This is a genomic window from Deltaproteobacteria bacterium (genome assembly GCA_026712905.1).
In the GTDB taxonomy this organism is placed as follows: domain Bacteria; phylum Desulfobacterota; class Binatia; order UBA9968; family JAJDTQ01; genus JAJDTQ01.
In genome coordinates this window covers 1-43,823 of sequence record JAPOPM010000028.1, presented here as the reverse complement: position 1 = coordinate 43,823, position 43,823 = coordinate 1, and the positions used below count along the sequence as shown (strand labels likewise).

Genomic DNA, 43,823 nt, shown 5'->3' with positions numbered 1-43,823 from the left:
CGCATCGGGCCGCCGATCCCGCAACCGACGTCGACCACGGTCATGCTCTCTCGCAACTCCAGCTTGGCGATCATCAACCGCTGATGCCGGACAATGGAGTCCTCCAGGCTCTCCTGCGGTGTCAGCGGCGCAAAGTGCAGGGATTCGCTCCAACCCCACACCATGAACTCGCTGCAGAGGTCGTAGTAGTCCTTCACCGTTTCGGTATGGTCGTACCCCCTCGCGGCCTCCGGCGTCGCCCGGTCGATCCAGCCGTCGAAGTGTTGCACGCGACGGCTCACGTTCGATCCGTGGTACGCCCCCTTGAGCGCGTTGGACAGTTTGCCGAATTGCATGACGGTCTGCCCTCCCCTACCTCAAATTCCTGGTTTCTCGGACAGGCTTCCACGCGCGGGCCTTAGCCCAACTTCGTCGGTCTCGGGGTTGAGTTCACCGGCGAGTCGCGCGTCGCGCGGGTCGGGATAGAACTGGGCGCAGTAGCGCCTGAAGGGCATGATCTTGCCGTCGGAGCGGGAGAGGCGCGGGCGCGATCGATATTGCTTGCGGCTCCAGATCACCACGTCCTGCAGGACGTCATGCCGTTGCTGGGACACAATGAACCGGTTCATGATGGGAGCGCGCCATCCCACCGGGAGGAACCCCAGGCCTGCGATCTTCCGCGCCGGTTTGCGTATCTCCCGCACCTGCGAGACCAACGACATGTCGATGAGGGTGCCGTCCACCGGCGTTGCGAGCACCCACAGGCGCGCATCGAGGCCGATGGAGTGCTCGCGGATTTCCGCGAATGAGTAGCCAAGCCCGAAGACATGGGTGGTGACCGAGGTGTCGAAGGTGAGGGTCGCGACCCTGGCGACGGTGCGCTTCGTCTTGAAGTCGAAACGACTCTCGAGATGGGGACCCTCCACGGACAGCTCCTGGGCGGGATTCACGTCTTCGTAGCCGTGGACGCAGCGCAGGTGCTCGAAATCCACCGAGTTCTCCGACGTCTCCTGGGGATGGCCGGGAAAGCGGAGGGTCTTGATCTGGAAGCCGGTCCAGCCGGTCTGGTCCGGCGGCTCCGCGGGCAGGCTCCATTGCGGCTCGCGCCCCCCGACCCCCCACCAGGCAAAAATAAGGCCGAGAATGTCCCGGGTCTCGAAGACCCGCAACTTCGCGGTCCTGGGTGGAGGGGCAGAGGGAGTGGCGACGCACTGACCAGTTGCATCGTATTCGTAGCCGTGGAAGGGACAGACGAGCCGGCCGTCGCGTACGCACCCTCCCGCGCCAGGCCCGAGGTCCGAGCCCAGGTGCGGGCAAACCGATTCGGCAACGCAAATGCGCCCGTCCTCGTCACCCCAGACGACGACGTTCTCGCCCATCCACGTCTTTTGCACAAGCGCGGCCTTCAGCACGGCCTGGCGCGTTGCTACGAAGTACCAACCCTCGGGAAACGGGGAAGGCAAACGGGCATTCGTGGCCTCCGTTCTCATCTGAGTGAATTTGTACCACTGTCGCGACCGCTGTGCTAGATTGATAACAAGTTTGATAAGCAACATTCGCGTCAGGAGGGGTGACGATGGCCCACTCGGCAGCCGGCATGGCGACCCGGCAACTCAGTCTGCCCGAAGAACTGCTGCTGATGCTCCTCAACAGCGAGTCCGGCTACTTTCACCAAGTACCCGGCTGGAACCTGAACTGCGCCGTCATCGGCGCGGTGCTCGCTGAGCTGTCGCTCGTATCCCGCATCGATACCGACATGGAGTCCTTGATCCTCCTGGACCGGACCGAAGTGGGCGACCCCGCCCTCGACCCGATCCTCAAGGAGATCGCCGAAGAACCGGTTCGACGGAACGCGCGGTACTGGATCGAAAGGTTCGCACCTCACGCGGACTCGATCGTTGACCAGACGCTGGACCGTCTTGTCGCCATGAAAATCCTGGAGCACCACGAGGGCGACTTCTGGACGTTGTCTCGAACCTTCGGTCAGACCGACCCGACCGCTGGAAACGGAGAAGGCACGGCGGTTGAGTTCGTCACATCGCGCATCACGAAGGTGATCTTCCACAACGAGATTCCCACCCCGAGAGACATCATCATCGTCGCCCTCCTCAACACGTGCGACGTCATGCGTTTCATATTCCAGCTCGATGACGAGTCGGAAAAGCGTATCAACGTCGTCTGCCAGCTGGAATTGATCGGCCGTTCCATCGCCGAGGCGGTGGCCCACAACCTTGCCGGCCCGTTGCTTCGCCGTTCCGCCCTGACCAAGAAGATCCCGGCCGTCCCTTTGCGTAAAGTGCTGCTCAATCCGCATGTTCGCAAGGGCAACATTCCCGCGCTCTTTGCGGACCTTGCAAACGAGTACGGCCCGGTCTTCAAGCTCCACCCGCCGTTCAAGAAACCCATGATCTTCCTCGCAGGGCCCGAGACGAATCACTGGACTCAGAAGCGCGGGCGCATGTACCTGAGAGCCAAGGACTACTTTTCCGACTTCGAGAAGATCTATGGCGCAAACGGAGTGTTACCTTCCCTGGACGGCGCCGACCACTTCCGGCTTCGCAAGTCCCTGTCGCCAGCCTATTCCCGCGGACGACTGGAAGGACAACTGGACCAGCTCTACCATCAGGCGCGAAATTTCATGGCGAACTGGGCAGTTGGGGACGCCTTCCCCGCGACGAGCCTGTGCCGGCGAATGATCAACGCGCAACTCTCACCACTCTTCGTGGGCGTCGATTCGCAGGACATCCTCGACGATGTAATGGCGTACAAGGAACGCGCGCTCAACACGCACATGTTGAAGGCCCTGCCCAAGTTCATGCTGTATACGCCAGGAATGAGACGCCGGGGGAAAGCCATCGACGAGTTACTGAAGCGGGTCCAGAGCGTCCATACATCCGCCCAGCGGGTTGATGCCGCCCGGGATCTTGCCGACGACCTGCTCAGCCTGCACGCGAGCGATCCTCAGTTCTGCCCGGAGTCGAACCTGCGTTTCGCGCTTTCAGCGGCGTTGATCGCCAGCGTGTATCTTGGCGATGCGTTCAGCTTCACGATCTACGCCATGGCTTCACGGCCCGAGCTCTATGCCAGGATCCGGAGTGAAGCCGATGCCTTGTTCGATAACGGGGATCCGGCCGGCGAGGACTTCAACCCATCCACTATCGACGTGACTCACCGCTTCCTCATGGAATGCCTGCGCATGTACCCGATCGTGCCGATGTCCATTCGAAACGTCATGAACACATGCGTGGTGGAGGACTACGAACTGCCGGTGGGGACACAGATCTTCATTGCCCAGACCGCGACGCACTACATGAAGGACGTCTTCCCCGACCCCTTCACGTTCGACATCGATCGCTATCTGCCTCCACGCAACGAGCATCACGGTCCTGGGTACGCCCCGTTCGGGCTGGGCACGCACACGTGCCTCGGGTCCCGGTGGCTGGAGCTGCAACTGGCGGCCAACGTGCTGATGGTCGCTCACCACTTCACCATCGAAGTATCCCCGGCGAGCTTCAAGTTCCGATTCAACGCCCTGCCGTCGATGAAGCCCAGCAAGAAGCTGTGCTTCCGCATCGCCGAGCAGCGGCGCGAAATACGCGCCTGACGCGTTCATCGCCACTTCCCCCGTCGAGATCGTTGGAGCTGCGCTCCGCCGCGGAGCGCGGCGCCTGATTTGCCCCCTGCGATCCATCGCATGTATAAGTAGGTGATTCTGCAACGCTCGGTGAATTGAAAGGGACGCAAATGTCGGACGGAGTCGAGCAGCTCAACAGAGACGTCATCGCGGCCGCCAGGATCCTGAGCCGGGAGGGACTGGTGCAGGGTTTCGGGCACGTGAGCGCGCGCATTCCGGACTCGGACCTGTTCGTGATCACGCCGCGGGTGAGCCTGGAGTTGGTGGAAACGAACCAGTTGGTCGTGCTGAACCTCCAGGGGCAGGTGTTGGAGGCGCCGGTTTCGCCGCCCTTCGAGGCCGCGCTCCACACCGCCATCTTCAACGCGCGGCCGGACGTGAACGCCATCACACGGATCCACGCGCGCACCGCCAACATCTTCTCGGTGACGGACACACCCCTGGAGGCGGTGCACAACCACGGCAGCTTCTTCAGCGGCGGCGTGCCGGTCTTCGAGCCCATCGACCTGATCTCGACGCAAGGCCTCGGCGAGGGAGCGGCGGCGGCTCTGGGCGATGCCGCCGCCGTGCTCCTGCGGGGCAACGGGCAGGTGACCGTGGGCCGCACCATTCCCGAGGCGGTGATGATGGCCATCTACCTGGAGGAAGCGGCGCAGGTGCTCTACGGCGCCATGCAGATAGGCACGCCGCATTATCTGCCCGGGGAAGCGGCCGGCTCGCGCCAGCGGGAGGCCTTGCCGCCGCCGGACATGGAGCGTGCCTGGAACTTCTTCAAGGGCCGGGTGGGGATGTAGTCACACTTTCATGGCCGGCAGCGGACCGGCCCGTGACGGGAGGATCCATTGATCACCATCGCCGAAGAGATGGTACTCCTCATGCTGGACTACGATTCCGGGTGGAACAACGTGCGGCTGCGCAGTCGCTACCGCCGCAAGGCCATCAGTGGCGCGGTGTTGATGGATCTGGCGCTCGAGAATCGTATTGACACGGACAAGCACCACCTCTTCGTCCTAGACCCGACGCCGAGCCCGGAGCCTGCCTCCGCCCACGTGCTGGCGCGTATCGTGGCGGACAAGGAGGCCCGTTCCATCCACGACTGGGTCGAGCTGGTTGCCCAGGACTACTCCACGTTGCACCCGCTGCTGACGGATCGGTTGGTACAACGCCGGATCTTGCTGCGCCAACGCGGCGGCCGGCTCTGGTTCCTGGGCCTCCGTGACGTGACCGACGACGGGAAACCCGTCCGGGACGTAAGGCAGAGGATTGCCGCGGTACTACTCAGCGACGAGTTGCCGGACCCGCGGGACGTCATGCTCATCAGCCTCGCCGAGGCATGCTCGCTGTGGCCCGCGTTGCTCGATGAAGCGGCCGTAACCAGGATCGAGCACAGGATCGCACAGATCGCCCGGATGGACTTCATCGGCCAGTGGGTCGCCCACTCCATCCAGGAACACCTGGACTGGTAGCAGCGGTCCTGGCCCTCCCACCCTACCACCCGTGGATTCCCGCCCCCGATCGGGGTCGAGGGCAAGCTTTCGCGGGAATGACGATCCCTAGGGTCCCTGCCTCGCGGGTTTTGACACAGCCTGTCCGCGGGAATGGCGTGATGGGGCGTCGCACAAAAAACGCCATGCCGGCGGCGGGCCGGCATGGCGTTTCCAATTCTATCGGCCGCGCGTTACGTCTGGCGCGACCTGTCGGCTTCCGGTCAGCCGGAGAACTCGACGCTGAGATTGACGGTGCCGCCGTCCTTGACCTCCACTTCCTTGGTCTGGGTGCCGAGCTTTTCGTGCCAGATCTGGACCTGGTACTTGCCGGCCGGGACGTCGGTGAGGCTGAAGGCGCCGTCGTCACTCGTCACACTGTAGTAGGGGTTGCCGGCGACGAAGATCCAGCCGGCCATCCAGCCGTGGACGTCACACTTGACTTCCATGATCTCCGGCTTGTCGAACTTTACCTTGAGCTTCTTCTTGAACTTGGGCTGCGCCCGGTTCATGGACTTGTTGACCTTGCTGTAGGTATGGATGTTGTGGAGCACCTTGTCCGGGTTGAGGATGGTGACGTCGGCGCCCGCCGCAACCGCCAGGACATGGGGTTGATACTCGCAACCGTTCTGGTCCAGGGTCACCGCCTTCTTCTCCAGCGCCTTGCCGCCCTTGACCTCGGCGATGTAGACGACCACGTTAGCGATCTTGCCGTCCTTCACTACCAAGGACGATTCGAACTTGGGCCTCTTGTCGCAGGCCTTCTTGTCCTTGGTGATCTTCAGCTTCTTGGGTTTGGGAACGTCGCCCTTGAACGCGACGGCGCCGGAAATGGTTCCGCCGGCGGCCACGGCCGACTGAACGGCACCGAATGCCAGCGCCGCGGTCATGGCAAACACCAGCGCGACGAGCAATGAGAACCTGCGATCCATTTTGTTGTCTCCTTCCACGGTCATAACCCTTCTCTTACTCTATCAACTTAACCCTGATTGCTCTGGCCCTCAACAGCCGGCTGCTCCGACGACTCCGCCGACGGCGCCGCGTCGGCCTTGGCCGCGGTGGCCGGCTGAAGGCCCAGCGTCATGATGTAGTCGGTCAGTGCCTCGATCTGCTTGTTCTCGTCCCCGCCCAGGATGTCCTCGGGCCCTCCGGGGTAGAAGGACGGCATCTTGGTTCCGGGCTGGAGCGTCTGCGGGTCGAGGATCCACTTCTCGATCCAGTCCGGATTCAGCCGCTGGCGGGCGAGGTTCAGGTCCGGCGCCCAGTCTTCCACCGGACCTTCGGGCGTCTTGTCGCCCTGCACGTGGCAGCTTCCGCATTCGAAGTAGTCGTCGGAGAACAACGTTTGGCCGGCCTCCAGATAGCCCGCGGGCACCTGTGCCTCGTCAACGTGAACATAGGGAATCTCGACCTCGGAAAGGCCGGCGAAGTAGTTCACGAAGGTATCCGCATGGGGACCGTCGAAGCCGAAGGTGGGCATGCGGACCTTGAGCCAGGGCCGGATCGGATCTTCCGGGTTCTGCAGGAAGCCGAACAGCCAGTTGGCCTGGACCTTCTCGCCCTCGCCGTTGAGCGGCGGCGGCGCCAAGGTGGGGTTCTGCTCGTAGTACTTGCGGACGTAGCCGCCCATTCCGTCAATCTCGTGACAACCGATACAGTTGTACTCCTGCACCTTGCGGCGGCCGGCGAGAATCTGTTGTGCCCGTTCGGCGTGATCGGCCTTGAAGGACTCGGGTACCTTGCGCTCGATGAAGCCGCGCAGCAGCACCCTCACCGCCTCGATGTCCTCCTCGGGCAGGTCGAAGTGGGGCATCAACTGCTCGACCCGCTCGGTGGCGTATACGCGCGGGCTGAGTATCTTGTTGTAGGTCCAGTCCTTCCAGGAGTGCTTGATGCTCGTGTCGTTGCCGAAGAAGAGCTCCTCCAACGGCTTGGAACCGAAGGTCGTCAGCTCGACGCCGATGCGGGACTCATTCTCCATCCCCGGAATGTCGTGGCAGCCGGCGCAGCCGTATTTCCGCACCAGCTTCTCGCCCTTGGCGACGTTGGCGGGATCCTCGAGGCGGGCCACCACCGCGGCGTCCGGCTCGGGCTTCTCGCCCAGCGTCATGAGGTACGTGGTCAACGCCAGCGCCTCGTCCGCGGAGAGCCGCAGGCTCGGCATGCGCGTTTCGGGGTTGTAGCTCTTGGGGTCCAGCAGCCAGTTGTAGGTCCACCGGGGGTTGGCCTTGGCGGCGATGTCCTTCAGGTTCGGCACCAAGTCCTTGCCCCCGACCCGGGTGGTGAACTCATCCTCGGCGAAACCGTGGCAGCCCAGGCACCCCACCGAGCGGGCCAGCTCCCGACCCTTCTCCACCATGGCCGCGTCACCCGGTTGGTAACCCTCCGGCGCGGCATTGTCCTTGAGCCAGGCGTCGGATTCCTTCCCGGAAACCGACCACAGGTACGCCGCCGCCGCCAGCGCCTCGTCTTCCTTGAAATAGAAGTGCGGCATCCGGGTATAAGGCCTGAACTCGCGCGGATTCTCGATCCAATCCACCATCCACCCGGGATCCAGCTTGGCCTGGACCTTGCGCAGGCTCGGCCCGACCTTGGGGATGTCGGCGTACCCTTCCACCAGATGACAGCCGGTGCAGCCCACCTGCTCGAAGATCTGCTGCCCCCGCGCCACCACCTCGGCGCCCTCGAGACCCGCGACGTTGATATGGCAGGTGACGCAACTGGCCTCCACGTCGTGGTCCTCGTGCAGCGGGTGCTCCCAGAACTTCACGTTGCCGTGGGCCTGGGCCGTGCTGTTGACCGCCTCGCCCTGTCCGTCATGACACGCGGTGCAACCGAACACACGCGGCGGATGCGCGGTATCGCCCAAGAACACCGTGCGTTTCGGATGGGTCGTAAGGGGTTGCGGCAGGTCGTCGAAGCCGGCGCGGTTGATACCGATATGGCACGATTGGCACCGGTCCACCCGGTCCACGTGTTGGTCGAAGTTGTTTCGGTCGAAGTCCTTGAGCACCACCTGCTGGATGCTGGGGACCTTGTAGAGAGTGAACTGCGGGAAGCCCTCCGGGCCTACTGTGACGATGGCGTTGTCCATCTGCCGCTGCCACTTCCGCTTGTCGCCCTCCAGCTCGTAGAGCTGCTCGTCGATCTTCTTGACGCCGCCCTGGACCTCCCGGATCTCCGCCCTCACATCGGTGCGCTTCTTGCGCGCGGCTTCCAGCGCCGGTTCCAGCGCGCGTTGCTGGGCTTGCAGGTCCTGGATGTGCCTGCGGTACGGGCCCGCGTCCTGCCCCAACTGGACCGCATGGTCGAACTCGTACCAAGCCTCGTCCAGCTCGCTCTTGACGAACTTGACCTCCTGGTCCGCGTCAAAGTACTCGACTTCGACCCGCTGCCGAAGCTCCAGGAGCTCCGCGAGGCGCGCGCCCTTCTCGCCGCTCTCGAGGCTCTCCACCTCGGCGGCGCGTTGCTTCACCAACTCGGCGTACTTCGGTTCCGCGTTCAGGCGCTCCTGCTCCTTGACCAGCGCGGCCGCGGCGCGCTCGTAGTCCGTGCTGATGAACTCCGCCTGGTGTATCTTCCACACCCGTCTGGTGATGTTGTCGTCGAAAATCGCCCACAGGGACACCACCACCAACAGGATGGAGCCTACGAAAAAGACCGTCCCGTAGGACTTCTTTTCCTCATTCGGATCTACGCCGCGAACCGCCATTCATGCTCCCTTACAGCACTTATCCGCATCTCGACTTCAAGCCGCCTTGCTCTCCAACACGCGCCCCAGCCAGAACACCGTCACGCCGATGAGGGTCATGATGATCTCTTCGGCCATGGCTATGCCCTGGAAGATGCCCACGAACAACGTGAAACCCACGGCGGCAAGGCCGAGGGCCTGAACAAGCTTTGCTACATAGAACATCAGATATTAAGCCAGGGGGTAACCATGATGTACTTGATGTTGAACACCAGCCGCAGGAACATCTTCACTGGAAGCCCGATCATGGTGATGAACAGAAAGGACGTGATCGCGAAGCGGACCACGCCCCAGCGGATCATGAACTCCTTGCCCTTGATCCAGACCACCCACTTGTAGAACAGCCACGTCGAGAACACGAAGTAGAACAGCACCAGGAACAGGCCGAAACCCGCCTGCACCCAGTAGTCCCGCAGGCCCACCAGGTAGGGCAGATCCACGTTGGTGAGGGCCACCACCTTGTGGGGGTCCCACCGCTGCCACGGCCAGAACAGGTTCCACCCCGGCCCGCGGAAGAACGTCCCGATGATGATCGTGACCACCCAGAGGATGTGGAAGCCGATGACGAAGGTCAGGATCTCCCACTTCCGTTCCTTGAAGGTGTAGTAGCCGTTGCCCTTGGCGTTGATGTCGATGAACGGGATCACCATGAGGCCGATGATGATGAAGGTCGGCAGCACCACCCCGGCGTACCAGGGATCGAAGTACACCAGCATCTCCTGCAAACCGAGGAAATACCACGGTGCCTTGGAGGGGTTGGGCGTCCGCGCCGGGTTGGCGGGCTCTTCCAGCGGTGCGTCCACCAGCAGAGACCACAGCGTCATGGCCACCAACACGAAGATGGTCACCAGAAACTCGCCCCGCACCAGATGCGGCCACGTGTGAATCTTGTCGTCGATGACGATCGTCCGGCTTCTTTCCTCGGCCTCAGCCATACGATGGCACCCTTTCCCTTAGCGATGAAACCCGTGCGCCGACGAACCTAGAGCGGAGGGCCGGAGAAGCCGTCCCGGCGGATGCGCCAGAAGTGCACGGCCATGAGCAGGCTGGCCACCAGCGGGATGAAGATGCAATGAAGGATATAGAACCGCAAAAGCGTGTGCGGGCCGATATCGCCGCCGCCGAACAAGAACGCCCGCGCGTCGTAGATCGGGTTGGCGCCGACGAACTCGGCGAAGGGTCCCTCATGCCCCAGCAGGGGCGTGGCCCGGGCCATGTTGGAGCCCACGGTGACGGCCCAGATGGCGAGCTGGTCCCACGGCAGCAGGTAGCCGGTGAAACTCAGCAGCAGGGTCAGCACCAGCAGCAGCACGCCGACGATCCAGTTGAATTCCCGCGGCGGCTTGTACGAACCGGTGAGAAAGACCCGGAACATGTGCAGCCACACGAAGATGACCATGGCGTGGGCCGCCCAGCGGTGCATGTTGCGCATGAGCATGCCGAAGGGCATGTCGAACTCCAGGTACTTCATGTCCGCGTAGGCGTACTGCGGCACCGGCCGGTAGTAGAACATCAGGTAGATGCCGGTCACCACCGTGAGCAGAAACATGAGGAAGGTCAGCCCCCCCATGCACCAGGTGAAGCGCATGCGCACGGCGTGCTTGCGCACCTTGGCGGGATGCAGGTGCATCCACACGTTGCCCGTCACCATGAGCACGCGGTTCCGCGGCGTGTCCTCGTAACCGTGCCGGAAGATCGACTTCCAGACGTGACTCTCGACGATGTCCTTCTTGAGCTGTTCCAGATTGATCATGATCCGTCTCAGACCTTGAGAATGCTGTTGGGATGCTGCTCATCCGGTTCCCCACTCGGCCCCATGCGAAACGTCCTGGACTTGTCCACCACGAGCTGTCCGTCCTCCGCCACGGCGATCTCGAAGCGGTCCAGCGGCCGCGGCGCCGGGCCCTCGAAGTTCAGGCCCGACTTGAAAAAGCCGCTGCCGTGACAGGGGCACTTGAACTTGCTCTCGGCGGAGAGCCAGCGCGGCGTGCACCCAAGATGGGTGCAAATGGAGGAGATCGCGTAGAAGCCCACCTCCTCGCGCACGATCCACACACGGAAGTCCTTCTTGAACTTCTCGCTCACCTCACCGATGGCATAGTCGGTCGGAAAGCCGGCCTTGAACGTCGACGGCGGCTTGAAGAGCACCCGCGGAAACGCCGACCGCATGAAACCGAAGAGGGAGACCAGGGAGAACGCCCCGAACCCCAGCCAGCCAAGGCGGCCGAAGAAGTCCCGGCGGCTCCAGATGCCTCGCTTTATTTCCCGTTTCTCGCTCGTAGCCATCGCGTCCCTACTTCTTCTTGAACCAGCTTATAGCGGCCCCCCAGGCGATGAAGAAAAGGCCGCCGACCATCAACGCCAAGCCCACCGGACCGAACACGAAGGAAAGGCCGGCGCCCAACATAAAAAACAACACGCCGGCGCCCAGGGGATTCATCGGCGCCGGTGTGGCCCCGCTCGCTTCCTTCCGTGGTTCCTCGCCTCGGATCAACTCCTCGCGCACCAGCGAAAAGGCGAGTTCCTTCAGATCCTCCCGCTTATCCGGCTCGACGGACCGAATCAACCGGCCAATGCGCTCCGCAAGCCGTTCAACTTCCGCTTCCGCCGACTCAGAGTCGGATTTTGAAGATTCTGAAGCCACTGAGAATAGGAAACCTGATTAATATATGGGATTCCGGATGTCAACCGAGGGAGGGAAGAAGGATGCGAGTTCCGCCTCGGTTCCCGGTCCTTGACGTCAAGCGGTACCATCCGGTAATGGAAATCGCCATGAGACTAACGACACTACTGATGGCTCTGTTCCTGGCTTCTCTGACAGCGGGCTGTTCCGTCGGCGGCGGTTCCGGCCCGGCTCCGGACCCGCCTCCGCCGCCAATCCCGCCGCTCGAGCCCGCCGCGCAACCGTTTGGCGCGCGGACGACCTTCGTCGACAACGTCCTCAGCGTCGACGTACGCTACCACGACGGCCGTACCCGGACGCTCGATACCGTCCGAAACTATGAGGCCGAGTGGGGGCTTCTACTCCCACAACCTTCGCAACCCGGACATACCAGCCGTGAATGGTTGCTCTCGGAAAACCACTACGACGGCAAGATCATGCTCTACGCCGTCGTCTCGTGGAACGACGCCGACCCCACCGACTACCTCGCGGCCGGATGGTGGCTCGTTTATCCGCCCGGCGTATCCTATCAGCGTGTCGGAACCGCCGCAATGGGGGTCTTTATCGATGGCCCGGAACTAGACCCCGCTGCACCGCCCGACGTTCCCTTGACCGGCACGGCCACCTTTGTCGGCGGTGCCGGCGGCCTGTACCAGTACTACTATGGCCGCGCATGGGGCGAGTTGGCCGATGAGTCCGAGTACACTGAATTCCAGGGCCCTATCTCGCTGACCGCCAACTTCGACGAAAAGGAAATCACGGGGTGCCTTGGGTGTCTCGATGAGATCGAGACCACACCCGGCCGCCACCTCTTTCCGATCGTGTCCTCGCGGAGTCCCGATGTCACCGCGCTGCCGGCCGACTACGACCTGCACTTCGCGGCGTCCTTTGACGCCAAGGGCGCGTTCGAGGATACCGACATCACCGTCACCCACCCTGAACGTACGATCGCGGCATTCGCCGGGACGTGGCGCGGCCAGTTCTCGAACGTGTCGGATGTCGACGGCAACCCGCGCCGCGTAGTCGGCTCGACCGAGGTTCAATTCGCCGAAACCGATGGCTCGTTCGGGCGCTTTGTTGGCATCTTCGATGCGCTTACGCCCGCGACGATCGAGCCTGATGAAGGGAGCCCGGTCACCGAGATGACGCCATAGGGCCTGAAGAACCGTCCGCCAGCCCGAGGACGTCCTGCATGGTGTAAAGGCCGGCGTCCTTGTCCGCGAGCCACTGGGCCGCGCGAATAGCACCGCGGGCGAAGGCCTCCCGGCTATGGGCGCGGTGGACCAGCTCGATGCGTTCTCCGATCCCGCCGAACAGCACCGTGTGCTCGCCGGCGATGTCCCCGGCGCGGACGGAGATGAGGCCGATGTCGCTCGTCTTGCGCTCGGACACCCCGTTGCGGCCCGGCACCCCTACCCGTTCCAGCTTGCGCCCCAGTGCTTCGGCCGCTGACCGGGCGAGGGCGAGCGCGGTGCCGCTCGGGGCGTCCTTCTTGAACCGGTGGTGCGCCTCTACGATCTCTACGTCGTAGGTGTCGCCCAGGCTCCGAGCCACCTGGCCCACCAGGCCCAGCAGCAGGTTCACCCCAAGGCTCATGTTGGGGGCCAGGACGGTCGGGGTCTTGGCCCCCAGCGTGCGGATCTGGCGCAGATGCCGTGCCTGGAATCCGGTGGTGCCGATGACGATGGGAATGCCGGCTTTGGCGGCGGCCTTCATGTGGGTCAGGGACGCCTCCGGCGTCGTGAAGTCCACGATGACCCGCCGTCCCTCGGCCGCGGCGTCGATGCGGTCGGTGACCGCAACGCCCAGTTGCCCCGCGCCCGCCACCTCCCCCGAGTCCTGACCGATACGCGGGCTGCCGGCCCGGTCGGTGGCTTCGGCCAGGACGACGCCCGGAGTCTCCTGGATCAGGCGCGCGATGGTGCCGCCCATCCGCCCGCCCACGCCGCACACGATAAGGCCCAAGGAATCTTTCATGATGTCACCCGGACCGAGGGGCTACTCATTGACGGCCTGTGCGCGCGGCAACAAGCGGGTCATGCCTGAATCAGCCCGTAGTCCGTCATGGCGCCCTTCAGCCGCTTCAGGTTCGGCTCGGTCATGGGCGTCAGCGGCAGGCGCATCCCCGGTCCGCACTTGCCCATGGCGGCCAACGCGGCCTTCACCGGGATGGGATTGGTCTCGCTGAAGAGGCACCGGATCAAGGGCATCAACTCGAACTGGATCCGGCGGCCGGCGGCCCAGTCCTCCCGCAGGCAGGCTTCCGTGAGGTCGGCCATGGCTCGGGGGGCCACGTTGCCGGTGGTGGTGATGACGCCCTTGCCGCCCAGGGTCATGAGCGAGTAGACGAGCGAATCCTCGCCCGAATAGACCGCCAGGGAGTCGCCACACAGCCGGATGACGTCGATGGCCTGGTCCACCGAGCCGGTGGCTTCCTTCACGCCCACGACGTTGCCGATCTCCGCCAGCCGCGCCAGGGTCTCGGGCTCCATCCTGGAGGCCGTGCGGCCGGGGATGTTGTAGACGATGAGCGGGATGCCGACGTGCTCGGCCACGGCGCGGTAGTGATGGTAGATCCCTTCCTGGGTGGGCTTGTTGTAGTAGGGCGAGATCAGCAGCGCGCCGTCGGCCCCTGATTTCTCTGCGGCCCGGGTGAGTTCCATGGCCTCGCGGGTGGAGTTGGAGCCGGTGCCGGCGATGACCGGGACGCGCTGCCGCGCCGCGCGCACCACCGCGTCGATCACCGCGTGGTGCTCGTCGTGGTCGAGCGTGGCGGACTCTCCGGTGGAGCCGCACGGCACCAGCGCATGGGTGCCCTGCTCGATCTGGAACTCCACCAGCGCCTCCAGCGCGGCGTAGTCCACACCGCCGTCCTTGAACGGCGTGACCATGGCCGTCATTGATCCGGTGAACATGTGGTTACTCCCTCTGTTGCTTTGCTCAAAGCCTCCAAGCGTCATTCCCGCTTTCCAGGCTGTGTCAAAACCCGTGATGCACGGACCCTACGGAACGTCATTCCCGCGGAAGCGGGAATCCAGGGGCGGTGGCGGGGCACTACCGAGGCGTTTCCCCGCCTCGCCACCCCTGGATTCCCGCTTCCGCGGGAATGACGACTCGGGGGGTTGGCGCCAATTCTTGTCCGGACGACGTTTTGACACCACCTGGGAAGCGGGAATCCAGGGGCGGTGGTGGGCTTTCGCGAGAATGACCATTCGGGGCGTTGGCGCCACTTCTTTAGCGCGCGGTCACACGCGGATGCTCCCTTGGAACACTTCCCGCGCCGGCCCCGTCATGTACACCCGGTCGTCGTCGGCCCAGTGGATCTCCAGGTCGCCGCCGATCAGGTGCACCGTGATCTTCTTCCCGGTCTTGCCGGTCAAGGCGCCGGCTACGCCCACGGCGCTGGCGCCGGTGCCGCAGGCCCAGGTCTCGCCGGCGCCGCGCTCCCACACGCGCATGCGCACCTCGTCGTGCGCCAGCACCTGGACGAACTCCGTGTTGACGCGGTTGGGAAAGAAGGCGTGGTGCTCGAAGAGCGGTCCCAGGCGGGGCAGGTCCAGCGGCTCCACGTCGTCGACGTAGAGCACGCAGTGGGGATTGCCCATGGACACGCAGGTGACCCTGTACTCCTTGCCGTCCACCACCAGCGGACGGTTGACGATACCGCCGTCGGCGTCCACCGGGATGTCCCGCCCCTCGAGCACGGGGCGGCCCATGTCCACCTCCACGCGGTCTCCCTTGAGGCGCGGCCGGATGACGCCCGCGAGGGTGTCCACCTCGATCTCGCGCTTCTCCGTCAGACCGTGCTCGTAAACGTACTTGGCGAAGCAGCGGATGCCGTTGCCGCACATCTCCACCTCGCCGCCGTCGGCGTTGTAGATCTCCATGCGGAAATCCGCCGAGTCGGACGGCCTGATGGTGAGCAACTGGTCCGCGCCCACGCCGAAGCGGCGGTGGCACAGGTTCTTCGCGATCTCCGCCAGGTCCGCGGGCGGCCGCTCCATGCAGTCCAGCACCACGAAATCGTTGCCGCAGCCGTGCATCTTGGTGAACGTGATTTCGGTCATGGCTCCTCCGGGGGCCTACAGCATCACCGGGATCTTCTCGCCGGCCACGAGGCCCTCCAGGGTCTCGCGTTCCCGGACCACGGCGAAGTCCTTGCCGTCCACCAGCACCTCGGCGGCGCGTGGGCGCGTGTTGTAGTTGGAGGCCATGGTGAAGCCGTAGGCGCCGGCGCTCATCACCGCCAGCAGGTCCCCGGGCGTCGGGGTCTGGATCTGGCGGTCCTGGGCGAAGAAGTCGCCGCTCTCGCAGATGGGGCCGACCACGTCGGCGGTCATGAGCTCGGCCTCGCGCCGCACCACCGGCAACAGCCCCTGGAACGCACCGTAGAGGGACGGACGGATGAGGTCGTTCATGGCGCCGTCCACCACCACGAAGTTCTTGGCCTCAGCGCGCTTGAGGTAGAGCACCCGGGTCACCAGGATGCCGGCGTTGCCCACCATCGACCGGCCGGGCTCCAGCACCAGGGTCACGTCCTGGTCCCCGATTCCCTCCGTCAGCGCCTTGGCGTAGTCACGCGGGTCGGGCGGCTGCTCGTCGTCGTAGCGGATGCCGAGGCCGCCGCCCAGGTCCACGTAGCGGATATCGGCCCCCTCGCGCCGCAGCGCCTCGACGAACGCGCGCACGCGCGCGGCGGCGTCCGAGAAAGGCGACGTGGAGGTGAGCTGCGAGCCGATGTGGCAGTCGACGCCCACGACTTCGATGTGGGGCAACGCGATGGCGCGGCGATAGGCCGCGGCCGCGGGGTCGATGGCGATGCCGAACTTGCTCTTCTTCATGCCGGTGGAGATATAGGGGTGGGTCTGCGGATCCACGTCGGGATTGATGCGGAAGCTCACCGGCGCCACCACGCCCATGCTCCCGGCGACCTCGTTCAGCGCCTCCAGTTCCTGCTCCGACTCGACGTTGAACATCAGGATGCCGGAACGCAGCGCGTACTCCATCTCGTCCCGGGTCTTGCCCACGCCCGAGAAAACCACCTTGCGCGGGTCGGCGCCGGCCTTGAGCGCCCGGAACAGTTCGCCGCCGGACACGATGTCGAACCCCGAGCCCTCGTTGACGAAGGCGCGCAGCACCGCGAGGTTGGAGTTGGCCTTGACCGAGAAGCACACCAAGTGGCGGGTGCCGGCGAAGGCCTGGTCGAAGGCGCGGAAGGCGTCGCGCAACCGTGCCAGGCTGTACACGTACACCGGCGTGCCCACCGCTTCGACGACGTCCCGGACCGGGACGTCCTCGCAATACATCTCGTCGTTCCTGTGCGTGAAGCGTTCTACCGTCGTTGCCATTCGATGCTGACCTCGTTGGACGGCTTGCTGAGCGAGCCGTCCGACAACACGACGCGGACCCGATACCGGTACACCCGGCCGGTTTCAAGTTCCGTGTCCGTGAACTTGTATTGAGACTCCTTGGAGAAACGTCCCTCGTCTTCCGCGTTGACCACGGCCCGCTCGCCGTAGGCGGCGTTGCAGTCCGGGCAATCCGCCGGCGTGCTCTTGCGGTACACCACGAACCCCACGAGGTCCGTGAGCGGCCGGCCGTCGCGAGCGGTCCGCGGATGCGACCAGCCCAGGCCGATGCTGCGGTCCCCGAGCATGAGGGTCAGGTCACTGATGGCCAGCGGCTCCACGAGGTCCGCCGCCCGCGGCGGCCCCTTGCGGCCGCAGCCGGTGACGAGGACGAGCAGGAGCAGCAGGCACACAAGACCGGCGACCCCGCCCCGCGACCCCTGGATTCCCGCGGTGACTCCCATCATACCCCCAGTTTCTTCAGTTGGCGGCGCACGTTCACGGACGCGGTGCCGCCGGGCGCCCGTCGGCGCTCGACGCCGGCGCGGAGCGTCAGGACCTTGTAGACGTCCGCGCCGATGTCGGGGCAATAACCCTGGAGCTCATCGAGCGGCAGTTCCTCCAGCTTGCACCCGGCCTCGATGCAGTGGCGCACCACCCGGCCGACCACGTCGTGGGCGGCACGGAAGCTGAGGCCCCGGCCCACGAGGTAGTCCGCCAGGTCGGTGGCGTTCATGAAGCCCTGCTCCGCGGCCGCGGCCATGCGCTCGCCGCGGACCTTCAGCCCATTGAACAGCTCCCGCGCCATGGCCAGGCACGCGGTGACCGTGTCGACGGTGTCGAACAGCGGCTCCTTGTCCTCCTGGAGGTCGCGATTGTACGCCAGCGGCAGCCCCTTCATGATGGTCAGGAGCGCGTTCAGGTGGCCGTACACCCGCCCGGTCTTGCCGCGGATCAGCTCGGCCACGTCGGGGTTCTTCTTCTGCGGCATCATGGAGCTGCCCGTGCAGTAGGCGTCCGGCAACTCGATGAAGCCGAACTCCTCGCTGGACCACAGGATCAGCTCGTCGGCCATGCGGCTCAGGTGCACGAAGAGGATGGCGGAGGCGGACAGGAACTCCAGCACGAAGTCCCGGTCGCTCACCGCGTCGATGCTGTTTTGCGTCACGCGCGGGAAGCCCAGGAGCTTGGCCACGTAGGCCCGGTCGATGGGAAAGGTCGTGCCGGCCAGAGCGCCGGAGCCCAGGGGCATGACGTCGGTCTGTTCCCGGCAGTGGCGGTAGCGGCTCATGTCGCGCTCGAACATCTCCACGTAGGCCAGCAGGTGGTGCGCGAACAGCACCGGCTGGGCGCGCTGCAGATGCGTGTAGCCGGGCATCAGCACGTCCTCGTTGCGCCGCGCGGCGCCCGCCAGCGCCTGCCGCAGCCCCTCCAGATTCGCCAGGATGCCGTCGAGCGCCTCCCGCAGGTAGAGCCGCATGTCCAGATTGACCTGGTCGTTGCGGCTCCGGGCGGTGTGGAGCTTCGCGCCCACGCCGCCGATCTTCTCGGTCAGCCGCCGCTCGATGTTCATGTGGATGTCTTCGTCGGCGATGCTGAAGGGGAACGTGCCCCCCTCGATCTCCTTCTGGACGGCGCGCAGTCCGGCGACGATCTTGCGCGCCTCGCCCGCCGGGATGATGCCCTGCTTGCCGAGCATTCGGGCGTGGGCGATGCTGCCGGCGATGTCGTGCCGGTAGAGGCGCCGGTCCACGTCCACGGACGCGGTGAAGGCCACCACCGAATCGGCGGTGGAGCCGGCGAATCGGCCTCCCCAGAGCTGCTTCTTCTTCGCCATGCGGCCTATGCGCCGGCCACCCGTCCGGCCATCTTGAGCCGCAGCGCGTTCAGCTTGATGAACCCGTCGGCGTCCGCCTGGTTGTAGCTCTCGTCCTTCTCGAACGTGGCGGTGACCGGGTCGTACAGCGACACCGGCGATTTCCTTCCCGCCACCGACGCCGAGCCCTTGTAGAGCTTGAGGCGCACCGTGCCGGTGACCCGCTGCTGCACGGCGTCCAGGGTCTGCTGGATGATCTGCCGCTCGGGCGCGAACCAGTAGCCGTTGTAGATCATCTGGGCGTAGCGCGGGATGAGCGAATCCCGGAGCTGCATTACCTCGCGGTCCAGCGTGAGGTGCTCGACGGCGCGGCGCGCCGCGTGCAGGATGGTGCCGCCGGGGGTCTCGTAGATGCCCCGGGACTTCATGCCGGCGTAGCGGTTCTCCACCATGTCCACCCGGCCGATGCCGTGGCGCGCGCCCAGACCGTTGAGCGCCACCAGCATCTCCGCCGGCCCCAGGCGCTTTCCGTCCAGCGCCACCGGATCACCCGAGGCGAACTCCAGCTCGATGGTCCGGGGCTCGTCGGGGGCGGCCTCGGGGGACGCGGTCCACATGAACATGTCCGCCGGAGGCTCTTGCCACGGGTCCTCCAGCACGCCGCCCTCGTAGCTGATGTGGAACAGGTTCCGGTCCATGCTGTAGGGCTTGTCCTTGGTCACGGGCACGGGGATGTCGTAGCGCCGGGCGTAGTCGATGAGCGCGGTGCGCGAGTTCAAGTCCCACTCGCGCCACGGGGCGATGACCTGGATGTCGGGTTTGAGGGCGTAGTAGGTCAGCTCGAAGCGCACCTGGTCGTTGCCCTTGCCGGTGGCGCCGTGGGAGACCGCCTCGGCGTTCGCCGCCAGCGCCACCTCGAGCTGGCGCTTGGCGATCAGCGGGCGGGCGATGGAGGTGCCCAGCAGGTAGGCGCCCTCGTACACGGCGTTGCCCCGCAGCATGGGGAACACGTAGTCGCGCACGAACGCCTCGCGCAGGTCGTCCACCACCACGTCGCTGGCGCCGGTGGCCAGCGCCTTGCGCCGCACCTCTTCCAGATCCTCTTCCTGGCCCACGTCGGCGCAGTAGGCGATGACCTCGCAGTCGTAGGTCTCCTTCACCCAGCGCAGGCACACGGACGTGTCCAGACCGCCCGAGTAGGCAAGCACGACCTTTTTCGGTTTCATGAATCTCCCCGTCGATTGAGTTTACGTTGCCTCGGCGAGGCACCAGACCATCAGCGCCTTCTGCGCGTGGAGGCGGTTCTCCGCCTGGTCGAAGACCACGGAGTGCGGCCCTTCGATGACCTCGTCGGTAATCTCCTGGCCGCGGTGGGCCGGCAGGCAGTGCATCACCGCCACGTCGTCGCTGGCCCGGGCCACCAGATCGCCGTTGACCTGGAACGCGCCGAAGGCCTTCCGCCGGTCGCCGGCCTCCGCCTCCTGCCCCATGCTCGCCCACACGTCGGTGTAGATGGCGTCGGCGCCGTCCACGGCCGCGGCCGGATCGTGGGTGACGGCGGCGTCCGCTCCCGCGGCCAGCGCCGATTCCAGGATCTCCCGGTCGGGCTCGAACCCCTCGGGACACGCCAGGGTGAAGCGGAACGGCAGCTTCTCCGCCGCCAGGAGCCAGGAATGCGCCACGTTGTTGCCGTCGCCCACGAACACCACGTGGCGCCCTTCGATGGCGCCCTGGCTTTCCCGCAGGGTCAGGAGGTCCGCCAGCACCTGACACGGGTGGTACAGGTCGGACAGCGCGTTGATCACCGGGACGGAGCCGTGGCCCGCCAATTCCTCCACGATCTCCTGGGCGAAGGTGCGCGCGGCGATGATGTCCACCAGGCGGTCCAGCACGCGCACGCAGTCGGCCGGCGTCTCCCGGGTGCCGAGCTGCACCTCGTCGGGCCCCAGGAAGAGCGTGCTGCCGCCCAGCTCGGTCATGCCGATGTCGAAGGTGGCGCGGGTGCGCAGGCTGGGCTTCTGGAACAGGAGGGCGAGCTTCTTGCCCGCCAGAAGCGGCCGCGACCGCCCCTCCCTGCGTTCCTGCTTGAGGGTGGCGGCGAGCGCAAGGACATGATTCATGTCCGCCGCCGTGAGGTCCCGCAATGTCCGTACGTCGCGCTTCACGACACCCGCTCCAGCACTTGTTCCAGGATACCCAGCGCCTCCTCGACGTCCGCCTCCGTCACCGTCAGCGGCGGCACCATGCGCAGCACGTTGGGCCCCGCCAGCACCACCAGGAGGCCGTCCTTCATGCATTCCTGGACCATCGGTCCGCACTCGCGGTCCATCTCCACGCCCAGCAGCAGCCCCTTGCCGCGCACCTCGCGGATGAAGCCGAAACGTTCCGTCAAGGCCTCCAGTCCCTTGCGCAACAGGTCGCCCATGGCCGCGCAGTGCTCCACCAGTCCGTCTTCCAGGATAGTCTTCATCACCGCCAGCCCGGCCGCGCACACCACCGGGTTGCCGCCGAAGGTGGAGGCGTGGGAGCCGGGCGGAAAGCTCTTGGCCACCTGTTCCCGCGCCAGCATGGCGCCCAGGGGCAGGCCGCCGCCCAAGGCCTTGGCCAGGGTCATGACGTCGGGCTCGACGCCGAAGTGCTCGTAGCCGAAGAGCCGGCCGGTGCGCCCCATGCCCACCTGCACCTCGTCGAACATGAGCAGCAGCCCCTTGTCGTCACAGAGTTGCCGCAGCCCGCGCATGTAGGAGACTTCCGGCACCACCACGCCGCCCTCACCCTGGATGGGCTCCACCAGGATCGCCGCCGTGCGTTCGTCCACCGCGTCCTCGACCGCGTCCAGGTCGTTGAACGGGACGTAGCGGAAGCCCGAGGGGAGCGGATCGTAGCCCAGGCGGATCTTCTCCTGGCCGGTGGCCGTCAGCGTGGCCAGGGTGCGCCCGTGAAAGGAGTTGAGGGCGGTGATGACCTCGCTCCTGCCCTGGGCCTGCTCCGCGCCGTAGCGCCGCGCCAGCTTGAGGGCGGCCTCGTTGGCCTCGGCGCCGCTGTTGCAGAAAAACACCCGGTCGGCGAAGGAGTGCTCGCACAGCGCCTTGGCCAGCCGTGCCTGGGGCTCGATGTGGTACAGGTTCGAGACGTGCATCAGGGAGCGCACCTGCTCGGACACCGCCTTGGCGACGGCGTGGTGGCAGTGTCCCAGGCTGTTCACGGCGATGCCGGCGACGAAGTCCAGGTAGGCCTTGCCGTCCGCGTCCCACACCCGCACGCCTTCGCCCCGCACCAGCGCGATGGGGAAGCGCGCGTAGGTGTTCATCACGTGCGCGTCGGTGAGTTGTTGTACATCCAGGTTTGACATGATGCGTCCGACCCTCAGCTTGGTCTTGCCGCGCGTGTGGCGCGGTTAGTCCCGAATCACCTCCGTGCCGACCCCCTGCTCCGTGAAGATTTCCAACAGCACCGCGTGGCGGTCCCGGCCGTCGATGATGTGGGTCTTGACCACGCCGCCGTTGAGGGCGTCCACGCAGCACTCGACCTTGGGGATCATGCCGGAAGAAATCACGTCCTTCCGGATGAGGTCCGTGGACTCCGCGATGGTGAGGGTGCTGATCAGGCTCCCCTCGCGGTCGCGCACGCCCTCGACGTCGGTGAGGAGGATGAGCTTCTCGGCGCCCAGGGCCGCGGCCACGCGGCCGGCCACCAGGTCGGCGTTGATGTTGTAGGTTTCTCCCATCTCGCCCACGCCCACCGGCGCGATCACCGGGATGAAACGGTTGCCCTCCAGCGAGCGGATCACCGTGGGGTCCACCCGCACGATCTCCCCCACCATGCCGATGTCGATGATCTCCGTGCTCTCGCCGTCGCCCGGCACGGTCACGTTCATCTTGCGCGCCAGGATGAGCTGCCCGTCCTTGCCGCTGAGACCCACGGCGGCGCCGCCGTGCTGGTTGATGAGCGCGACGATCTCCTTGTTGACCTTGCCCACCAGCACCATCTCGATGATGTCGATGGTTTCCGAGTCGGTGACGCGCATGCCGCGCACGTAGCGGCTCTCGATGCCCATCTTCCTCAGGGTCTCGTTGATCTGGGGGCCGCCGCCGTGCACCACCACCACGTTGATGCCCACGTACTTGAGCAGCACGATGTCCTGGGCGAAGCTCTGCTTGAGCGTCTCGTCCACCATGGCCGCGCCGCCGTACTTGACCACGAACGTCTTGCCGTAGAAACGCTTGATGAACGGGAGCGCTTCCAGCAGCACTTCCGCCTTGCCGATGAAATCTTCCACTTGCGCCACTCCGATACCGTGGGGCCTACAGAATGTACCGCGACAGATCCTGGTCCTTCAGAATGGCCTCGAGACGCTCGCCGACGTAGGCGGCGTCGATGCGCACTTCACGGCCCGGCATCTCCGGGGCCGTGAAGGAGATCTCGTCCAGCAGCTTCTCCAGGATGGTGTGCAGCCGGCGCGCGCCGATGTTCTCCATCTTCTCGTTGGCCTCGGCGCTGATGCGGGCGATCTCCTCGATGGCGTCGTCCCCGAAACACAGGTGGACCTTCTCGGTCTCCAGGAGCGCCACGTACTGCCGGATGAGCGCGTTCTTGGGCTCGGTCAGGATGCGCACGAAGTCGTTCTTGTCCAGGGAACTGAGCTCCACGCGGATCGGGAACCGCCCCTGGAACTCCGGGATCAGGTCCGACGGCTTGGAGTTGTGGAACGCGCCGGAGGCGATGAACAGGATGTGGTCGGTGCGCACCAGCCCGTACTTCGAGCTCACCGTCGAGCCCTCCACCATGGGAAGCAGGTCACGCTGGACCCCTTCCCGGGAGACGTCGGGGCCGTGCACGGTTTCCCGGCCGGCGATCTTGTCGATCTCGTCGATGAACACGATGCCCGACTGCTCCACCCGGCGGGTGGCCTCGCCCACCACCGTCTCCATGTCCACGAGCCCGGCCGCTTCCTCCTGGGTGAGCAGCTTCATGGCCTCGGGGATCTTCACGGTCTTGCGCTTGGTCTGTTTGGGAAGGAGGTTGGAGAACATCTCCTTGATGTTGGACTCCATCTCCTCCATGCCCTGCGGCGTCAGCACCTCGATCATCGGCGTCATGTTCTGGGTCAGCTCGATGTCGACGGAGCGGTCGTCGAGCTTGCCGGCCCGGAGCATCCGCCGGAGCTTCTCGCGAGTAGCGGGCGAGGGCCGCTCCACCGGGCTTTCGGCGCCTTCGGCGCTTTCCCCGGCGCTCCCGCTGTCCGGCGCCTGCGGCTCCGGCAGCAGCAGGTCCAGGACCCGCTCCTCCGCCAGGTCCCGCGCCTTGACCTGGACCTTTTCCTGCTCCTCTTCCCGCACCATCTTCACGGACAGGTCCATGAGATCGCGGATGATGGATTCCACGTCGCGCCCGACGTAGCCCACCTCGGTGAACTTCGACGCCTCCACCTTGATGAACGGCGCCTGCGCCAACTTGGCCAGCCTGCGGGAGATCTCCGTCTTGCCCACCCCCGTGGGGCCGATCATGATGATGTTCTTGGGGGCGATCTCGTCGCGCAACTCCGCCGGCACCAGTTGCCGCCGCCAACGGTTGCGCACGGCCACGGCCACGGCGCGCTTGGCGTCGCGCTGCCCGACGATGTAGCGGTCGAGCTCCGAAACGATCTCGCGCGGCGTCATGACCGGCGTCAGCGCCTCTCCGTCGGGCGCGCGCACGCTAAACTGTCGGCTTTCGTCTTTCATGGGATCCGTGCTGGGAAGGCCGCCCTTGCCGCCCACGCGAGGTCAGGGCAGTTCCTCGATGGTCAGATTACCGTTGGTATAGACGCAGATCGTCGCGGCCACCTTCATCGCCTCCTCGGCGATGACGCGGGCATCGAGCGAGCTGTGCTCGACCAGGGCGCGGGCCGCCGCCAGCGCGTAGTTCCCGCCGGACCCGACCGCGATGACGCCGTCATCGGGCTCCACCACGTCGCCGTTGCCCGACACCAGGAGCGACGCCTCGACGTCGGCGACGATCATCAGCGCTTCCAGCCGGCGCAGCATCCGGTCCGTGCGCCACTCCTTGGCCAGCTCCACCGCCGCGCGCTTGAACACCCCGCCGTGCTGCTCGAGCTTGCCCTCGAATTTCTCGAACAGGGTGAACGCGTCCGCGGTGGCGCCCGCGAACCCGGCGATGACCCGGTCGCCGTAGAGCTTCCGAACCTTGCGCGCGGTGTGCTTCAAGGCCGTGTCGCCGAGGCTCACCTGTCCGTCGCCCGCGACTACGATCTTGCCGCCGTGACGCACGGCGAGAATGGTGGTTCCGTGAAACATCGTTAATGGGAGACTATCGCGAACGAAGTCGTCGATGGGAACTTTCGCGAGGTTCCGTGACCCTGTCTGCCGGCGCGACAATCGCAGCACGCGCCCGAACACGGCAGTCTAGCACGAATCCCCCGACTTCGCAGGCCCTTGTACGGGCAGCGCCGCAAAACAGGGTGGGGGCGCGGCTACGGGTGCGACCAGGCAAGGTTCACGCCCTGGGATGCGCGCGGTCGTACACGGCGGTGAGCTGGTCGAGGTTGACGTGGGTGTAGCGCTGGGTGGTGGAGAGGCTCACGTGGCCCAGCAGTTCCTGGATCGAGCGCAGGTCGGCGCCCGCGTTCAGGAGGTGTGTGGCGAAGGTGTGGCGCAGGCCGTGCGGGCCCATGCGCACGGGGATGCCGGCGAGCCGCAGGTACTTCTCGACGATGCGCGCGACGCTGCGGGTGGTGATGCGGCCGCCGAGATTGTTCAGGAACACCGGCTCCTCCCCGCGCGCGCTGCGTTCCCAGCGCTCCCGCTGGTGTTCCGCGTAGTCGCGCAGCGCCTTCAGCGCCACCTCGCCCACCGGCACGATGCGCTCCTTGGACCCCTTGCCGAAGACCTTGAGCACGCCCAGGGAAAAGTCCACGTCGCGCCAGTCGAGCCCTACCAGCTCGCTCACCCGGACGCCGGAGGAGTACAGCACCTCCATGATGGCGCGGTCACGGGCCGGGAGGATCCCTTCGTCGGGCAGGCAGCCCAACACCCGGAATGCCTCGTCCACGGACAGGAACGTCACCAGCGGCGCCTCCTGCTTGGGGTTGGAGAACCCCACCAGCGGATCCCGGTCGATCACGCCCTCGCGCAGGAGATAGCGGAAAAACCCCTTCAAGGCCGCGAGCTTGCGTCCGATGGTGCTCTTCTTGCGGGTGTCGTAGAGGGTCTTGAGGTAGCCCCGGACCCAGCGGTTGTTGACCGCGCGCAGGGCGGCGTCCCCACCGTCCCCGGTGTCCAGGCCGTTCTCCTCCAGGTACAGGCGGAAACCCTCCACGTCGGTCAGATAGCCCTTGACCGAGTGCGGAGAAAAGCGCGCCTGGTCCCGCAGGTAGTCGCCGAACCCGTCGATGTGCCGTGCGATCTCGCTCATGGAACCGAACGCCTCGCAGGCCCAAAGCGCCGTCCCGGACGCTAGAGCGCCGGGGCGTACAGGTTGTCCGACAGGCCCCGAACGTAGTCGAGCGTCTCCTCCAGCGACACGACGTCCGCGTACTTCATGTGCATGTCGAAGAGATTGACCTTGTGCGACGCCTGACCGCGGTCGAAGGTGCACTCTTCCACCACCGCCACGTTGTAGTTGTACGAGAACGCGTCGATGACCGACGCCCGGACGCAGCCGCTGGTGGTGGTCCCGGCTACCAGCACGGTGTCCGCGTGGACCTCGTTCAACATGCTCATGAGCGGGGTGCCGAAGAACGCGCTGGGCTTCTGCTTGCGCACCACCACCTCGCCCTTCTCGGGTGCGATCTCCTTGACGATCTCGTTGCCCTTCTTGGCCAGGTCGTCGAAGTCCTCGGTGCCGCGGGAGTTCTTGCCGTGCCAGCGGCCGTAGGCCACGGAGTCCTCCTCACCGTGGCCCGTGGTGAAGAAGATCGGCAAGTGCTTCTTCCTGGCTTCCTCCAGCAGCATGGCGATATGGTCCACGCCTTCCCAGCCTTCCTCGCCGCAACTGTTGCGGAAGCGCTTGACCGACTCCACGATGGGCTCGCGCCGGTCGCCGACGAAGTTGTAGTTCACGTCGATCACCAGCACGGCCGGGCGCGAGCCGAACCCCGCCTTGGCGCCGTAGCCCGACAGCGCGAACACTTCCTTGTCACGGTCGGTCAGAATATCGTCCCATGTATTGGCCATGAATGACTCCTCTTCCCCTGAGAAATGGCGGAAACGCCCAGCGCTTCAAATCGCTCTCTTGTGATCCAACCGGATTATTCCCTCTGCACGGGGTCCCGTCAAGCGACAGGCATCCGGCCCGACAGGCTCTTTACCTTGACTTGGGAAGTTCCCGGTTCCATATATTAGTCGTCGTGTTGACAGATCAACTTCATCGCCCCTTGCGGGACTTGCGGATCTCGGTGACGGACAGGTGCAACTTTCGTTGCACCTACTGCATGCCGTTCGACCACTACGACTGGATCGACAAGCGGGAGATCCTCACCTACGAGGAGATCTGCCGGGTGGTGCGGCTGGCCGTGCCCCTGGGCGTGCGCAAGATCCGCCTGACCGGGGGCGAGCCGCTGGTGCGGCGCGACCTGGCGGACCTGGTGGAACAACTGGCGGGCATCGCGGGCATCGAGGACATCGCCCTGACCACCAACGGCTCCAGCCTGAGCCGCATGGCCGGGGCGTTGCGGGCCGCCGGGCTGGGGCGCATCAACGTGAGCATCGACAGCCTCGACCCGGAACGGTTCCGGCGCATCACCAAGCGCGGCGACCTCGACGAAGTCCTGAAGGGGCTGTTCGCGGCCCGGGATGCCGGGCTGACCCCCATCAAGATCAACGCGGTCATCGAGCGCGGCGTCAACGAGGAGGACATCCTCCCGCTGGTGGAGTTCGGGCGGGAGCACGGCTTCGTCATGCGCTTCATCGAATACATGGACGTGGGCACGGCCAACGCCTGGCGGTTGGAGCGGACCGTGCCGAAGGCCGAGATCCTCGAGCGCATCGGCGCCCGCTACCCGCTTGAGCCCATCGGCCGAGGCGAGGGCAACGCGCCCGCGGTGGACTACGCCTTCCGCGACGGCAAGGGCACGGTGGGCATCGTCGCCTCCGTGACCGAGCCGTTCTGCGGCACCTGCAGCCGCGGACGCCTGACCGCGGACGGCCGGCTGGTGACTTGCCTGTTTTCCCGCACCGGACACGACCTCAAGGCACGGCTTCGCAGCGATGCCGGCGACGACGAGATCCGTGAGTGGTTGGCCGCCGTGTGGGCCGGCCGCGCGGACCGCTTCTCGGCCGACCGGCTCCACGCCATCCAGTCGCCCGACGGCTACGATCCGGAACAACACGACAAGATCGAGATGATTACGCTGGGAGGTTGACGGCCGCCGTTTCCCGGCGCACCCGCGTCCCGTGCGGCCGGCGTGCCGCCTCAAGGCCGCTCGACCCGTCTTCTCAGGCTCCTCACAAGGACTTCGCCATGCTGCTCATCAACAACGAGACCGTAGAGGAAATCCTCGACATGAAGGGGTGCATCGACGCCCTGGAGACCGGCTACCGCGACCTTCTGGCGCAGCGCGCCGTGTACCGTCCGCGCATCGACCTCTACGTGCCCCAGGACGATCCTGAGCGCATGTACCGCTGGGGCACCATGGAAGGGGCCTCGCGCTCCTTCGGCGTGTTCGCCATCCGCATGAAGTCGGACATGCTCGAGTGGCCCGAGGGGCGCACGGTGGAGAAGTACTGCATGGAGCCCGGCACCTACTGCGGCCTGGTGCTGGTCTTCTCCGCGCGCAACGCCGAACCCTTGGCGATCATCAACGACGGCATCATCCAGCACATGCGCGTGGGCGCCTGCGCGGGCCTGGCGGCCCGGTACCTGGCGCGGGAGGACGCCTCGGTGGTGGGGATGCTCGGCTCGGGGGGCATGGCGGAGACCTACCTGCGCGCGTTCGCCGAGGTGCGGAAGCTCACCGAGGTCAAGGTCTACAGCCCGACCGCGGCCAACCGCGAGGCTTATGCGAAGAGGATGAGCGAGATGCTGGGCGTGCCCGTGAGCGCGCGGGACAACGTGGAAGAGGTGGTGCGGGGCTCGGACATGGTGGCTACCTGCACCGACTCCGTCCGGGTGGTGGTGGAGAACCCCGGCTGGGTGGAGGACGGCGCCTTCGTCACCTGCGTCCGCAGCAACGAATGGGATCCCGGCATCCTCGACCGCTGCGACGTGACCGTGAAGCTTGGCCGCGGCACCATCCACACGTTGGACGAAGGCATGCAACGCATCGCCGGGTACGCCTCCTACGTGGCCGGCACCAACGACGAGACCACGCGCATCGTGAACCCCGGCGTGGACCTGTTTTCGGGCAAGCACCCGCTGCTGACGGACCTCATGGGCGGAACGGTCCCGGGCCGCGCCAAGGACTCGGACGTGACGTTCTTCCTCAACGACGGCACCCAGGGCCTCCAGTTCGCGTCCGTGGCCGGCTACGTGGTGCACAAGGCCCGGGAGCTGGGCGCCGGCCGGGAAATACCCAGGGACTGGTTTACCCAGGATATTCGGGATTAACGAGGTAACGGATGCTCAAGGTCATTCCGGTTGAAGAGGCGGTGGGCCTGAGGTTGGCCCACGACATCACCGAGATCATTCCCGGCGGGCACAAGGGGCCGCGTTTCAGACGCGGACACCTCATCGCCGAAGAAGACGTGCCGCGTTTGCTCGACGTCGGCAAGGCGCACATCTACATCATGGACCTGGCGTCGGACGAGTTGCACGAGGAGGACGCCGCCAAGCGTCTGGCCGGGGCCGCGGCCGGCGACGGCCTCACGCTGACCGACCCGAGCGAGGGCCGCGTGAACCTGGTGGCGGCGCAGGACGGCATGCTGGAAGTGGACGAAGAGCTGTTGTTCCGTTTCAACGAGCTCGGGGACCTCATCCTGGCCACCCTCCCCTCCGGCGAGTTCGTTCGCGAAGGCACCGTGGTGGGCGGCACGCGCACCATCCCGATCCTGGTGAAGGAAGAGCTGGTGGCGAGCGCCGAGGCGTTGTGCCAGGACCGGTCCATCGTAACGGTCGCGGCCATGCCCGCAAAGAAGGTCTACCTGCTCGTGACCGGCAGCGAGGTCCTCACCGGCCGCATCAAGGACGGCTTCGAGCCGGCGGTGCGGCCGAAGGTGGAAGGCATGGGCTCGACCCTCGAGCCCGCCACCCTGGCGCCCGATGACCCGGACGTCATCGCCGGCCACATCAAGGACTTCGCCGCCAAGGGCGCCGAGATCATCCTGGTGAGCGGCGGCATGTCCGTGGACCCCGACGACCTCACCCCCGAAGGCATCCGCCGGAGCGGTGCCGACGTCATCTCACACGGCTTCCCCCTGCTGCCGGGCTCCATGTTCCTGATGAGCTACCTGGGAGACATCCCGGTCCTGGGCCTGTCCGGCTGCGTCCTCCACGACCCGGTCACGGCCTTCGACTTCATGCTGCCCAAGCTCCTGGCCGGCAATCGCGTCACCCGCGAGGACATCCTCCGCATGGGGCACGGCGGACTGCAGAAGAAACACGGGCACCACCACCACTGACGCACGAAACCGTTAGGCGAAGGGGCGCCCTGTGTTTCCAGGAACACACAACAAACGAGTGAGGAGTGACCCGCGAACGACCGGAGAACTCGTGCGCGGCTTAGCAGATGGATACAGCCCCGCCTTCGCGCTGTACCCTGAAGGTGACGATCTGATGTAGCCGCCGTTCGCTATACCGACGGACCAGCGCCACAACAACTCAAAGCGGGCGTGAGTGGTCTGTTCACGAGAGTCGTAGTGCCCACATCAGTTCAGCGCATGAGTCGCTCGTTTCACAGGACAACAAAGTGGTGTTAGCGTCACAACAACGAGCCCTTCGCCCTAAGCACAAGACCCTGCTGCTACTATGCTTAGGACTCGCCATATTCGAATTCATCGTTTGGCTCTCCATTGGCGCGTTCGCCTCATGGACCGCCGACAATTTCCGCATTGAACTCATATCCTACACCGCAAACGGTTTTGGTGAGATCACCATTGCACTCGCGACGACCTTCTATGTCGTCTTCACCTATGGCATGTTGGCGAACAGTGAGGCACAGAGGAGACACTCCACGGAACCTCACCTGGTAAAGCGTTGGCGTCAAGATCCCGAATCTACCGCCTATCAACTAACCAAAACGGCGTTATTCGCCGATAGGGCTCGCAGTTTGCTTGCTGATGTCGCTGCGTTGCGCGCGGATGCGATAGATGACGCGGACATGGCCACTGGGAATCGATACCTCATACTGGAATTGTCAAATGTTAGGCAGACTCCGGTGGGCTGGTTAAAACTCTCCGTAAGCGGACAACTAACATTTCCACACCACGCGAAGCCGATACCACTCGACGACGAACTGTTTCTGAAGGATTTGCACATCAGCCGCGAGGACAAAATAGAGGTGACCGTAGTCGACCTATTTCCGATCCCTCAAACAGCCGAACTGACACTAAACGTTGATGCGCTCGCGTACGGAGCCATTGATGGGGGTGAAGTGTTGGACGAATCCTCTGGTGGTTCGGAGAAAACGGTCGTAGGAGAATTTATCCCTCAACTAAGGGGACCACAACCTGACTTGGAAACCTCGTCGGACGGAGAGATTGATGCCCAATAACGACGAACCTATTCGCGGAAAGATCGCCCAGATCGTGACCGATACCAATGCTGTCATCAATCGAGGATCGCGTGACGGTGTTAAGAAGGATACGCGGTTCATTGTACGTCTTCATACTGGGACTATTGTAGATCCCGATGATCCCAACAACACGCTAGTTGAACTGTCGTTCACCAAGGCAAGACTCAGGGTAACAAGGGTCTTTGAAGCGATGAGTTACTGTACAATAGAATCGGCGGGTTTATCATTTCCTAGCCTACCCATTGTCGACCATCCTGCAGTTGAACAACCGCTGTTCAGTAGTGAGGACTGGCGTTTGCGGCGAGGTGACGTGATCGAAGAGATTGTGTATGCACCCCGCGTTCGAACCATGTAGGCTGACTTCATACACCGTGAACTCATGGGAGGTATCGATCTATCTCCAGCGCGCCGATACCCCCGAGAATGTCGACTAACCCGTCGTTCGTCACGATGTACGCAATGCGTTATTGCCGATAAAGCAAGATGCGGATCTCACCCTCCGGTCCAGAACGATACCTGTAGCCGATTTCGGGGTAACTCTTGAGCACCTGTGCCTTTTCGTAGATCCCCTCCAATACTCTGGCGGCTGCGGCTGGGGCGTCTCTTGCAATATAGTCGTAAATGTCCCGCAACCAAGTTTCCGCCTCGGTCGTCCATCTTATTTCTGCCATGAGCGGATACGATGTTCCATTTCCTTGTTTGATATCACATGGGCGTGACGAGAATCCGCGAGACCACGGTCCACCATGCGCTCAAACGCAAGCTCGCGCAGAATCTCCTCGTAAGTCGCATCCTCTGGCTGAGCCTCAATGACGTCCTTCATTTTCTGCTTCGCTGCAGTCATGCGTTTCTCCCTCGACAGCGTTTTGAATCCTTGAGTTCCTGGGAGTCGCGACCCGGGTTCTACCCAATAAGACAAACGGTATTCGCGTTACTCCTTGTACCAGATCGCTTACCGGTAGTCTCGCACCCGGGGACGCTTAGCGAGCTTGTCACTCTTGCAGAGCCAGCAACGGGACTTGCCGCACCCGGCGACTTTTTGGCCTTTGCGGAATCTGCCTGGCTGTTTGTCGCAGACGCACCCTGTATCGGCGCCCGCATGCAAGAGCCGGTTGTGGGCACGCCATACGTGCAGCGTACGCTCTCGTTCGACAGCCGCCCGTCGCATCGGAGCCTTACACGGGGATCTGCGTCACCATGACCCGGCCGTCGCTCTGGAGGCGGATGGCGTTGACGGTGCCGGCGTAGGTGGGGGAGCCGGAGTAGTAGGCGGGGATCTGTTGGTTGCCTACGGCGACGGCGCGGTTCCAGTGGCCCAGGGCCACGTAGTCGGCGCGGCTGGTGGTGAGGTTTTCCTGGCGGATCAGCCATGAGCCCAGGAGGATGTCGGAGTCGGGCTTGTCCTCCACGTAGTGGCCGTGGGCCACGGCCAACTGCCAGCGGCTGCGGCGCTCCGGCGGCTCGGGCAGGGGCATCATGTCGAGATAGTCCACGTGGGGCCTGCCCCATACCTCGAGGTCCAGATCGGGGAAGTCGCTTTGTTCGGCGGTGAGGCCGAGCACGTGCACGTTGCCGGAGTGGTCGAACTCGGCCTTGCGGTAAACGGAATCCGGGGTCAGCGGGTCGTGGTTGCCCGGCAGGATGACGATGGGCAGGCCGTATTCGGCCATGACCTCCGCCACTTCCTCGATGACCGGGGGCTTCTGGCGGTTGTGATCGAAGGTGTCGCCCGCGAGGATGACCAGGTCGGCCTGGTGCGTCCTGGCGGTGGACAGCACCTGGCGCAGCACCGGCACGTTGGCCGAGTCATCGTCGGTCAGGATGCTGTCAGCCCCCAGATGCAGGTCCGAGGTGTGGAGGATCAGGACTTCACGGGCAGGCATGAGTCTCGGCGCCCGTGTCGTTCTACTTCCTCAGCTCCGCGTTGATCTCGTCGAGATAGCTCGGCGACGGCTGCACCTGTTCCTGGGTGAGGTAGGCCAGCGGCGTGTCGCACAGGTTGAGGTCGTCGACGAACTCCGCGCGCTCCTCGTTCAGGTAGATGAGCCCGGTGAGGAACTTGTGCTCGGCCACGGCGGCGTGGAGCGCGTTCGCGGCCTGCATCCGGTTGGTGGGGTCGTAGTTGCGGCCGAGCTTGTGCAGCGTGATGCGCGACCCGTCATGCATGGTGACTTCCTGGTCGGTCCCCTCCTCGTAATCCACCTCGATGTTCTCGTAGGGCGGAATGAAATCGATGTCGTGGAGCGGGTCCAGGTGGTCCCGGATGTACTTGAGGCTCTTGGTGGAGCCGGAGTGGTCGTTGAAGGTGACGCAGGGGCTCAGCACGTCCAGGATGGCGCTGCCCTTGTGGGCGATGGCCCCCTGAATCAGCGGCGCGAGCTGCTTGCGGTCGCCCGAGAAGCTCCGCGCCACGTAGGTGGCGCCCAGGGTGATGGCCAGCTCGCACAGGTCGATGGCGGGGATGTCGTTGATCTTGCCGCCCTTCATCACCGTGCCCTCGTCCGCGGTGGCGGAGAACTGGCCCTTGGTGAGGCCGTACACGCCGTTGTTCTCGATGACGTAGGTGATGTTCACGTTGCGGCGCATCATGTGGCAGAAGTTGCCGAGCCCGATGGCCGAGGTGTCGCCGTCCCCGGAGATACCCAGCGGGACCATTCCGTGGTTGCCCACGTTGGCTCCGGTGGCCACCGACGCCATGCGGCCGTGCACCGCGTTGATGCCGAACGCCTGGCCCATGAAGTAGTTGGGCGTCTTGGACGAGCAGCCGATGCCGCTCATCTTGATGACGTTGCGCGGGTCCACGCTGCTGGCGAAGAACGCGCGCATGATGGACGCGGAAATGGCGTCATGGCCGCAGCCGCGGCACATGGTGGATTCCGCCCCCTTGTAATCCCTCTCGGTTAGATCGACGCGATTTGCTTTTGCCATGATTCGTCTACCTTCGTTTCGATTCCGTTAGTGGCTGCTTCACGATGCTGCTCGACCTGCCGTACGATCTCGCCGGCGGTGGCGGGAAGCCCGTCGTAGATCAGAATGCTGACGATCCGGGTGGCGAGGCCCGGGTACTCTTCCCTGAAGATGGCGGCCATCTGCCCGTCGCGGTTCTGCTCCATGAGGTAGACCACCTCATGAGCCTCCACGAACTCCCGTACCTCTTCGGTCAGAGGCAGCGCCCGCAGCAGGAGGTGGTTGGTGGCCAGGCCGGAGGCCTTGAGCCGGTCGCGCGCCTCGCGCACGGCCTCGTGACTCGACCCGAAGCAGATCACCCCGGTATTCACATCCGCGTCGGACTCGATCAACGGCTTGGGGACGTAGTTGCGCGCGGTCTCGTACTTTTGCCGCAGGCGGTCCAGCGTGTCCTTGTAGTCCTTCTCGTCCTCGGAGTAGCGCGCGTGGGAGTCGTGGCCCGAGCCGCGCGCGAAGTACGACGCCAGCGGATGGCGGTTGCCCGGAATCGTCCGCTGCGGGATGCCGTCGCCGTCCACGTCCAGATAGCGCGCGAAGCTCCCCTGCCGCTCAAGGTCCTCCTCGCTGAGAATCTTGCCGCGATCGAAGGGCTCCTGCACCAGCTCCAGCGGATCCGACCCCCAGAGGTTCATGCCCAGGTCCAGGTCCATCATCACGAACACCGGGGTCTGGAAGCGCTCGGCCACGTCGAAGCTCTTGCGCGCCAGGTCGAAGGAGGACTTCATGTCGTGGGGGATGAGGATGATGTGGCGCGTGTCGCCGTGGGAGGCCACGTGCATCAACTGGATGTCGGCCTGCTGGGTGCGCGTCGGCAGCCCGGTGGAGGGGCCGCCGCGCTGGATGATGAAGTAGACGCCGGGGATCTCCGCGAAGTACTGGAGGCCCAGGGTCTCGTTCATGAGCGAGACGCCCGGCCCCGACGTGGAGGTCATGGCGCGCGCGCCCATCCATCCGGCGCCCGCCACCATGTTGGTGGCGGCGATCTCGTCCTCGGCCTGGATCACGGCGTAGGTGTTCTTGCCGTCCTTGTCCTTGCGCAGCCGCGGCAGGTAACGCTCCAGCGCCTCGGCCAGGGAGCTCGACGGGGTAATGGGATACCAGGCGCAGAACGTGACCCCGCCGTAGATCGCGCCCAGCGCGCATGCCGTGTTGCCCTCGGTGACGATCTTGCCCTCGTTCCCGCCCGGGATCGTCTCCAGCATGGCGATGGACTGGCTCAGGTTGTTGTCGCGCATGTGGTCGTAGCCGAGCTGGATGCAGAGGAGGTTGGACTCGATGACCGCGGGCTTGTTGCCGAAGGTGTCGCTCAGCACCTCGCGGATGGTCTCCATGTTGATGCCGAAGAGATAGGCGAGGGCGCCGACGTACAGCATGTTGCGCTGCTTGGCGCGCAACGGACCGGCCTCCACGTGCTTCTGAACGAGGGCGTTGGCCGGGACGCCTACGTACTGGACGCCGTCGCGCTTCAGGTTGTCGGCCAACGGCTTGGTGTCGTCGTAGATGATCAGGCCGCCGTCGCGCACCCGGTAGATGTCCTTGTCCGAGGTGTCGTCGTTGAACATCACCATGACGTCGATGACGTCCTTGCGCCCCAGATACCCGTCGCCGTTGGCACGGATCTGGTACCACGTGGGCAGCCCCTGGATATTGGATGGGAACATGTTCTTGGAGGAGCAGGGGATGCCCATCTTGAAGATGGACTTGAACAGGATGTTATTGGACGAAGCACTCCCGGAACCGTTGGCGGTCGCGATGCTAATGCTCAGATCGTTCACAACGGGCATGTTGTTCTCCATTGTTGGGGGAGACAGTGATGGCTGTCTATCATAACAACAGAACCTAAACTAAACAAGCACTTAACCGGCTTCCACCGGCGGAAACCGGCCCCTTGGCCGGGTTGTTGCAGGTCAATGGTTACCCTGGGGTATAGTTCTCTTCCGATTCCCAGAACTCTTCGATCTCCCTCCAGGCCTTGCGTACGGCGTCGTCGATATCCAGTGCCTTGGCGTATTGCACCACGTCGGCCATGGAGACGATGCCGGCCAGGGCGCCGTCGGCACCGCCCACCGGCAGGTGACGGAAGCCGTTCTCGCGCATGGTGGCCAGCACTTCCTGCACCGGGGCCGACCCCGGCATGACCAAGGGGTCGGCGGTCATCACCTCGGCCACCGGCACCTGTCCCATGTCGCCGTCCTCCAGCGCCACCCGCTTCAGCACGTCGCGCTCGGTGAAGATGCCGGCGATCTTGCCGTCCGCCAGCACCATGACACTGCCCAGATGATCGTGCACCAGCTTGTCGATGACCACGGTGACGGGCGTGTCCGCCTCCACGGTGGGGATCGAACCGGAGACGATGTCGCCCACCGTGCGGGAATCGTGCATGTCGGCGCCAAGCTCCACCACCAGGTTGAGGACACGGCGCATCGACACCAGCCCCACCATGCGCTTGTCGTCGCCGTAGACCAGCAGGTGCCGGTAGCGCCCCTTGTACATCCGCCCCAGCACGTCGACGATGGTCGTGCCCTGCGGCACTCCCTGGATCGGGGTGGTCATGACCCGGCGCACCGGAGTCTTGTGCACATCGAGGATCCGGTTCATCACCCGCCGCAGGATATCCTGCTCGGTGAAGATGCCCGCCGCCTCGTCGTTCTCGGTGATGACGACCCGCCCCACCCTGCGGTCCACCATGAGCTGCGTCACCTCGCGGATGGTGCTCGAAGGCTCGGCGGTGATCACCGCGGTCGTCATGATCTCGCTTACCTTGTTCGTCAGCATGGGAACCTCCAAGGCGCCGCCACCGAGCGTGGCGGGCCAAAGCGTTGCCTCGGTGTCCCGTCCCTTATACCATTGATTCCACGGGACAGGGCGCCAAGGAAAACCATCAAAGCACAGCGCCCCGCCTTACGCAATTTCCCATGGAAACGCTCATCGCCGGACTGTTCGTGGCCTTCCTCCTGACGGAGTTGGCCATCGAGTCCCTGCTCAACGAAGCCAACATGCGGCACCTGCGACGGCAGTGGCGCGAGGGCCGGCTGCCGGATGTCTTCGCAACGCGCCTCAGCGATGAAACATACGAGAAATCAATACGTTACGCCTTAGCCCACGGGCGCTTCGCGCGCTGGTCCGGCGCCTGCGGAGCGGTGCTGACGCTGGTGGTCCTGTTCGGCGGGGTGTTGCCGTGGCTGGACCGGCTGGCGGGACGGGCGGGGGCGCTCGTTCCCCTGGCCGAAGCCCCCGGGATCCTGTTCTGCCTCGGCGTGGGCGGGTTCTTCGCGCTCCTGTCGCTGCCGCTCAAGGTCTACGCCACGTTCGTGCTCGAGGAACGCTTCGGCTTCAACAAGACCGACCCGCGCACCTTCATCACGGACCGGGTCAAGGGGATCGTGCTCGCCGTGGTGCTGGGGGCGCCGTTCCTCTACGGCGTGCTGTGGCTCATGAAGGCCACCGGAACCCACTGGTGGGTGTACGTCTTCGTTTTCATCTTCGCGTTCCAGGCTCTGATGCTGGTGCTCTACCCCACCCTCATCGCGCCGCTCTTCAACCGCTTCGAACCAGTGGCGGACGGCTCGTTGCGGGACGCCATCGCGGAGCTGGCCGCACGGGTCGGGCTGCGCACCAGCGGCATCTTCACCATGGACGGGTCGAAACGGTCCGGCCACTCCAACGCCTATTTCACCGGGCTGGGGAAGGCCAAGCGCATCGTCCTGTTCGACACGCTGCTGGAGCAACTGAGCCGGCCGCAGCTCCTGTCCGTGCTGGCCCACGAGATGGGCCACTACAAGATGCGGCACGTGCTCAAGAACCTGGGCCTGAGCGCGCTCTTTCTCGTCGGCGGACTGTGGGTGCTCAGCGTGCTCCTCGACTACGCGCCCCTGTTCCGGGCCTTCGGCCTGGAACAGCCCGCGCACCACACGGCGCTGGTGATCTTCTCTCTGGTCTCCGGGCCGTTTACATTCTGGCTGGGGCCGGTTATGAACCACCTTTCGCGCCGGCACGAGTACGAGGCCGACGCTTTCGCGGTGCGGCTGCTGGACGACGGCCGCCCGCTCGAAGAGGCGCTGGTCTCGCTGACCGTCAACAACCTGAGCAATCCGACGCCGCATCCCTGGTACTCGGCCTATCACGCATCGCACCCCGCCACGGTAGAGCGGGTGCAAGCCATCCGGGAGGCGGCGACCACGAGGACCCCATGACACGCATACTCGACAACGACGACGTCCGTCAGGCCATGAACATCGACGAATGCCTGGAGGCCATGGCCACCGCCTACCGGGACCTTCCCGAAGGGCGGTCGGTGAACCGCCCCACGACCCACATCTACACGCACCACAACATGGCCGAGGCCTCCTACAGCTTCAAATCCGTGGAGGGAGCGGTGGAGCGGTTCGGCACCCTGGCCCTGCGGGTGACCTCGGACGTGGTGCGCGAGGAGACCTACAACGGCTCGGTGCGGCTGGAGAAGCTGCCGCTGGCCGGACGTGGGCTGTTTCTCGGGCTGGTGCAGTTGTACAGCCTGGAGAACGGCGAGCTCATGGGCATCATGCCGGACGGGGTCATCCAGCAGACGAGGGTGGCCATCACCAGCGCCCTGGGCGCCCAGGCGCTGTGCCGGCCGGAAGCCGCCCGGCTGGGGCTCATCGGCACCGGCGGCCAGGCGCGCGCCCACTTCCGCCTGCTGACCCACGTGCTCCCCATCAAGACGGTCAAGGTGTACAGCCCGCGGGCCGAGCACCGCGAGGCCTTCGCCGAGGAGATGGGCACCGACGGCGTCGAGGTGGAACCCACGGGCAGCGTCGCGTCGGCCATCGCCGGCTGCGACATCATCTGCACGGCCACCAGCACCTCGTCCCCCATCATCACCGGCGACATGCTGGAGGCCGGCGTGCACTACAACGCCATCCGCGAGTTCGAGCACGACGACACTGTCTTCGACAAGGCGGACGTCACCGGCATCCATACCCGCATGGGCGGTATACGGCACCACCTGCCGCCCGGCGTGGACCACCTGCCAGGCATCCGGCAAGAAGAGCCCCGGGACTGGAGCGTCTACCCGGAGATCTCCGACTTCCTCGCCGGACGCGCCTCCGGCCGCACCAACGCGGACCAGACCACCTTCTTCCTCAACAACATCGGCGTCGGCGTCCAGTTCGCGGCCATGGGCCACTGTATCCTGAAGGCCGCCGAGAAGATGGGCTTGGGCAAGGAAATTTCCACCGACTGGTTCCTGCAGGACATCAAGCCCTGACCGGGACGGCTTGACGGAGTACGGCTTGACGCGGCGCGGCGCGACGAAGCAGGGCTTGACGCTTGACTGGTCGGCGCAGCCCGGCGCGACGCGACTCAACTCAGCGTCGGACGGCCGCGGCGAGGAGCCGTTCTCCCTCTACGTCCATATCCCCTACTGCGTCAGCAAGTGCCCCTACTGCGACTTCAACTCCCACGTCGCGGCGCGGATCCCGGAAGAGGAGTACACGCGGGCGCTGGTGCGGGAACTGCGCCACTACTCCGAATCGGAGGCATGGGACGGCCGGCCGGTGAAAAGCGTCTTCTTCGGCGGCGGCACGCCGTCGACCTTCCAGGGGAGCAGCATCGGTGCGGTCCTCAACGAAACCGCCAAGCTGTTCGGTTTCGCCGAGCGCGCCGAGATCACACTCGAAGCCAACCCCGGCGTGGTCGATGCCGGCCGCTTCCGCGACTATCGGACCAGCGGCGTCAACCGCATCAGCATCGGAGCCCAGAGCTTCCAGCCGGAGTTGTTACGGTTCCTCGGCCGCGTCCACAGCGCGGACGAGACGTGCCAAGCCCTTGGCGGCATCCGTGAAGCCGGCTTCGACAACTTCAGCCTCGACCTGATCTACGGCATTCCGGGCCAGACCGTCGACGGCGTGAGCCGGGACCTCTCACAGGCACTGGAATTCGACCCCCCGCACCTGTCCGCCTACAACCTCACCATCGAGGAAGGCACGCCCTTTCACGCGCGCTACCGCCAGGGCCTGTTGCGTCCGCTGGACGAGGAAGTCGAGATCGAGATGGCCGAGCGCGTCCAGCACACGCTGGCACAGGCCGGCCTGGAGCGTTACGAGATCTCCAACTACGCCCACCCCGGCCTGGAGTCCCGTCACAACATCAACTACTGGAACGGCGGCGACTACCTGGGCATCGGCGCCGGCGCCCACAGCTACCACCGCCGGTCGGACGACCCACTGGGAGAACGCTGGCAGAACGAGCGCTTGCCGACCGGCTACATGCGGCTTGCGACCGAGGCGAGCCACGCGGTGACCGAGCGGGAGAGGCCGGAACTGCGACAGGCCATGGCGGAATGCCTGTTTACCGGGCTGCGGATGATCGGCGGGGTTTCGGTGCCGGAGTTTGAGCGGCGATTCGCGGCGGCGCCCGAGGACGCTTTTCCGGAAATCACCGAGTGGTTGTCGGAGCGTTTGCTGGTGGAAGAAGAACACCACCTCCGGTTCGCGCCACGAGGTTTGCTGCTGGCCAATGAGCTCTTCGTCCGGCTTATATAATCGGCTGCACTGACCGATAGTGACCTCAGAGGGGAGTGAGACTTGACTGCAACTACCCCACTGGATCACAATATACAGACGGTAGCCGAGACCCCGACATTCACGCAACAGGCCGAAATGCGATTCAGCAAAAGATGAATTGCGCGGCCGCACTCAAGTCAACCGGCAAGTAGCTATCATGACCACATTCGGCGATGATCTGATCCAGGCCCTCAACGAAGCTCTCGCCCACGCGAAGGGTCACGGTCCTGGCGTCGTGCACGCACCGGTGACCCCCCGTGAGATCCGCAGGCGGGCGAAGCTAACCCAGGCCCAGATGGCACCCCTGATGGGCATGAGCCTTTCCGGCTACCGGAAGTGGGAGCAGGGAACTCGGCGCGTCAGCGGCCCCGCGGCTAACCTCTTCCGCGTGATTGAGAGAGAACCGGAGGCGGTAAACGTGCGTTGCTTGCCTCCTGAACGAACAAGACGGGAGGTTTCGTCGGCTGTCCGGGGCCTTCGGCGCCCATAGTGCACCAAGCACGGTCCCCCGTTGACGGACTTAGTCCATAATGATGCTGGAGTCGACAATGTCATCCACTACGTATACCATTACGGAGGCACGCGCCCGTATTTCCGAGCTGCTGCGCCGCGCCAAGGCCGGCGAAGAGATCGTCATCACGAAGGGCCAGGAACCACAGGCCCGGATACTGCCCCTTGCCACTTCCGGCCGACGGGAAGCCGCACCTCTTCGGCACCTCCACCTTCCGGATGATCTTTTTGACCATGACGACGCAGAACAGGCTTCGCGGAGAACCCCACGGCGAAACCCTTCGGAAACGATTTCGACTATCCGTACCAGCGGTTGAAAACGTCCGTAACCCTCCTCATAATCAAGAGAGATTTTGGCCCCCAAATGGGAACGTTCGATGAGCACCGTTCTCGACGACGTCACCACTGAATCCATCGATGCGGCCCACATCCAGAGCCGCTTCGACGACTGGGAGAGCGTCTGGACGGGCTCTACACTGCGATCGGCGCTTCGCGCCGGTTATCCGGCTTGAGTTTCGAGAACCGGCTCACCCTTCTTGTCGAAAAGGGAAGCGACGAGTGGAAAAGGACAATGCAGCATTACAATGTACGGAACCAGATTGCACACGGCGCGCTCCGTTCCGAAGGAATAGACGTCTCCAGGGTAATCGACGGCTTCCTTCGCGTTCAGGAATCGCTTGCACGGGATTGATCAGACGCGTCTGCAAAGACGTTTACACATGCCGACTCGTACTTCGATGCTCCGTGTTAGCCTGGACAGTGTGGTGCGCGATCTTGAATGGACAGCGCCAAGTCACTTGGAGATACGCGACACAACGCCGAACATGTAGTCAGCCAAGAATATTGTATTCAAGCTGTGCTGCGACGACGAATAGCTTACCAAACCATGCAGTGCTGCGTGCCTATTCGGGATCGCGTTCCGCGCAAGCGATTGCCGGCGCGCTTCATCTTTGACATTGGAGAATATGCCGAAGATCATCGCATCTGCCCCGGACACGTGTTCCTTGCCGAGTCTTCGCCTGTCCTTCTCACGGACGGCTTTCGTAAGGTGGCCGAACACTGACAGATCAAACAGCCCATCGATGATGAAATCCTCTATATGTCGGTTCTCGCCAGTAAGTGTTCTGATGTATTCGTCGTAAGTTATTTGTTTATTTCCAAGTAGTCCACCGAACAACTTCGTGAAAAGCACTCTTTCAATTTCTGGAAACAACACCCGGCACACGCATCGATGCAACCTGGACTCATGAGCGTCGAGCGCTTCCCGAAACGTTGCTCTGGCTTCTGCATCGATTTCGTAGCCAACCAAACGCCTCTCTATCCGTCCTCGTACCGTTTCCCAGTTTTCGTCGTAGTAGTCCAGGATGGTGCTGGAAATTTTGTCTCCTTCTTCATGGCTCTTGGCGATTGCGCCAAACGGCATTGTGTAGTGTGGCAGCCATCCTGCCCTTGCCAGTACATCGCTGCTGAGATTCCAGTTCTGGACTTCCATTAGAACACGTGACATCACGGGAGGAGCCGTCTCCCTGGACTTCTGGGGTCTCGGAATCTCGTGTTCAATAGTGTCTGCCAAGCTTCTGACGACTTCTTTGAAGAACGGGGACGAAACCAACCATTCTTTGAAGCCTTGCGCAAAGGCGTCCGACTTCAGGAACTCTTGGACATCCTCAGACCCTGTGAACCTTGTACCATCACCCATTTGACGCTCCGCTGTTGTCTGTCACTGTTTAGGTTTGAGCGTCGCGCCGACGGCCTTGAGCACGTTGGCCAGCGGCCCGTGGGCCGAGCGCTCGCCGTTTGCACCGCCCGTCCGGACCCTTCGCAGGTCGCCAAAGTACGCCTCAACCGCAGTCGTCAGCTTCGTATTCGCTCCCGCCATAGTTCTCTCGTGGCCGAACGTGTCCCGGATGAAGCCGTCATGAATCCTCCCAAGGATTGATCACTTCGACGCCCACATCCTCGAAGTCCCTGACGTTGCGTGTCGCCACGGTCATTGCCCGCGAAAGGGCGATCGCCGCGATTTGACCATCGGGTTGGGAGAGTGGACGGCCGGCGCGGCGACGTGCAGCAGCGATGGTTGCATAGACGGGTGCCGCGTCACTGTCGAAGGGCAAAATCCGGTTCTCGAATGCGTCTTGCAACATGGCCTCGATGTTTGATGTGAGCGTGTCCCGACGCCGACCTGCCGGCAGGATGGCGGCTCCATAGCGTAGTTCCGCTTCTCCCACTGCTGAGAAATACAGCGTTTCCACAGCGTGTCCCACAACCCATGCCTCCACGGCCGGGTCGGGTGACCGGCGCATCAGTTCGGATACGACGTTTGTGTCGAGCGCGATCAAGTCAAAATACCCCCGCAGGCTCTCTCTTTAGGCATACGCCGCATAGTTCGCCTTGCATGCGATACGGACACATAAGCGATTGTATTGACATGATTTATCCAGCCTTCTAGAATCTGTCCACCTT

Annotated in this window: 46 protein-coding genes; 14 read left to right on the top strand and 32 right to left on the bottom strand. The window is 64.4% G+C overall.

Annotated elements, in window-relative coordinates:
* On the bottom strand, positions 1-335 hold a 335-nt coding region (locus OXF11_02330), incomplete at its 3' end, for a class I SAM-dependent methyltransferase (GenBank protein ID MCY4485935.1).
* Positions 336-356: 21 nt separating this feature from the next.
* Positions 357-1,469, bottom strand: coding sequence for a Rieske 2Fe-2S domain-containing protein (locus OXF11_02325; GenBank protein ID MCY4485934.1), 1,113 nt, complete (start codon positions 1,467-1,469; stop codon positions 357-359).
* An 86-nt stretch (positions 1,470-1,555) separates the two neighbouring features.
* On the opposite strand from OXF11_02325, the gene OXF11_02320 reads away from it, so the two are divergent.
* The 3 genes from OXF11_02320 to OXF11_02310 all read left to right on the top strand — a co-directional run bounded on the left by OXF11_02320 (position 1,556) and on the right by OXF11_02310 (position 5,079).
* The gene (locus OXF11_02320) at positions 1,556-3,583 is read left to right on the top strand and encodes a cytochrome P450 (GenBank protein MCY4485933.1); all 2,028 of its coding nucleotides are present in this window, start codon (positions 1,556-1,558) and stop codon (positions 3,581-3,583) included.
* A 140-nt stretch (positions 3,584-3,723) separates the two neighbouring features.
* On the top strand, positions 3,724-4,407 hold the full coding sequence (locus OXF11_02315) for a class II aldolase/adducin family protein (protein MCY4485932.1): 684 nt from the start codon (positions 3,724-3,726) through the stop codon (positions 4,405-4,407).
* Positions 4,408-4,455: 48 nt separating this feature from the next.
* A complete protein-coding gene (locus OXF11_02310) occupies positions 4,456-5,079 on the top strand; it encodes a GPP34 family phosphoprotein (protein MCY4485931.1) in 624 nt (207 codons plus the stop codon).
* A 242-nt stretch (positions 5,080-5,321) separates the two neighbouring features.
* Here OXF11_02310 and OXF11_02305 read toward each other — a convergent pair whose 3' ends face one another.
* From OXF11_02305 to OXF11_02275, 7 genes are read right to left on the bottom strand one after another with little or no spacing between them, the layout of a single operon-like run.
* The gene (locus OXF11_02305) at positions 5,322-6,029 is read right to left on the bottom strand and encodes a carboxypeptidase regulatory-like domain-containing protein (protein ID MCY4485930.1); all 708 of its coding nucleotides are present in this window, start codon (positions 6,027-6,029) and stop codon (positions 5,322-5,324) included.
* Positions 6,030-6,076: 47 nt separating this feature from the next.
* Entirely contained in the window at positions 6,077-8,809 is a 2,733-nt protein-coding gene (locus OXF11_02300) for a c-type cytochrome (GenBank protein MCY4485929.1), read from the bottom strand.
* Between the two features lie 36 nt (positions 8,810-8,845).
* A complete protein-coding gene (locus tag OXF11_02295) occupies positions 8,846-9,013 on the bottom strand; it encodes a hypothetical protein (protein MCY4485928.1) in 168 nt (55 codons plus the stop codon).
* Entirely contained in the window at positions 9,013-9,783 is a 771-nt protein-coding gene (locus OXF11_02290; GenBank protein MCY4485927.1) for a cytochrome C, read from the bottom strand. The genes OXF11_02295 and OXF11_02290 overlap by 1 nt, the downstream gene beginning before the upstream one ends.
* Positions 9,784-9,830: 47 nt before the next feature.
* Complete coding sequence (locus tag OXF11_02285) at positions 9,831-10,601, bottom strand: cytochrome b N-terminal domain-containing protein (GenBank protein MCY4485926.1); 771 nt, start codon at positions 10,599-10,601, stop codon at positions 9,831-9,833.
* 8 nt (positions 10,602-10,609) lie between these two features.
* Positions 10,610-11,134 carry a ubiquinol-cytochrome c reductase iron-sulfur subunit gene (locus tag OXF11_02280; GenBank protein ID MCY4485925.1) on the bottom strand — a complete coding sequence of 175 codons (525 nt, stop codon included), beginning with the start codon at positions 11,132-11,134 and terminating at the stop codon, positions 10,610-10,612.
* 7 nt (positions 11,135-11,141) lie between these two features.
* Positions 11,142-11,492: a hypothetical protein gene (locus tag OXF11_02275; GenBank protein ID MCY4485924.1), complete on the bottom strand. Its 351-nt coding sequence runs from the start codon at positions 11,490-11,492 to the stop codon at positions 11,142-11,144.
* Between the two features lie 149 nt (positions 11,493-11,641).
* On the opposite strand from OXF11_02275, the gene OXF11_02270 reads away from it, so the two are divergent.
* Positions 11,642-12,664 carry a hypothetical protein gene (locus OXF11_02270; protein ID MCY4485923.1) on the top strand — a complete coding sequence of 341 codons (1,023 nt, stop codon included), beginning with the start codon at positions 11,642-11,644 and terminating at the stop codon, positions 12,662-12,664.
* Here the strand turns inward: OXF11_02270 and dapB are convergent.
* The 14 genes from dapB to OXF11_02200 form a co-directional block, all read right to left on the bottom strand.
* Complete coding sequence (gene dapB, locus OXF11_02265; protein MCY4485922.1) at positions 12,645-13,487, bottom strand: 4-hydroxy-tetrahydrodipicolinate reductase; 843 nt, start codon at positions 13,485-13,487, stop codon at positions 12,645-12,647. The two genes, OXF11_02270 and dapB, sit on opposite strands and share 20 nt — an antisense overlap.
* Positions 13,488-13,546: 59 nt before the next feature.
* On the bottom strand, positions 13,547-14,425 hold the full coding sequence (gene dapA / locus OXF11_02260) for a 4-hydroxy-tetrahydrodipicolinate synthase (protein ID MCY4485921.1): 879 nt from the start codon (positions 14,423-14,425) through the stop codon (positions 13,547-13,549).
* 330 nt (positions 14,426-14,755) lie between these two features.
* Entirely contained in the window at positions 14,756-15,568 is an 813-nt protein-coding gene (gene dapF, locus OXF11_02255; GenBank protein ID MCY4485920.1) for a diaminopimelate epimerase, read from the bottom strand.
* A 24-nt stretch (positions 15,569-15,592) separates the two neighbouring features.
* Positions 15,593-16,858 (bottom strand): diaminopimelate decarboxylase, encoded by a 1,266-nt coding sequence (gene lysA / locus OXF11_02250; protein ID MCY4485919.1) that lies wholly within the window; start codon positions 16,856-16,858, stop codon positions 15,593-15,595.
* A complete protein-coding gene (locus OXF11_02245) occupies positions 16,843-17,325 on the bottom strand; it encodes a hypothetical protein (protein ID MCY4485918.1) in 483 nt (160 codons plus the stop codon). Before OXF11_02245 ends, lysA begins: the two co-directional genes overlap by 16 nt.
* On the bottom strand, positions 17,322-18,695 hold the full coding sequence (gene argH, locus OXF11_02240) for an argininosuccinate lyase (protein ID MCY4485917.1): 1,374 nt from the start codon (positions 18,693-18,695) through the stop codon (positions 17,322-17,324). Before argH ends, OXF11_02245 begins: the two co-directional genes overlap by 4 nt.
* A gap of 5 nt (positions 18,696-18,700) precedes the next feature.
* On the bottom strand, positions 18,701-19,900 hold the full coding sequence (locus OXF11_02235; GenBank protein ID MCY4485916.1) for an argininosuccinate synthase: 1,200 nt from the start codon (positions 19,898-19,900) through the stop codon (positions 18,701-18,703).
* 21 nt (positions 19,901-19,921) lie between these two features.
* Positions 19,922-20,839 (bottom strand): ornithine carbamoyltransferase, encoded by a 918-nt coding sequence (gene argF / locus OXF11_02230; GenBank protein ID MCY4485915.1) that lies wholly within the window; start codon positions 20,837-20,839, stop codon positions 19,922-19,924.
* Positions 20,836-22,026 carry an acetylornithine transaminase gene (locus tag OXF11_02225; protein MCY4485914.1) on the bottom strand — a complete coding sequence of 397 codons (1,191 nt, stop codon included), beginning with the start codon at positions 22,024-22,026 and terminating at the stop codon, positions 20,836-20,838. Before OXF11_02225 ends, argF begins: the two co-directional genes overlap by 4 nt.
* Positions 22,027-22,071: 45 nt before the next feature.
* Positions 22,072-22,953, bottom strand: coding sequence for an acetylglutamate kinase (gene argB / locus OXF11_02220; protein ID MCY4485913.1), 882 nt, complete (start codon positions 22,951-22,953; stop codon positions 22,072-22,074).
* Positions 22,954-22,978: 25 nt separating this feature from the next.
* The gene (hslU, locus tag OXF11_02215; protein MCY4485912.1) at positions 22,979-24,334 is read right to left on the bottom strand and encodes an ATP-dependent protease ATPase subunit HslU; all 1,356 of its coding nucleotides are present in this window, start codon (positions 24,332-24,334) and stop codon (positions 22,979-22,981) included.
* A gap of 105 nt (positions 24,335-24,439) precedes the next feature.
* Positions 24,440-24,970, bottom strand: a complete 531-nt coding sequence (gene hslV / locus OXF11_02210) for an ATP-dependent protease subunit HslV (protein ID MCY4485911.1) — start codon at positions 24,968-24,970, stop codon at positions 24,440-24,442.
* A gap of 199 nt (positions 24,971-25,169) precedes the next feature.
* Positions 25,170-26,087: a tyrosine recombinase XerC gene (locus OXF11_02205; GenBank protein MCY4485910.1), complete on the bottom strand. Its 918-nt coding sequence runs from the start codon at positions 26,085-26,087 to the stop codon at positions 25,170-25,172.
* A 41-nt stretch (positions 26,088-26,128) separates the two neighbouring features.
* On the bottom strand, positions 26,129-26,848 hold the full coding sequence (locus OXF11_02200) for an isochorismatase family protein (GenBank protein MCY4485909.1): 720 nt from the start codon (positions 26,846-26,848) through the stop codon (positions 26,129-26,131).
* Positions 26,849-26,850: 2 nt separating this feature from the next.
* On the opposite strand from OXF11_02200, the gene moaA reads away from it, so the two are divergent.
* The 5 genes from moaA to OXF11_02175 all read left to right on the top strand — a co-directional run bounded on the left by moaA (position 26,851) and on the right by OXF11_02175 (position 31,696).
* Positions 26,851-28,035, top strand: a complete 1,185-nt coding sequence (gene moaA / locus OXF11_02195) for a GTP 3',8-cyclase MoaA (protein ID MCY4485908.1) — start codon at positions 26,851-26,853, stop codon at positions 28,033-28,035.
* A gap of 98 nt (positions 28,036-28,133) precedes the next feature.
* A complete protein-coding gene (locus tag OXF11_02190; GenBank protein MCY4485907.1) occupies positions 28,134-29,219 on the top strand; it encodes an ornithine cyclodeaminase family protein in 1,086 nt (361 codons plus the stop codon).
* Between the two features lie 11 nt (positions 29,220-29,230).
* A complete protein-coding gene (locus tag OXF11_02185) occupies positions 29,231-30,229 on the top strand; it encodes a molybdopterin-binding protein (GenBank protein ID MCY4485906.1) in 999 nt (332 codons plus the stop codon).
* Between the two features lie 290 nt (positions 30,230-30,519).
* A complete protein-coding gene (locus OXF11_02180; GenBank protein MCY4485905.1) occupies positions 30,520-31,320 on the top strand; it encodes a hypothetical protein in 801 nt (266 codons plus the stop codon).
* Positions 31,310-31,696 (top strand): hypothetical protein, encoded by a 387-nt coding sequence (locus OXF11_02175; protein MCY4485904.1) that lies wholly within the window; start codon positions 31,310-31,312, stop codon positions 31,694-31,696. The genes OXF11_02180 and OXF11_02175 overlap by 11 nt, the downstream gene beginning before the upstream one ends.
* A 109-nt stretch (positions 31,697-31,805) precedes the next feature.
* On the opposite strand, the gene OXF11_02170 is transcribed toward OXF11_02175, so the two are convergent.
* From OXF11_02170 to OXF11_02145, 6 genes are all read right to left on the bottom strand, one after another.
* Entirely contained in the window at positions 31,806-32,012 is a 207-nt protein-coding gene (locus OXF11_02170; protein ID MCY4485903.1) for a type II toxin-antitoxin system RelE/ParE family toxin, read from the bottom strand.
* Entirely contained in the window at positions 32,000-32,185 is a 186-nt protein-coding gene (locus OXF11_02165; protein ID MCY4485902.1) for a hypothetical protein, read from the bottom strand. The genes OXF11_02170 and OXF11_02165 overlap by 13 nt, the downstream gene beginning before the upstream one ends.
* Positions 32,186-32,516: 331 nt before the next feature.
* Complete coding sequence (locus OXF11_02160) at positions 32,517-33,224, bottom strand: metallophosphoesterase (GenBank protein MCY4485901.1); 708 nt, start codon at positions 33,222-33,224, stop codon at positions 32,517-32,519.
* A gap of 22 nt (positions 33,225-33,246) precedes the next feature.
* Positions 33,247-34,269, bottom strand: a complete 1,023-nt coding sequence (locus tag OXF11_02155; GenBank protein MCY4485900.1) for a thiamine pyrophosphate-dependent enzyme — start codon at positions 34,267-34,269, stop codon at positions 33,247-33,249.
* A complete protein-coding gene (locus OXF11_02150; protein MCY4485899.1) occupies positions 34,242-36,092 on the bottom strand; it encodes a 2-oxoacid:acceptor oxidoreductase subunit alpha in 1,851 nt (616 codons plus the stop codon). Before OXF11_02150 ends, OXF11_02155 begins: the two co-directional genes overlap by 28 nt.
* A 130-nt stretch (positions 36,093-36,222) precedes the next feature.
* Complete coding sequence (locus OXF11_02145) at positions 36,223-37,083, bottom strand: CBS domain-containing protein (GenBank protein MCY4485898.1); 861 nt, start codon at positions 37,081-37,083, stop codon at positions 36,223-36,225.
* A gap of 140 nt (positions 37,084-37,223) precedes the next feature.
* Here OXF11_02145 and OXF11_02140 point away from each other — a divergent pair, with 140 nt between their 5' ends.
* The 5 genes from OXF11_02140 (at position 37,224) to OXF11_02120 (ending at position 41,872) form a co-directional block, all read left to right on the top strand.
* Positions 37,224-38,501, top strand: coding sequence for a M48 family metallopeptidase (locus tag OXF11_02140; protein MCY4485897.1), 1,278 nt, complete (start codon positions 37,224-37,226; stop codon positions 38,499-38,501).
* Positions 38,498-39,553 carry a hypothetical protein gene (locus OXF11_02135; protein MCY4485896.1) on the top strand — a complete coding sequence of 352 codons (1,056 nt, stop codon included), beginning with the start codon at positions 38,498-38,500 and terminating at the stop codon, positions 39,551-39,553. Before OXF11_02140 ends, OXF11_02135 begins: the two co-directional genes overlap by 4 nt.
* Positions 39,554-39,608: 55 nt before the next feature.
* Positions 39,609-40,829 carry a radical SAM family heme chaperone HemW gene (gene hemW / locus OXF11_02130; GenBank protein ID MCY4485895.1) on the top strand — a complete coding sequence of 407 codons (1,221 nt, stop codon included), beginning with the start codon at positions 39,609-39,611 and terminating at the stop codon, positions 40,827-40,829.
* Between the two features lie 178 nt (positions 40,830-41,007).
* Positions 41,008-41,340, top strand: a complete 333-nt coding sequence (locus OXF11_02125) for a helix-turn-helix domain-containing protein (GenBank protein ID MCY4485894.1) — start codon at positions 41,008-41,010, stop codon at positions 41,338-41,340.
* A 397-nt stretch (positions 41,341-41,737) separates the two neighbouring features.
* Positions 41,738-41,872, top strand: a complete 135-nt coding sequence (locus OXF11_02120; GenBank protein ID MCY4485893.1) for a hypothetical protein — start codon at positions 41,738-41,740, stop codon at positions 41,870-41,872.
* 281 nt (positions 41,873-42,153) lie between these two features.
* Here OXF11_02120 and OXF11_02115 read toward each other — a convergent pair whose 3' ends face one another.
* Genes OXF11_02115 through OXF11_02105 form a run of 3 tightly spaced genes read right to left on the bottom strand, consistent with a single transcriptional unit; the run spans position 42,154 to position 43,699 of the window.
* Positions 42,154-43,059: a hypothetical protein gene (locus OXF11_02115; protein MCY4485892.1), complete on the bottom strand. Its 906-nt coding sequence runs from the start codon at positions 43,057-43,059 to the stop codon at positions 42,154-42,156.
* 21 nt (positions 43,060-43,080) lie between these two features.
* A complete protein-coding gene (locus OXF11_02110; GenBank protein ID MCY4485891.1) occupies positions 43,081-43,239 on the bottom strand; it encodes a hypothetical protein in 159 nt (52 codons plus the stop codon).
* Between the two features lie 37 nt (positions 43,240-43,276).
* Positions 43,277-43,699, bottom strand: a complete 423-nt coding sequence (locus OXF11_02105; protein MCY4485890.1) for a type II toxin-antitoxin system VapC family toxin — start codon at positions 43,697-43,699, stop codon at positions 43,277-43,279.
* Positions 43,700-43,823 lie beyond the last annotated feature (124 nt).

Bases quoted from the DNA above. Each gene is read 5' to 3' on its own strand.
- OXF11_02325 (MCY4485934.1), bottom strand. From the start codon at position 1,469: ATGAGAACGGAGGCCACGAATGCCCGTTTGCCTTCCCCGTTTCCCGAG.
- OXF11_02320 (MCY4485933.1), top strand. From the start codon at position 1,556: ATGGCCCACTCGGCAGCCGGCATGGCGACCCGGCAACTCAGTCTGCCC.
- OXF11_02315 (MCY4485932.1), top strand. From the start codon at position 3,724: ATGTCGGACGGAGTCGAGCAGCTCAACAGAGACGTCATCGCGGCCGCC.
- OXF11_02305 (MCY4485930.1), bottom strand. From the start codon at position 6,029: ATGGATCGCAGGTTCTCATTGCTCGTCGCGCTGGTGTTTGCCATGACC.
- OXF11_02300 (MCY4485929.1), bottom strand. From the start codon at position 8,809: ATGGCGGTTCGCGGCGTAGATCCGAATGAGGAAAAGAAGTCCTACGGG.
- OXF11_02295 (MCY4485928.1), bottom strand. From the start codon at position 9,013: ATGTTCTATGTAGCAAAGCTTGTTCAGGCCCTCGGCCTTGCCGCCGTG.
- OXF11_02290 (MCY4485927.1), bottom strand. From the start codon at position 9,783: ATGGCTGAGGCCGAGGAAAGAAGCCGGACGATCGTCATCGACGACAAG.
- OXF11_02285 (MCY4485926.1), bottom strand. From the start codon at position 10,601: ATGATCAATCTGGAACAGCTCAAGAAGGACATCGTCGAGAGTCACGTC.
- OXF11_02280 (MCY4485925.1), bottom strand. From the start codon at position 11,134: ATGGCTACGAGCGAGAAACGGGAAATAAAGCGAGGCATCTGGAGCCGC.
- OXF11_02270 (MCY4485923.1), top strand. From the start codon at position 11,642: ATGGCTCTGTTCCTGGCTTCTCTGACAGCGGGCTGTTCCGTCGGCGGC.
- dapB (MCY4485922.1), bottom strand. From the start codon at position 13,487: ATGAAAGATTCCTTGGGCCTTATCGTGTGCGGCGTGGGCGGGCGGATG.
- dapA (MCY4485921.1), bottom strand. From the start codon at position 14,425: ATGTTCACCGGATCAATGACGGCCATGGTCACGCCGTTCAAGGACGGC.
- lysA (MCY4485919.1), bottom strand. From the start codon at position 16,858: ATGGCAACGACGGTAGAACGCTTCACGCACAGGAACGACGAGATGTAT.
- OXF11_02245 (MCY4485918.1), bottom strand. From the start codon at position 17,325: ATGATGGGAGTCACCGCGGGAATCCAGGGGTCGCGGGGCGGGGTCGCC.
- argH (MCY4485917.1), bottom strand. From the start codon at position 18,695: ATGGCGAAGAAGAAGCAGCTCTGGGGAGGCCGATTCGCCGGCTCCACC.
- OXF11_02235 (MCY4485916.1), bottom strand. From the start codon at position 19,900: ATGAAACCGAAAAAGGTCGTGCTTGCCTACTCGGGCGGTCTGGACACG.
- OXF11_02225 (MCY4485914.1), bottom strand. From the start codon at position 22,026: ATGTCAAACCTGGATGTACAACAACTCACCGACGCGCACGTGATGAAC.
- hslU (MCY4485912.1), bottom strand. From the start codon at position 24,334: ATGACGCCGCGCGAGATCGTTTCGGAGCTCGACCGCTACATCGTCGGG.
- hslV (MCY4485911.1), bottom strand. From the start codon at position 24,970: ATGTTTCACGGAACCACCATTCTCGCCGTGCGTCACGGCGGCAAGATC.
- OXF11_02205 (MCY4485910.1), bottom strand. From the start codon at position 26,087: ATGAGCGAGATCGCACGGCACATCGACGGGTTCGGCGACTACCTGCGG.
- OXF11_02200 (MCY4485909.1), bottom strand. From the start codon at position 26,848: ATGGCCAATACATGGGACGATATTCTGACCGACCGTGACAAGGAAGTG.
- moaA (MCY4485908.1), top strand. From the start codon at position 26,851: ATGACTCCTCTTCCCCTGAGAAATGGCGGAAACGCCCAGCGCTTCAAA.
- OXF11_02190 (MCY4485907.1), top strand. From the start codon at position 28,134: ATGCTGCTCATCAACAACGAGACCGTAGAGGAAATCCTCGACATGAAG.
- OXF11_02185 (MCY4485906.1), top strand. From the start codon at position 29,231: ATGCTCAAGGTCATTCCGGTTGAAGAGGCGGTGGGCCTGAGGTTGGCC.
- OXF11_02175 (MCY4485904.1), top strand. From the start codon at position 31,310: ATGCCCAATAACGACGAACCTATTCGCGGAAAGATCGCCCAGATCGTG.
- OXF11_02170 (MCY4485903.1), bottom strand. From the start codon at position 32,012: ATGGCAGAAATAAGATGGACGACCGAGGCGGAAACTTGGTTGCGGGAC.
- OXF11_02165 (MCY4485902.1), bottom strand. From the start codon at position 32,185: ATGACTGCAGCGAAGCAGAAAATGAAGGACGTCATTGAGGCTCAGCCA.
- OXF11_02160 (MCY4485901.1), bottom strand. From the start codon at position 33,224: ATGCCTGCCCGTGAAGTCCTGATCCTCCACACCTCGGACCTGCATCTG.
- OXF11_02155 (MCY4485900.1), bottom strand. From the start codon at position 34,269: ATGGCAAAAGCAAATCGCGTCGATCTAACCGAGAGGGATTACAAGGGG.
- OXF11_02150 (MCY4485899.1), bottom strand. From the start codon at position 36,092: ATGCCCGTTGTGAACGATCTGAGCATTAGCATCGCGACCGCCAACGGT.
- OXF11_02145 (MCY4485898.1), bottom strand. From the start codon at position 37,083: ATGCTGACGAACAAGGTAAGCGAGATCATGACGACCGCGGTGATCACC.
- OXF11_02140 (MCY4485897.1), top strand. From the start codon at position 37,224: ATGGAAACGCTCATCGCCGGACTGTTCGTGGCCTTCCTCCTGACGGAG.
- OXF11_02135 (MCY4485896.1), top strand. From the start codon at position 38,498: ATGACACGCATACTCGACAACGACGACGTCCGTCAGGCCATGAACATC.
- OXF11_02125 (MCY4485894.1), top strand. From the start codon at position 41,008: ATGACCACATTCGGCGATGATCTGATCCAGGCCCTCAACGAAGCTCTC.
- OXF11_02120 (MCY4485893.1), top strand. From the start codon at position 41,738: ATGAGCACCGTTCTCGACGACGTCACCACTGAATCCATCGATGCGGCC.
- OXF11_02115 (MCY4485892.1), bottom strand. From the start codon at position 43,059: ATGGGTGATGGTACAAGGTTCACAGGGTCTGAGGATGTCCAAGAGTTC.
- OXF11_02110 (MCY4485891.1), bottom strand. From the start codon at position 43,239: ATGGCGGGAGCGAATACGAAGCTGACGACTGCGGTTGAGGCGTACTTT.